Origin of the sequence: Actinoplanes italicus, assembly GCF_003001815.1 — a bacterium.
In the GTDB taxonomy this organism is placed as follows: domain Bacteria; phylum Actinomycetota; class Actinomycetes; order Mycobacteriales; family Micromonosporaceae; genus Actinoplanes; species Actinoplanes italicus.
In genome coordinates, this window is record NZ_PVMZ01000024.1 from 113,830 (window position 1) to 160,229 (window position 46,400).

Annotated in this window: 41 protein-coding genes (1 of these 41 running past the window's edge); 23 read left to right on the top strand and 18 right to left on the bottom strand. The window is 71.4% G+C overall.

Features of this window, described 5'->3' with window-relative positions:
* On the top strand, positions 1-759 hold the 3' portion of the coding sequence (locus CLV67_RS41590; protein ID WP_106328793.1) for a YibE/F family protein. The gene continues 603 nt to the left of window position 1, outside the view; only the last 759 of its 1,362 coding nucleotides appear in the window; its start codon lies off the left edge, out of view; it ends in the stop codon at positions 757-759.
* A gap of 7 nt (positions 760-766) precedes the next feature.
* Here the strand turns inward: CLV67_RS41590 and CLV67_RS41595 are convergent, their stop codons facing one another.
* Complete coding sequence (locus CLV67_RS41595) at positions 767-1,411, bottom strand: DUF4360 domain-containing protein (protein ID WP_106328795.1); 645 nt, start codon at positions 1,409-1,411, stop codon at positions 767-769.
* Between the two features lie 206 nt (positions 1,412-1,617).
* Positions 1,618-3,804 carry an SF1B family DNA helicase RecD2 gene (gene recD2 / locus CLV67_RS41600; RefSeq protein ID WP_106328797.1) on the bottom strand — a complete coding sequence of 729 codons (2,187 nt, stop codon included), beginning with the start codon at positions 3,802-3,804 and terminating at the stop codon, positions 1,618-1,620.
* 59 nt (positions 3,805-3,863) lie between these two features.
* Here recD2 and CLV67_RS41605 point away from each other — a divergent pair, with 59 nt between their 5' ends.
* Positions 3,864-4,838 (top strand): acetylxylan esterase, encoded by a 975-nt coding sequence (locus CLV67_RS41605; RefSeq protein ID WP_106328887.1) that lies wholly within the window; start codon positions 3,864-3,866, stop codon positions 4,836-4,838.
* A gap of 45 nt (positions 4,839-4,883) precedes the next feature.
* Positions 4,884-6,854: a hypothetical protein gene (locus CLV67_RS41610; protein WP_106328799.1), complete on the top strand. Its 1,971-nt coding sequence runs from the start codon at positions 4,884-4,886 to the stop codon at positions 6,852-6,854.
* Here the strand turns inward: CLV67_RS41610 and CLV67_RS41615 are convergent.
* The 3 genes from CLV67_RS41615 to CLV67_RS41625 all read right to left on the bottom strand — a co-directional run bounded on the left by CLV67_RS41615 (position 6,835) and on the right by CLV67_RS41625 (position 8,960).
* On the bottom strand, positions 6,835-7,107 hold the full coding sequence (locus CLV67_RS41615) for a YggT family protein (protein ID WP_106328801.1): 273 nt from the start codon (positions 7,105-7,107) through the stop codon (positions 6,835-6,837). The genes CLV67_RS41610 and CLV67_RS41615 overlap by 20 nt on opposite strands.
* A gap of 88 nt (positions 7,108-7,195) precedes the next feature.
* Positions 7,196-8,020, bottom strand: a complete 825-nt coding sequence (locus CLV67_RS41620) for an aldo/keto reductase (protein ID WP_106328803.1) — start codon at positions 8,018-8,020, stop codon at positions 7,196-7,198.
* A 625-nt stretch (positions 8,021-8,645) separates the two neighbouring features.
* A complete protein-coding gene (locus CLV67_RS41625) occupies positions 8,646-8,960 on the bottom strand; it encodes a hypothetical protein (protein WP_146169508.1) in 315 nt (104 codons plus the stop codon).
* 142 nt (positions 8,961-9,102) lie between these two features.
* Here CLV67_RS41625 and CLV67_RS41630 point away from each other — a divergent pair, with 142 nt between their 5' ends.
* On the top strand, positions 9,103-9,378 hold the full coding sequence (locus tag CLV67_RS41630) for a hypothetical protein (RefSeq protein WP_106328807.1): 276 nt from the start codon (positions 9,103-9,105) through the stop codon (positions 9,376-9,378).
* A gap of 220 nt (positions 9,379-9,598) precedes the next feature.
* On the opposite strand, the gene CLV67_RS41635 is transcribed toward CLV67_RS41630, so the two are convergent.
* Positions 9,599-10,627: a Glu/Leu/Phe/Val dehydrogenase dimerization domain-containing protein gene (locus tag CLV67_RS41635; protein ID WP_106328809.1), complete on the bottom strand. Its 1,029-nt coding sequence runs from the start codon at positions 10,625-10,627 to the stop codon at positions 9,599-9,601.
* Positions 10,628-10,735: 108 nt separating this feature from the next.
* On the opposite strand from CLV67_RS41635, the gene CLV67_RS41640 reads away from it, so the two are divergent.
* Entirely contained in the window at positions 10,736-11,209 is a 474-nt protein-coding gene (locus CLV67_RS41640; protein ID WP_106328811.1) for an Lrp/AsnC family transcriptional regulator, read from the top strand.
* Here CLV67_RS41640 and CLV67_RS41645 read toward each other — a convergent pair.
* A complete protein-coding gene (locus tag CLV67_RS41645) occupies positions 11,172-12,077 on the bottom strand; it encodes a class I SAM-dependent methyltransferase (protein ID WP_106328813.1) in 906 nt (301 codons plus the stop codon). The genes CLV67_RS41640 and CLV67_RS41645 overlap by 38 nt on opposite strands.
* Positions 12,078-12,110: 33 nt before the next feature.
* Entirely contained in the window at positions 12,111-12,701 is a 591-nt protein-coding gene (locus tag CLV67_RS41650; protein WP_106328815.1) for an HAD family hydrolase, read from the bottom strand.
* A 222-nt stretch (positions 12,702-12,923) separates the two neighbouring features.
* Between CLV67_RS41650 and CLV67_RS41655 the strand changes: the two genes are divergently transcribed.
* A complete protein-coding gene (locus tag CLV67_RS41655; protein WP_106328817.1) occupies positions 12,924-13,547 on the top strand; it encodes a maleylpyruvate isomerase N-terminal domain-containing protein in 624 nt (207 codons plus the stop codon).
* Positions 13,548-13,905: 358 nt separating this feature from the next.
* Here CLV67_RS41655 and CLV67_RS41660 read toward each other — a convergent pair whose 3' ends face one another.
* On the bottom strand, positions 13,906-17,388 hold the full coding sequence (locus tag CLV67_RS41660) for a proline dehydrogenase family protein (RefSeq protein WP_106328819.1): 3,483 nt from the start codon (positions 17,386-17,388) through the stop codon (positions 13,906-13,908).
* 104 nt (positions 17,389-17,492) lie between these two features.
* Between CLV67_RS41660 and CLV67_RS41665 the strand changes: the two genes are divergently transcribed.
* Entirely contained in the window at positions 17,493-18,434 is a 942-nt protein-coding gene (locus CLV67_RS41665; protein WP_106328821.1) for a LysR family transcriptional regulator, read from the top strand.
* Between the two features lie 17 nt (positions 18,435-18,451).
* On the opposite strand, the gene CLV67_RS41670 is transcribed toward CLV67_RS41665, so the two are convergent.
* Genes CLV67_RS41670 through CLV67_RS41680 form a run of 3 tightly spaced genes read right to left on the bottom strand, consistent with a single transcriptional unit; the run spans position 18,452 to position 20,857 of the window.
* Positions 18,452-19,804, bottom strand: coding sequence for an alpha/beta hydrolase family protein (locus CLV67_RS41670; RefSeq protein ID WP_239166855.1), 1,353 nt, complete (start codon positions 19,802-19,804; stop codon positions 18,452-18,454).
* A 31-nt stretch (positions 19,805-19,835) separates the two neighbouring features.
* Entirely contained in the window at positions 19,836-20,498 is a 663-nt protein-coding gene (locus tag CLV67_RS41675; protein ID WP_106328825.1) for an NUDIX domain-containing protein, read from the bottom strand.
* Positions 20,495-20,857, bottom strand: coding sequence for a TIR domain-containing protein (locus tag CLV67_RS41680; RefSeq protein WP_239166856.1), 363 nt, complete (start codon positions 20,855-20,857; stop codon positions 20,495-20,497). Before CLV67_RS41680 ends, CLV67_RS41675 begins: the two co-directional genes overlap by 4 nt.
* Before the next feature lie 59 nt (positions 20,858-20,916).
* On the opposite strand from CLV67_RS41680, the gene CLV67_RS41685 reads away from it, so the two are divergent.
* From CLV67_RS41685 to CLV67_RS41700, 4 genes are all read left to right on the top strand, one after another.
* The gene (locus CLV67_RS41685) at positions 20,917-21,657 is read left to right on the top strand and encodes a DeoR/GlpR family DNA-binding transcription regulator (RefSeq protein ID WP_106328827.1); all 741 of its coding nucleotides are present in this window, start codon (positions 20,917-20,919) and stop codon (positions 21,655-21,657) included.
* A 205-nt stretch (positions 21,658-21,862) separates the two neighbouring features.
* Positions 21,863-23,164 carry a jacalin-like lectin gene (locus CLV67_RS41690; protein WP_106328829.1) on the top strand — a complete coding sequence of 434 codons (1,302 nt, stop codon included), beginning with the start codon at positions 21,863-21,865 and terminating at the stop codon, positions 23,162-23,164.
* Between the two features lie 77 nt (positions 23,165-23,241).
* Positions 23,242-24,069 carry a PrsW family intramembrane metalloprotease gene (locus CLV67_RS41695; RefSeq protein WP_106328831.1) on the top strand — a complete coding sequence of 276 codons (828 nt, stop codon included), beginning with the start codon at positions 23,242-23,244 and terminating at the stop codon, positions 24,067-24,069.
* Between the two features lie 77 nt (positions 24,070-24,146).
* Positions 24,147-25,517 (top strand): pyridoxal phosphate-dependent decarboxylase family protein, encoded by a 1,371-nt coding sequence (locus tag CLV67_RS41700; RefSeq protein ID WP_106328833.1) that lies wholly within the window; start codon positions 24,147-24,149, stop codon positions 25,515-25,517.
* Between the two features lie 711 nt (positions 25,518-26,228).
* Here CLV67_RS41700 and CLV67_RS41705 read toward each other — a convergent pair.
* Complete coding sequence (locus CLV67_RS41705; protein WP_106328835.1) at positions 26,229-27,725, bottom strand: family 43 glycosylhydrolase; 1,497 nt, start codon at positions 27,723-27,725, stop codon at positions 26,229-26,231.
* A 140-nt stretch (positions 27,726-27,865) separates the two neighbouring features.
* Complete coding sequence (locus tag CLV67_RS41710; protein WP_239166857.1) at positions 27,866-28,573, bottom strand: GAF and ANTAR domain-containing protein; 708 nt, start codon at positions 28,571-28,573, stop codon at positions 27,866-27,868.
* Between the two features lie 94 nt (positions 28,574-28,667).
* On the opposite strand from CLV67_RS41710, the gene CLV67_RS41715 reads away from it, so the two are divergent.
* The gene (locus tag CLV67_RS41715; RefSeq protein ID WP_106328838.1) at positions 28,668-28,997 is read left to right on the top strand and encodes an STAS domain-containing protein; all 330 of its coding nucleotides are present in this window, start codon (positions 28,668-28,670) and stop codon (positions 28,995-28,997) included.
* Between the two features lie 176 nt (positions 28,998-29,173).
* A complete protein-coding gene (locus CLV67_RS41720; protein WP_106328891.1) occupies positions 29,174-29,878 on the top strand; it encodes a GAF and ANTAR domain-containing protein in 705 nt (234 codons plus the stop codon).
* Positions 29,879-29,891: 13 nt separating this feature from the next.
* Here the strand turns inward: CLV67_RS41720 and CLV67_RS41725 are convergent, their stop codons facing one another.
* Entirely contained in the window at positions 29,892-30,293 is a 402-nt protein-coding gene (locus tag CLV67_RS41725; RefSeq protein WP_106328840.1) for a hypothetical protein, read from the bottom strand.
* A 153-nt stretch (positions 30,294-30,446) separates the two neighbouring features.
* Between CLV67_RS41725 and CLV67_RS41730 the strand changes: the two genes are divergently transcribed.
* From CLV67_RS41730 to CLV67_RS41750, 5 genes are all read left to right on the top strand, one after another.
* Positions 30,447-31,112 carry a dienelactone hydrolase family protein gene (locus tag CLV67_RS41730; RefSeq protein WP_106328842.1) on the top strand — a complete coding sequence of 222 codons (666 nt, stop codon included), beginning with the start codon at positions 30,447-30,449 and terminating at the stop codon, positions 31,110-31,112.
* A 6-nt stretch (positions 31,113-31,118) separates the two neighbouring features.
* Positions 31,119-31,748, top strand: a complete 630-nt coding sequence (locus CLV67_RS41735) for a phosphoribosyltransferase (RefSeq protein WP_106328843.1) — start codon at positions 31,119-31,121, stop codon at positions 31,746-31,748.
* Between the two features lie 75 nt (positions 31,749-31,823).
* Positions 31,824-32,546 (top strand): ABC transporter ATP-binding protein, encoded by a 723-nt coding sequence (locus CLV67_RS41740; RefSeq protein ID WP_106328845.1) that lies wholly within the window; start codon positions 31,824-31,826, stop codon positions 32,544-32,546.
* A complete protein-coding gene (locus tag CLV67_RS41745; RefSeq protein ID WP_106328846.1) occupies positions 32,543-33,271 on the top strand; it encodes an ABC transporter permease in 729 nt (242 codons plus the stop codon). The genes CLV67_RS41740 and CLV67_RS41745 overlap by 4 nt, the downstream gene beginning before the upstream one ends.
* A gap of 26 nt (positions 33,272-33,297) precedes the next feature.
* Positions 33,298-33,906, top strand: coding sequence for a TetR/AcrR family transcriptional regulator (locus tag CLV67_RS41750; RefSeq protein ID WP_106328848.1), 609 nt, complete (start codon positions 33,298-33,300; stop codon positions 33,904-33,906).
* Between the two features lie 2 nt (positions 33,907-33,908).
* Here CLV67_RS41750 and CLV67_RS41755 read toward each other — a convergent pair whose 3' ends face one another.
* Together CLV67_RS41755 and CLV67_RS41760 are read right to left on the bottom strand one after the other, a co-directional pair.
* Positions 33,909-35,063 carry a methyl-accepting chemotaxis protein gene (locus CLV67_RS41755; RefSeq protein WP_106328850.1) on the bottom strand — a complete coding sequence of 385 codons (1,155 nt, stop codon included), beginning with the start codon at positions 35,061-35,063 and terminating at the stop codon, positions 33,909-33,911.
* Positions 35,064-35,108: 45 nt separating this feature from the next.
* Positions 35,109-35,597: an SRPBCC family protein gene (locus tag CLV67_RS41760; RefSeq protein ID WP_106328852.1), complete on the bottom strand. Its 489-nt coding sequence runs from the start codon at positions 35,595-35,597 to the stop codon at positions 35,109-35,111.
* Positions 35,598-35,747: 150 nt separating this feature from the next.
* On the opposite strand from CLV67_RS41760, the gene CLV67_RS52345 reads away from it, so the two are divergent.
* A complete protein-coding gene (locus CLV67_RS52345) occupies positions 35,748-35,918 on the top strand; it encodes a hypothetical protein (protein WP_170154209.1) in 171 nt (56 codons plus the stop codon).
* A 34-nt stretch (positions 35,919-35,952) separates the two neighbouring features.
* Here the strand turns inward: CLV67_RS52345 and CLV67_RS41765 are convergent, their stop codons facing one another.
* Positions 35,953-36,561, bottom strand: coding sequence for an NADPH-dependent F420 reductase (locus tag CLV67_RS41765; protein ID WP_106328854.1), 609 nt, complete (start codon positions 36,559-36,561; stop codon positions 35,953-35,955).
* A gap of 130 nt (positions 36,562-36,691) precedes the next feature.
* Between CLV67_RS41765 and CLV67_RS41770 the strand changes: the two genes are divergently transcribed.
* The 4 genes from CLV67_RS41770 (at position 36,692) to CLV67_RS41785 (ending at position 46,307) form a co-directional block, all read left to right on the top strand.
* Positions 36,692-37,690 carry an NADP-dependent oxidoreductase gene (locus tag CLV67_RS41770; protein WP_106328856.1) on the top strand — a complete coding sequence of 333 codons (999 nt, stop codon included), beginning with the start codon at positions 36,692-36,694 and terminating at the stop codon, positions 37,688-37,690.
* Between the two features lie 171 nt (positions 37,691-37,861).
* A complete protein-coding gene (locus CLV67_RS41775) occupies positions 37,862-39,445 on the top strand; it encodes an HIRAN domain-containing protein (RefSeq protein ID WP_146169509.1) in 1,584 nt (527 codons plus the stop codon).
* A gap of 127 nt (positions 39,446-39,572) precedes the next feature.
* A complete protein-coding gene (locus tag CLV67_RS41780) occupies positions 39,573-45,755 on the top strand; it encodes a DUF3320 domain-containing protein (protein WP_106328860.1) in 6,183 nt (2,060 codons plus the stop codon).
* A 60-nt stretch (positions 45,756-45,815) separates the two neighbouring features.
* Positions 45,816-46,307 carry an esterase-like activity of phytase family protein gene (locus CLV67_RS41785; RefSeq protein WP_203737726.1) on the top strand — a complete coding sequence of 164 codons (492 nt, stop codon included), beginning with the start codon at positions 45,816-45,818 and terminating at the stop codon, positions 46,305-46,307.
* Positions 46,308-46,400 lie beyond the last annotated feature (93 nt).

Consider the following 46,400-nt stretch of genomic DNA (forward strand, 5'->3'; position numbering starts at 1 on the left):
GTGCTCTATCTGACCCACGGTCTCTCGACGACCACGACCATCGCGGTCGCCGGCACTCTGGCCAGCCTGGCGATCACCGCGGTGCTTGCCGCCGCGGCCACCGCGGGCACGCACCTGACCGGCGTCGCCGACGAGACGTCGAACTTCCTCACCATCACACAAGGCGACGTGAACATGCGCGGCCTGTTGCTCGCCGGCATCGTGATCGGCTCGCTGGGCGTGCTTGACGACGTGACGGTCACCCAGTCGGCGACCGTCACCGAGCTGGCCGTGGCCAATCCGGCGTACGGGTTCCGGCAGCTCTACCGTGCCGCCACCCGGATCGGCCGGGCGCACATCGCGTCGGTCATCAACACGATCGTGCTCGCCTACGCCGGGGCGTCCCTGCCGCTCATGCTGCTGTTCGCGGCCGGTGACACTCCGCTCGGCGAGTTGCTCACCTCGCAGATGATCGCGCAGGAGCTGGTACGCAGCGCGGTCGGCACGATCGGTCTGGTCGCCGCGGTGCCGATCACCACGGCGCTGGCCGCCTTCCTGGCCGCCCGAGGCAGTGCCGCCCATGGCAGTGCCGCCCATGGCAGTGCCGCCCACGGGCCCGCCGCTCCTGCCGGGGAGGAGGAGCGACGGGCGGGATCAGAGGGACACCGGCCGGGATCAGAGGGACACCGGCCCGGATCGGCGGGGCACCGCGCCGAGGATCGGCGGCAGCCCCCCGCGGAGGAGGACCGCTGGGCAGCCTTCGTGGACCGCGACCGCTGAGCGGCGCCTACTTGCAGGACTTCCAGGCAACCCGGTACAGCGTGTTGATCGAGGCGTCGGTCGAGTCCATCGACAGGAAGTTGGTGTGCTTCTTGGTATCCGACGTCCCGCGGTTGACCCGCAGGTCGGTGTTGATGTTCAGGTAGCGCTTCTCACCGCACGGCAGGAAGCTCGTCGAGGCGATGGCCACCTGGTCGGTACGCTGCCAGTCGTCCTCCAGCGGGCCCTTGAACTTGTGCTGGCTCATGGTCGTCTTGGAATGCCCCTGGAAGTAGTAGCTGGCATTCTGCTCGCCGTACGCGCCGTCGCGCAGGCTGGCGTATCCGCGGTAGTCGGCACTGGCGATGGCGAACGTGAATCCGGACGGCACCTTGATGTCGAGCAGTAGCTGGCAGTTCTTCCGGAAATCGAGCGGCGTCGCCTTCGGCCCGACGGACGCGGTGTATTCGGAGTACGTGACCGTGAAAGCGGTGTTGTCCGGCGACACCTGGATGGCCGCGCTGCCCTTGGGACAGCCCGAACCGTTGGCCGAAGCCACGCTGATCACCATCATCTTGTCCGGTTTAGGTGCCAGTTCGGGCGCCGCATGAGCGGGCGCGGCGACCGCGAGTGCACCGAGAAGCGCCGTGCCCACCGTCATCGAACGCAACATGAGAATTCCCCCCGTCAGTTTTCAGGACCCTTTTCCAGAAGTGGAGAATGGTTCGGAAAAGGGCCTGAAGAATGGCTTGTAATACCCACACTAGCGAGCCTGGGAACTGTCGGGACCCGGGCGGGGAACAGCCGTACCAGAGTTTCGACAACACGGCCGTTCCGGCCGGATTTCCGCATTCGCCGCCCCAGCGGGCGCCGGGTGTGCTAAGAACCGAGCCGACGGGTCAGTGCCGTGTGCCGGCGGCCCGCCCCGACCGTGCGCACGGCCGCGGCCAGCGCCCGCCGCGAACCGACCAGCACGACCAGCCTCTTCGCCCGGGTGATCGCGGTGTAGAGCAGGTTGCGCTGCAGCATCATCCACGCGCTGGTGGTCAGCGGGATGACGACGGCCGGGTACTCCGAGCCCTGCGACCGGTGGATCGTGATGGCGTACGCGTGCGCCAGCTCGTCCAGCTCGTCGAAGTCGTACTCGATCAGTTCGTCCTCGTCCGTGCGTACCGTAAGGGTCTGTTCCTCGGGCGACAGCCCGGTGACCACTCCCACGGTGCCGTTGAAGACACCGGCCGCGCCCTTGTCATAGTTGTTGCGGATCTGGGTGACCTTGTCGCCGACCCGGAACACGCGCCCGCCCATCCGCCGCTCCGGCAGGCCCTCGCGATTCGGGGTGAGCTCCTGCTGAAGCAGGGCGTTGAGCGCGCCCGCGCCGGCGGGGCCGCGGTGCATGGGCGCGAGGATCTGGATGTCGCGGCGCGGGTCGAGGCCGAACTTGCGCGGCACGCGGTGGCAGGCGACGTCCACGGTGAGCGCCGCGGTGGCCTCGGTGTCGTCGCACGGAAACAGGAAGAAGTCGGTCAGGCCCTCGAAGCGCGGCGGTTTTCCCTGGTTGACGCGGTGCGCGTTGGTGACCACGCCGCTCTCGGCGGCCTGCCGGAAGATCTGGGTGAGCCGCACCCGCGGGATCACGTCGGCGGCCAGCAGATCGCGCAGCACCTCACCGGCGCCGACGGAGGGCAGCTGGTCGACGTCGCCGACGAGCAGCAGGTGCGCGCCCGGCGCGATGGCCTTGACCAGCTTGTTGGCCAGGATCAGGTCCAGCATGGAGGCCTCGTCGACGACCAGCAGGTCGGCGTCGAGCGGATTGTCGCGGTCGAAGGTGGCGTCCCCGCCTGGCTGGAGCTTGAGCAGGCGGTGCACGGTCGCGGCCGGGTGACCGGTCAGCTCGGCGAGCCGTTTGGCGGCCCGGCCGGTCGGCGCCACCAGCTGGATCTTGGCGTTCTTGGCGGCGGCGAGTTCGACGATCGATCGTACGGTGAAGCTCTTGCCGCATCCCGGGCCGCCGGTGAGGACCGCGACCTTCGACGTCAGCGCGAGCCGGACGGCCTCCTCCTGCTCGGGCGCGAGCGTCGAGCCGGTGCGTTTGTGCAGCCAGCCCAGCGCTTTGGCCCAGTCCACGTCATGGAAGTGCGGCATGCGGTCCGCTGTGACGCGCAACAGACTGACGAGCGTCGACGCGAGGGATTGTTCCGCGCGATGGAACGGCACCAGATACACGGCGTCGTCCTCTCGCACCACGCCCTCCTCCTCGACGAGTTCGGCGAGGCAGGAGGGGATCAATGTCTCCGGGACGTCAAGGATCTTCGCCGCGTCCTCCATGAGTGACGAAGCGGGGAGGAAACAGTGCCCGTTGTCGGTGGCCTGCGACAGCGTGTACTGCAGGCCGGCTTTCACCCGCTCGGGACTGTCGTGCGGGATGCCGACGGCCTGCGCGATGGTGTCCGCGGTCTTGAAGCCGATGCCCCAGACGTCCGCGGCCAGCTTGTAGGGACTGTTCTTGACCACGCTGATGCTGGCGTCGCCGTACTTCTTGTAGATCCGCACGGCGATCGAGGTGGAGACGCCCACACCCTGCAGGAAGACCATCACCTCCTTGATCGCCTTCTGTTCGGCCCACGCCGCGGTGATCTTCGCGGTGCGTTTCGGGCCGAGCCCGGCGACCTCGATCAGCCGGTCCGGCGCGGTCTCGATGATCTCCAGGGTGTCCAGTCCGAAATGGTCCACGATCCGTTCGGCGAACACCGGCCCGATGCCCTTGACCAGCCCGGACCCGAGGTAGCGGCGGATGCCCTGCACCGTCGCCGGCAGCACCGTGGTGTACGAGACGACCTCGAACTGCCGGCCGTACTGCGGATGCGACGACCACCAGCCGCTCAGCCGCAGGCTCTCGCCGGGCTGCGCGCCCAGCAGGGCACCCACCACGGTCAGCAGATCCGAGCCGCTGCGGGAGGTCGCGACCCGGGCCACGGTGTAGCCGGTCTCCTCGTTGACATAGGTCAGCCGCTCCAGGACGGCCTCGAGGACGTGCGGGGCGGGTCGGGTGGCTTCCGGTGGCACGCGCCCATCGTGCACGCAAGGTCTGGAACCAGCCAACCCCAGGGCCTAGCGTGATCGTCATGGCGCTCTTTGACCTTCCTCTCCCCGAATTGCGCGAGTACCGGCTCTCCCGTTCCGAGCCCGCGGGCTTCGACGACTTCTGGGCCGGGACCCTGGCCACCGCCCGCCGCGTGGCCCTGCCGCCGAAGCTCGTCGAGGCCGGCACCCCGCTCAGCGGGATCACCACCTACGACGTCACCTTCACCGGATACTCCGGCCAGCCGATCCGGGCCTGGCTGAACCGCCCGGCGAGCGTCTCCGGCCCCCTGCCGGTCGCGGTCGAGTTCATCGGGTACGGCGGTGGCCGCGGCCTGCCGATCGACTGGCTGGTGTGGGCCAGCGCCGGTTACGCGCACCTGGTGATGGACACCCGCGGCCAGGGCGGATCGTGGCGTGGCGGCGACACCCCGGACCCGGACGACTCCGGCGCCGGCCCGTCCACCCCCGGCTTCCTGACCCGCGGTGTGCTCGCCCCCGAGACGTTCTACTACCGGCGGCTGATCACCGACGCGGTGCGGGCCGTGGAGACGGCGACCGAGCTGCCCGGCGTGGACGCCTCCCGTCTCGTGGTGACCGGCAAGAGCCAGGGCGGGGCGCTCGCGCTGGCCGCCGCCGGTCTGGTGCCGGACCTGGTGTCGGCCGTGGTCGCCGGGGTGCCCTTCCTCTGCGACATCCAGCGTGCGATCACGATCACCGACAGCAACCCGTACGCCGAGGTGGTCCGGTTCCTGCGCGCCAACCCCCAGGCCGCCGAGCGGACCCTGAGCACGCTGGACCACGTGGACGCCGTCCACTTCGCCCGCCGGATCACGGCGCCGTCGATCCTGTCCGCGGCGCTGATGGACGACGTGTGCCCGCCGTCCGGGGTGTTCGCCGCCTTCAACGCGATCCAGGGGCAGAAGGAGATCGAGGTCTACCCGTGGGACGACCACGCCGGGGGCCGTAGCTTCTTCGACACCACGGCTCTGGAGTTCGTGGAGGATCGACTCAGCTGAACCCCTATGTAGAGAAACGGCAGAGGGTGAGTTACGGTGTCCCGCATGATCCTGACCCGGCTCACCCGGCAGGCGCTGCGACTGGCCGCCCGGCGCTGGCCCGCCGACCTGCGCGAGGAACTGCATCGCGAGTGGCTGGCCGAGCTCGCCCACCTCGAAGGGCGGCCCGGCACCGCCGGCCGGCGCCTCGGGTTCGCGATCAGCCTGCTCACCTCCCCACCCGTGCGCGACGCGGCCGGTGTCCCGCGCGGGTGGGCCGAGGCCCGGCCGGCGCTGAGCCCGGCCGCGGCGCTCATGCTGACCGCGCTGTTCGGCATCGGCGTGGTCGGGCTGACCCGCTCGCTCCTGCAACTGGTCTTCGAAGCCTCCGGCCGCGAGGTTTCGACGTGGCTCTACTTCGAGGGCGCCCCGCTGGTCAGCACCGTGTTCCTGGTGCTGTGGTGTGTGCCGATGGGCAGGTGGCTGGGCCGCCGCCTGCCGATGGCCCGCGACGGCCGTCTCGGTGTGGCCGGCCCGGCGGTACTCGCCCCGCTGGCCGTGCTGCCGGCGCTGCTCGTCTGGGGGCTGGGGGAGGGGCAGCTTCTCCCGCACCCGACCACCGCGATCGGAGCCGTCGCCTGGACCGTCCTGATCGCGCTCCTCGGCGCGGCCGCCGCCCGCGCCGGCCGTCCGGCCGCGACCGCGCTGGTGCTGGGCGGGGTTCCGGCGGTCGCGGTGGTGGCCACCGTGCTGGCCACCGTCCCGGTACTGCTCGCCCAGGGTCTCGACGCGGGACTGGCCTCCTTGACGATGTCGTTCGACACCGAGGTGCTGCGGCCGGACGAGTCCGGGCTGATCGTCCAGACCGGTGCCCTGGCCGGCCCGTTCCTCGCCTACGGCTGGCTCGCCGTCGTCTACGGGCGCCGCGCGGCGCACGCCCCCGATCGTCCGATCCGGATCGCCGAGCCGGTCACCGCTGAGGAGACCGTCCGGGCGGGGCTGCCGGGCGTGACCCTGGCCGCCGGGGTCACGGCCGTGCTGACCGGGGTGCTGGCCTGGGCGTACACGATCACCTATCTCACCCCGGCGATGCCGGTGATGTCCGAGGCCGCGCCGATGCCCGGCGGGGACGGCGAGATCTACCTGTGGGTCGCCGAGCTGCGCTGGGCCGCGATCCTGCTCACCGCGCTCGGCGTGCTGGTCGCCACCGCCGACCGCCGGTCCGCGCCACGCGCCGCCCTCGTGGTCGCCGTCGGATTGCTCGCCGCCGAGTCGGTGCTGCTGATCCAGGACGTGACCGGCATGGCCGGGCTGCGGATCGCCCTGCTGGTGGCGGCCGTGGTGATCGCGCTCGGCTGGGCGCTCGCCGGCCGGGTCGCCCCGGCGGCCACCCGGACCCGGACGACCGCCGCCGCGATCGCCGCGGCCGGACTCGGCCCGCTGCTGTTCGGCCAGGGCACCCCGCCGGAGAACCATCCGTTCATGCCGCTCGGGCTGCCGGTCACCACGACCGGGGTGGCCGTCGTGATGGTGCTGCTCGGCACGGTCACCGCCGTCACGACCAGCCGGTACCGGCTGCACCCGGTGGTGATCGCGCTGCTCACGGTCGTGCCGACGGTGATCCTGGCCGGGCTGGGCGCCTACCTCGGCAACGGCGTGAGCGACCGGACGTCCATCTACGGTGTCGTGCTCTCGCTGCCGCTCGCCGTGCTGGTGACCGCCGTGCTGCGGCGGCACCGGTCCCGGCGGCGCGGGCGTACCACGGCGCTCTGGGGCATGCTCACCGTCGTCGCGGTGCCGTCGACCATCGCGTTCTACCTCGCGGCGGTCATGCCGCTCGGGTTCGTGGCCCAGATTCTCTTCACGATCGACGGGACCGGGTATCCCGCGGACGGTCTCTCGGTGCTGCCGGGCGCCGCGCTCCTGCTGCTGCCGGCGGCGTTCGTGCTGGCGGGCCGGGCCGGCGGCGCCCCGGTGGGGGAGGCGCTGCCGGCACCCGGCCCGCTGCCGCAGCCGGTCAGAGGAACGAGCGGATGATGCCGATCAGCAGGAAGACCACGATGAACGCCAGGTCGATGGAGACACCGCCGGCGCGCAACGGGGGGAGAACCTTACGGACCGGCGCCAGGATCGGCTCGGTGATCGTGTAGATCACGTCGAGGGCCCGGGCGCGGAAGGAGCCGGGCATCGCCGGGCCGGCCAGCATCACGCTCCAGTCCAGCACCACCCGAACCACCAGCACCAGCTGGACCAGCAGCAGCGCGAAGCTGACCAGAGCGATGACGCTCATCGGAACCTCCGTGTGAGGGGTACGTGCCACCCACTATGCGGCGATTTCCTGTGAAATCGCTTAATGATCACTGAGGCCTGATTGAGGGTCAGTTGAAGTGGTCCGGGTGGGGGCCCGTCCGGCCGTCGCTCTCCAGCGCGTCGATCGCGGCGATCTCGTCGGCGGACAGCTCGAAGTCGAAGATCCGCAGGTTCTCCCGGATCCGGGACGGGGTCACCGACTTCGGGATGACGATCCGGCCCTGCTGTACGTGCCAGCGCAGTACCACCTGGGCCGGGGTGCGGTCGTGGTCGGTGGCGATCCGCAGGACGGCCGGGTCGGACAGCACCGCCGCCTGCGCGAGCGGGCTCCAGGCCTCGATCGCCACGCCCAGCTCGGCCGCGGTGGCCTGGGCGTCGCGCTGCTGCAGCGCCGGGTGCACCTCGATCTGGTCGACCGCGGGCACCGTGCCGCCGAGCTCGGCGACCGCCCGAAGGTGCTCGGGCAGGAAGTTGGAGACTCCGATCGCCCGGACCCGGCCGTCGGCCAGCAGACTCTCCAGCGCGCGCCAGGTGTCGAGGTACCTACCGCGTTTCGGGGTGGGCCAGTGGATCAGGTAGAGGTCGAGCCGGTCCAGTCCGAGCCGGGCGATGCTGGCGTCGAACGCGCGCAGCGTCTCGTCGTACCCCTGATCGTTGTTCCAGACCTTGGTCGTGATGAACAGCTCGTCCCGCGGCAGCCCGGCCGCCTTCAGGGCGGTGCCCACACCTGATTCGTTGCGGTAGATCGCCGCTGTGTCGATGCTGCGGTACCCCGCCTCGAGCGCCGTGGTGACGGCGGCGGCGGTCTCCGACTCGGGTATCTGGAAGACGCCGAAACCGATCTGCGGAATCGTGACGCCGTTGTTGAGCGTGATGACAGGCGTGTCGCCCATGGAGAGTGGTCTCCCTCTTCAGCCGTGCGGCCGCCCGGCTCGCCGACGGTGATCGGCGAGGCGAGCGATGTGCCTCACTTCTACCCCGCGCACGGCTCCACCCCAACCATCACCTCACCGGCACCCACCCAGGGAGCGGACGCTTCACCCGGTTCTGGTCAACAGCTGGTAACAACATGTGACGTTGTGGTCAAATGCCGGACCGCCGGCGATTCACCGGCTCCGGTTCCTGGTGGCGGCCGGGCCGCGTGCTCGGTATCTGGTGGCGGAGCGTCACGCCGCGATCCGCCGGCCCGCACCGGCGTCACCGCGTGTGCCCCGCCCGCCCGGTTTGCGTGAGTGACCGCCTGGAGCGAATCGCCCGCTGTCCGCCCTGCCGCCTCGATCCGCCCGGCCGGCGTGACGGTCACGCGCCCGGGATCGGTGTGCGCGGCGGCGGTCAGCAGCCGCTCCGAGGTCCGTCGTGGGCTGCCACGGCCGCACCGTGGCCGGCACGGTCCGCCGGTTCTGTTCCGCTCGTCCCCCGTGAGCGCACGTGGGTGATTGTCCGAGGGCTCGGAGCGTCCCCGGTCTCGCCGGGGTGGCCGTCCGCCGCGTGGCGGGCCCGGGGCCCGCGTCGTGGCGTTCACAGGCCGACCAGGCGGCGGGTGGCGATCGCGCCCCGGCGGCGTCCGGTCCGGCGGGTCACCGAACCGGAGCCGGTCCGTGTCTCCGCGGGTGCTCCGGGCCAGTCGTCACGCCTCGGGACTCCGGCGGGCACCGGCGGATGTACCGCCGGCCGTACCGCGATGGTGGTTCCGCCACCCGCCGGCAGGACCGGCGTGGTGACCTCTGGGGAAGCCTGGCCGTGGGCGGGCGGCAGCGCCGCCGGCTCTCGGCCGGTGGGGGGCTCGGTCGTGCTCCGGGACCCGTCAACCGGTATCGCCTCGGCTCGATGCATGGCGCTCATTATTGATGAACGTGCATTTAACGCAAGGCTCTCGGAGTGTCTGTAACGGCGTGGAAACAACTTTGCCGGTACGACTACACGCGCGCACTGTCACGCACAGTGACGCTGGCCGGGGCTGGCTATCCTGCCGGTTGTGATCAAGCTGCTCGGGGTGCCGGCGTTCGTGTGGGCCGCCCTCTGCCTGGCCCTCTCCGTCCTCTGGATCTTCGTGTGGCCGTCCGGTCAGGCCGCTGGGACCAGCGGGTTCACGTATGTCGCACTGCGCTGGGCGCACTCGCTGACCTGGCTGATCCTGGCTGTCGCCGCGACCGCTGCGGCGCTCGGCCTCCCGGTCGCGGCCCAGCGCATCGCCATGCTGGCGCTGCCCGCCTACGCCGCGTTCCTCTACGCCACCGTCACGACCGGCTGATCCGGCGGGTAGTCAGGCGCTGCCCGCCGAGGCGGCCAGGTACTCGTTGATCGTCGAGCGGGCTCCGCCGGCTGCCCCAGATGTTGGACCGCACCCGGTACGCCCGGCCGTCCGGGTCGAAGACCCCGCCGCTGGTCCACACCCCCGGCTCCCGGCGGTCAGCGGCGAACCGTCCTCGGTAACGGTGTACCGGCTCTTCCAGACGACGTGCGTTCGACCGTCAGCATGCCGTCAGGGTAGGAACCGCCGTCTCGCCGATCAGGAAGTCCACGAGCCGGGTCGCGGCGGCCGCCGGGGTGGACGACGTCTCCCGCGCCGCGTCGAGGATGCCGGACAGGGTGTGACCGATCCCGTCGATCCGGGCGGCCACCTGCTCCGGCGTCTCCCGGTGCAGCTCGGTGGCGACGGCGTGGATGATGCCGCCGGCGCTGACGACCACGTCCGGCGCCCACAGGATGCCGGCCTCGTGCAGCAGATCAGCGGTCTCCGGCCGGTCGAGCTGGTTGTTGGCCGGCCCGGCGACGGCCGCGCACCGCAACGCGGGCACGGTCGCGGCGGTCAGCAGCCCGCCGAGGGCGGCCGGGACCAGCACGTCCACCTCTGCGGTGAGACAGCCTCGCGGATCGGTCCAGGTGGCGCCGAGAGATTCGACGGCGGTACGGCGGGAGGCGTCCACATCCGACGCGATCACCCTGGCCCCGGCCGCGGTGAGCGACTCCACCAGGTGGGTGCCCACCCGGCCGACCCCGAGGACGGCGCAGCTGCGCCCCTCCAGCGACGGTGATCCGAAACGGTCAGCAACGACGGCCCGCAGGGCGGCGACCGCTCCGGCGGCGGTGCCGGGGGAGGAGTCCGCGGAGCGGCAGAGCACATGGTCCGTACGATCGCCGATGATCTCCATGTCGTCCGGCCCGGTGCCGACGTCCGGCCCGGTGGCGTAGATCCCGCCCAGCCCCTGGATCACGTCGCCGACGTCGTGCAGGATCGCCCGCCGATCCGCCTCCCGGCCGTCCGGGGGCAGCACCACCACGGTCTTGCCGCCCCCGTTCGGGAGGCCGGCGAGCGCGGTCTTCGCGGTCATCGCCTCGGACAGGCGCAGCGCGTCGTCGAGTCCGGCGCGCCAGTCCGGGTAGACGGCCAGGCGGCATCCGCCGAGCGCCTGACCGAGTGCGGTGGAGTGCACCGCGACGACGACCGGGTACCCCGACCGCATACCGCGTTCGACCACGACACGCTGGTGGATCGTCATCTGCTTCTCCCGTACATCTGAAGGGCCTTTGGTTTGAACCTAGGACGCCCGACGGAGCAGAAGTGATCACACCGAACTAAGTTCGGCGAATAGGCAAAGATGATGGCCATGGATGACATAGATTCGGTGATCGTACGGGAATTGCAGTCGAACGCGCGGCAGACGAACCGTGAGCTCGCCGCTACGGTCGGTATCGCTCCGTCGACCTGTCTGGAACGGGTACGGCTGCTCCGCGACCGTGGGGTGATCACCGGGTATCACGCCGACGTCAGCCTCACCGCGCTCGGCCGGGAGGTCCAGGCGCTGCTGCACGTCCAGGTACGGCCGCTGAACCGGGAGGTCATCGAGGGCTTCAAGTCGTACGCGGCCGGCCTGCCCGAGGTGCTGTCGGTGTTCGTCCTCGCCGGCGGCGACGACTTCCTCGTGCACGTGGCGGTCCCCAGCGTCGAGGGGTTGCACGCGTTCCTTATGGACCGGTTCTCGGCCCGGCGCGAGATCGTCGGCTTCCGCAGCTCGGTGATCTACCAGCACCATCGCAACCGGGTCATCGATCCGCTGGATCCCGCTGGAAGTGCCAGATGACCACCTGCGGCAGGCCACCGGTCGCCGCCGCCCACGCGTGCGGCACGAGTTCGGCGAGCGACCAGGGCCACCGGTCCCACGGCCCGGTCTCGCCGCCCGGCAGTTCCGCGCCCGCCGTCAGCGCCGAAGCCGGCCGGGCCGGCGGCTCGGCACACGACAGCACCCGCAGGCCGGCCGGCAGCGCGGCGCCCAGGAAGTCCGGCGCGCGGTGCCGATGCACGGCGAGCAGTGCCGGCCGGCCGTCGGCCAGGCGCACCCGCGGCACCGAACCCATGGCGATCCACTCCTGGCTGATATCGGACACCACGAGGTGCCCGCCCGGCCGCAGCACCCGCGCGAACTCGGCGAACACCGGCTTCAGATCGGCCACGTGCGACAGCGCGAGCGCGCACACCACGACATCGGCGTGCTCATCCGGCACCGGCAGCGCCTCCAGCGGACCCTCCCGGAAGTCACCGTCCGGCACCCGGTTACGGGCCCGGGCCAGCATGTCGGGGGAGGCGTCCACCCCGATCACCCGATGCCCGCGCCCGGCCAGCCACCCGCTGTGCCGCCCGGTGCCGCACGCCGCGTCCACCGCGATCCCCGGTGACAGCTCGGCGAGGATGGCGTGGACGGCCTCCTCCTCCGGCCCGAACAGGCCGTTGCCCGGCACGTCGTAGGTCTCGGCCCACACCCGGTAACCGTCGACGGGAGCCACGCGCTCCGCCGCCACCGGCTCCACGTCCAGTTCCGCCATCTCGAGCAGCCGCCGGATCTCGGCCACCCGGGCCCGCCCGAACTCCGGCCCCGACTCCTCGGTGAACGAGCGCAGCAGCGCGGCGCCCTCGATCCCGAGCAGATACTCCAACGCGCGCTGATGAATCATGTATTGATTTCTATCGTTCCTGCGCGAGGGTTTCTATCGTTCCCAGGGTGCGGGCACACGTACACACGCCATGCCGGCCGCCCGTGCCGCGGCCACACCCAGCTCGGTGTCCTCGAAGACCACGCAGTCCCGCGGATCGACACCCAGCAGGCCCGCCGCGAGCAGATAGCCCTCCGGATCCGGTTTCGGCCGTGCGTAATCCTCGGCACACACCAGAACAGGAAACCGGTCCAGCAGATCAAGAGCGGTCAGCGATGCCGTCACCGACTCCCGCGTGCTGCCCGACACGACGGCGAACGGCACTCTCCCGTACGCCTGGCTGATGTGCTCCATCACGCCCGGAACCGCCGTGATCTCCGGAAGCATCGCCTGGAACAGCTCCTCACGCCGGGCCGCGACCTCGGCGACCGGCATGCTCAGCCCCTGCCGCGCGTTCAGATCCGTGATCACGTCGACGACGGTCCGCCCGCCCCACGCGTAGAACAGTTCCTCCGGGAAATCCCCGCCCCACTCACCGAGAGCCGTCAGCCAGGCCCGGTGATGCGCCGGCATCGAGTCCGTGATGGTCCCGTCGCAGTCGAAGAGGTAGGCCTTGAACTCGCCGTCCGGCAGAGGTAACAGCACTCCGGCAGGCTAGGCCGCCGTTTCCGCCCGCCCTCCTTCGCATGCCACCGCAGTGACATTGACGACCACCCACGCCCGGCCCCTTCGTCTCGAACACGGCGGGTCGCCCGGCCCATGTTGCCGGGGGGCGGTGGGTCGTCGGGCGTGACGGGTTGCCTGTTCGGGCGGTGCGTGGCGGGGTTGTCGGGCGTGATGGGTTGCCGGGCGTGGCAGTTTGTTGGGATGGACTACCGCCGCACCTACCGCTCGGCCGCCATCGCCTTCGCCGACCTCGTCTCGCGTATCCCGGCGTCCGCCCTCGACGGCCCGGGGCTCGACGAGTGGACCATGCGGGACCTGCTCGGCCACACCGTCAGCTCGGCGCTGCGCCAGGTTCCCACGGTCCTTGCCGACCGCGCCCCCACGCTGCTGGTACCCGCCCCCGAAGCCTACTTCGCCCTGGCCCGCACCGCCCCCGCCGACCTGGTGGCCGCCGCCCGCAAGGCTTCCACCGACGACGCCCGAGCCACCGGTGCCGCCCTCGGCGACGAGCCCGCCACAGCCGTGAGCGGCTACATCGGTCGGGCCACCGCCGCGCTGGCGGGCGCCGCCGACGACGATCTGGTGGCCACCCCGGCCGGCGGCATGCGGGTCTGCGACTGGCTCCCGACCCGAACGTTCGAGCTCGTCGTCCACGCCTCCGACGCCGCCGAGGCGGCCGGACTCACCGTCGGCCTCGACTACGAGACGCTCGCCGAGACCACCGCCCTGGCCGCCCGCATCGCCGCCGCCACCGGCCACGGTCTCCCGGCGCTGCGCGCCCTCACCGGCCGCACCCCACTCCCCGCCGCCTTCTCCGTCGTCTAACGCTGTCCGCTGTCCGCTGCGAGCGGCTAGCCAGCCGTTCGTCGTCCGCCACCTGCTACCCGCCGCCGGCCGGCGGCCACTGGCCAGCCGTCCGTCGTCCGCGTCGGCCACCGCCCGCCCGGCCGTTGCCCGCCACCTGCTACCCGCCACCGGCTCTCCTTCGTCGCCGATCTTGTGAGTTTGCGGCTGCCGTGAGGGCAGAACCTCTCAAGATCGCGGCAGGCCGCGAGGCGGTGGGCAGGTGAGCCTCGACGTTGTGAGTTAGGGGTTGCTGGGGCGGCTAAACCTCACAAGATCTGCACTGCGGTGAGGCGGTCACGAAAAAGGGCCCTCCGGGGAGGGCCCTGATCTCGATCGGTCAGAGGACCGCGGCCGCGAGGGGCAGCGGGTTGCCGAACCGGTGCGCGGTGATGCTGATCGCCTGCTCGCGCAGGAACGGCAGCATCTCCACCCGCCCGGCCTCGGTGACCGGCCCCGACCAGACCGCCAGGTCGGGCCGTCCGCCGGTGGCCGCGGCGAGAGCCGACGCGTCGCCGCCGACGAGCCGGACCCGCCCGGCGGCGAGCCCCGCCGCGAAGGCCGCGTCATCCTCGATCGTGACGGATGCGAGACCGGCCGCGCTGCCGGACGTGAGACCGGCCGCGCCGCCGGATGTGAGACCGGCCGCGCCGCCGGACGTGAGACCGGCCGCGCCGCCGGACGTGAGACCGGCCGCGCCGCCGGACGTGAGGCCGGACGTGACGGATGTGAGGGTGGCCGGCAGCGGGACGGCGCTGGACACCCGCACCTCGGCCCCGGCGAGCAGCCCGGCCGCGAGCACCCGGACCAGGTCGGCGACCGACCCGTCGGCCGCGAGGCGGACCGTCACCGGTGTCGGCACGTACCGGAACACGTTGCGTTCCACCGAAAGACCCGTGACGTCCGCCGGTGTGCGGAAGTCGAACGCCGCGTCGCTGCGGGCGGCTCGCTCGACGGAGGCGTACGCGTCCGCGTCCATGATGGTGCGGGCCTCGGCGAGCAGCGCCCGCACACCGGCGTGGGTGATCTCGGCATCGGCTGTCGCCGGGCGCGGCTCCCAGCCGGTGAGCCCGACCAGGTAGTTGGGGCCGCCGGCCTTGGTGCCGGGGCCGACCGCCGAGCGCTTCCACCCGCCGAAGGGCTGCCGCTGCACGATGGCGCCGGTGATGCCGCGGTTGACGTACAGATTGCCGGCCTGCACCCGGTCCAGCCAGGTGCGGATCTCATTTTCGTCGAGCGAGTGGAGTCCGGATGTCAGCCCGTAGTCGACCTCGTTCACCATGTCGATCGCGGCGTCGAGGCTGTCCGCGGTCATGATGCCGAGGATCGGGCCGAAGTACTCCGTGCGGTGGTACGCGGATCCGCGCCGCACGCCGTCGCGGACGCCGGGGCTCCACAGCTTGCCGGAGTCGTCGAGCTTGCGCGGTTCGAGCAGCCAGCGCTCGCCGTCGCCGAGGGTGGTGAGCCCGTCGAGCAGCTTGCCGGCGGCGGGCTCGACCAGTGGGCCCATCTTGGTACGCGCGTCGGCCGGGTAGCCGACCTCCAGCGACGACACGGCGTCGAGCAGCTGGGTGCGGAACCGTTCGGAGCGGGCCACGCTGCCTACCAGCACGACCAGCGACGCGGCCGAGCACTTCTGTCCGGCGTGGCCGAACGCGGACGACACCACGTCCTTGACGGCCAGGTCCAGGTCGGCGCTCGGCGTGACGATGATGGCGTTCTTGCCACTGGTCTCGGCGAGCAGCGGCAGGTCCTCGCGGAACGAGCGGAACAGCTCTGCCGTCTCGTAGGCGCCGGTCAGGATGACCCGGTCGACCAGCGGGTGCGAGATCAGCTCGCGGCCCAGCGTGCCCTCCTCGACCTGGAGCAGGGTGACCAGGTTGGGGTCGGCGCCGGCCGCGGACAACGCGTCGCGCAGGATGCCGGCGAGCACGGTGCCGCAGCGTTCGGCGGGCCCGGCCGGCTTGAGGACCACCGACGAGCCGGCGGCCAGGGCGGCGAGTACCGAGCCGGCCGGGATGGCGACCGGGAAGTTCCACGGCGGCGTGACCAGGGTGAGCCGCGCCGGCACGGGCGTGGCGCCGTCGGTCTGCGACAACTCGAAGGCCCGCTCGGCGTAGTAGTGCGCGAAGTCGACCGCCTCGGACACCTCGGGGTCGGCCTGGTCGATGGTCTTGCCTGCCTCGGCGGCCATCACCTCGAGCAGCGTGTACCGGTGCTCCTCCAGCGCGTCACCGACGGCGTGCAGGACGGCCCGGCGGTCGGCGGCGCCCCAGTTCGCGGCGGCGGCCTTCTCCAGGGCCTCGTCCAGGTGCTCGCGGTCGCTGATCCGGGGCACGTCGACGCCCAGGTCGCTGCCGGAGACGCGGCCCAGGACCTCGCGGACGCGGACCCGGTTGGCGGCGACGGCCGGGTCGGTGTCGGGGGTGTTGACGAACAGGCCGGGCGCTGAGCGGGGCACGGCGGCGTACCGGTCGGCGACCCGGTGCGGGGCGGGGACGGAGGAGTCCAGGTCCCGCAGCGAGGCGAGGAAACGCTCCCGCTCCCGCTCGAACAGGGCCGAGTCGGTGTGCAGCTCGAACACCGCGGACATGAAGTTGTCCGGGCTCGCGCCCTCCTCGAGACGGCGGATCAGGTACGCGATCGCCACATCGAACTGCTCCGGACGTACGACAGGGGTGTAGAGAAGCAACCCGCCGACCTCGCGCCGGACCGCCTCGGCCTGTCCCTCGGCCATGCCGAGAAGCATCTCGAACTCGATGCCGTCGCGGACGCCGCGCTGCCCGGCCAGCACCCAGGCGTAGGCGATGTCGAAGAGGTTGTGCCCGGCCACACCGAGGCGGACGTTGCGGATCCGGTCGGGGTGCAGCGCGTAGTCGAGGACCCGCTTGTAGTTGGTGTCGGTGGCCTGCTTGCTGTCGCAGGTCGCGACCGGCCAGCCGTGCAGTTCCGCCTCGACCCGCTCCATCGGCAGGTTGGCGCCCTTGACCAGACGCACCTTGATGCCGGCGCCACCGCGCTCGCGGCGGGAGGCGGACCAGACCTGCAGGCGCATCATGGCGCTGAGCGCGTCCGGCAGGTAGGCCTGCAGGACGATGCCGCACTCCAGGCCGAGCAGCTCGGGACGGTCGAGGAGCTTGGTGAAGACCGCGATCGTGAGGTCGAGGTCCTTGTACTCCTCCATGTCGAGGTTGACGAACTTGCCGGTCTTGGCGGCCAGCGTGAAAAGTGGCAGCAGCTTGCCGGCGATCTCGTCGACCGCCTCGTCGAAGGCCCACGGGTTGTGCGGGGCGACGGCCGACGACACCTTGATCGACACGTAGTCGACGTCCGGCCTGGCCAGCAGCTTCTCGGTGCTCTTCAGGCGGTGCTCGGCCTCGCCCTTGCCCAGGACGGCCTCACCGAGCAGGTTCACGTTGAGGCGGACGTTGCGCTTCTTGATCCGCCTGATCGCCCGGCCGAGGCGGGCGTCGGACGCGTCGACGATCAGGTGTCCCACCATGTGGCGCAGAGCGCGGCGGGCGACCGGGACGACCACTCCCGGCATCAGCGGGGCGAAGAACCCGCCGGCGCGAACGGCGAGCCGGAGGTGCGCCGGAAGGAAGGCCGGGATGTTGCGCGACAGATCCGTCAACGTGCGTGCGCTGACCCGCACATCCTCCGGCCGGATCACCCCGTCGACGAAACCGACCGTGAACGCGAGCCCTTGCGGGTCGCGCAGAACACCGGCCAGTTGCGCCGCCGAACCGCCGACGGGGACGTCCGCCGCCTCGCGCAGCCAGCGCCGGACAAGGGCGATCGTCTCTTCGGCGATCTCAGACATCGGGATGCTCCTTCCGTGATGCGCAACAGTCTGCAGTCCCGAATCCGCTAAGGAAAAGCGATGCTTTATGAGCGATGTTCTTAAGTTCAGCTAACGTTTCAAGAGTGCTGGAGATCCGCCGTCTGGTTCTGCTCCGCGAGCTCGCCATCCGCGGCACCATCGCTGCCGTCGCCGAGGCGCTCAACTTCACGCCGTCCGCCGTCTCCCAGCAGCTCAGCCAGCTGGAGAAGGAGACCGGCACCCAGCTGCTGCGCAAGGCCGGCCGCCGGGTCCAGCTCACCCCGCAGGCCGAGGTGCTGGTCGCCGAGGTGACCGAGGTCCTCGACACCCTCGAGCGAGCCGAAGCCCGGCTGCAGGCCGCTGCCACCCGCGTCACCGGCCGGGTGCGGGTCGCCGTCTTCCAGTCCGCGGCGCTCGCCTTCATGCCCGCCACGCTGCGCGCCATGGCGCTGCGCTACCCGGACGTGCGCGTCGAGATGGTCCAGCGCGAACCGGAGGAGGCGCTGCGCGAGACCTGGGCCCGCGACTTCGACATGGTCATCGCTGAGCAGTACCCGGCCCACGCCGCGCCACACCATCCCGGTCTCGACCGGCGTGACCTGACCACCGACGCGATCCGCCTCGCCCTGCCCGCCGAGGAGGAGTCGCTGCACCCGGTCGGCTCGCTCGACACCGCCCGGCACATGCCGTGGGTGATGGAGCCGCGCGGCGCCGCCTCCCGCCACTTCGCCGAACAGGTCTGCCGCGTCGCCGGCTTCGAGCCCGACGTCCGCTACGAGACGGCCGACCTGCAGGCCCACATGCGCCTGGTCGAGTCCGGCAACGCGGTCGCGCTGATCCCCGACCTGATCTGGGCCGGCCGGGACACCTCCGCGAGGCTGCTGGAGCTCACCGGATCCCCGCGCCGCACCATTTTCACGGCCCAACGGCTGGCAGGTGCGGCCTCACCCGCTGCCCGCGCCTTCCGCGAAATCCTCGAACAAACAGCCTCATACGGTACGGCTACGAGCACCGACTCCCGCCGGAGTCCGACCGGCGTCCCCTGATCAGAGCCGGGTACGGGTCAGGGACAGGGCGCCTGCCCCGTGCGTACAGCCGAGGTGAAACGACACCCGAAGACCGCGGAAGCGACCGCACGCCGATCGAGGATCGCGTCGCCCGGCGGCCGGTGACCGCGCTCCACCCAGGTGACCAGGTCGTCGAAGCCGCGGGTGAGTTCGGCCTGGGTGAAGCCGCAGTGGGTGACGTCGCGGATCGCCCGGGAGACGAACAGCCGGGAGCGGCCGTTGACGAGCGCGCGACGCGCGTACTCCTGCTCCATGGAGAACGGCACGAACAGGTCGCCGAGACCGTGCAGCGAGAGGACCGGCACCGGCGGCCGGCCGTCGACACGCGGGATCCCGGCCAGCCCGGGATCGGCCGTGGCGGTCCGCTTGACGCGCAGGACCGTCGCGTTCAGCCGGCGTTCGGCGGGGCTGAGCCACCAGCGATCGTCGGCCTGGTAGACGGTGTGCCGGTTGTCGGTGACGTTGCCGGGCGCGATGCCGGCCGTGCCGCCGGTGAGCCCGGGGTAGACGCTGAACAGGAACGGCAGCCCGTTCTGGCTGGCCGCGTTCCAGTAGGCGTAGGCCGCGCCGAAGCCGGGCCGCTCGCCGCCGCTGCGTCGTTCCAGCACGTCCGACCAGGTCTCTCCGGCCTCGGTGCCGGTCAGGGCGGTCCGCATCGCGGCGACCTGCCCGGCCCAGCGCGCGGGGTAGGCGGCGTCCGGCCGCGCCGGGAACTCGATCGGCACGCCGGTGAGCGCCGACGCGGTCACACTCGCGTCCAGGAAGTAGTCGAACAGCTCGGTGTCGCCGAGGACTCCGCAGTACGGCATGGCGCCGTCGAAGGCACGCGGATGCTCTTCGATCGCGACGGCCGTGACGTGGCCGCCCATCGACGCGCCGCTGATGTAGACCTTCCGCGCGTGCTTGCCGGTGACGGTCCGGAAGACGTCGATCAGGGCGTACGTGTCACGCACGCCCTGCCCGACGTCGTAGCCGTTGGTGGCGTAGCTCGACGCGGCCCAGGCGAAGCCCCGGCTGATGTAGTGCGCCCGCAGGTCCGGGTTGCTGACGTAGACGGTCGTGCCCGTCCCGCGATAGCCGTGCGCGTACACGACGAGCCGCCCGTTCCAGCGCTGCGGCACCTCGACGCGGTACGCCGCGCCGCCGCGCACGCCGGTGTGGACGGTCGCACCGTCGAGTGCGGTGAACGGCGTGCCGTTGAGCTCGCAGTCCGGATCGGCGATCAGATAGCCGGGCCTGGTGTCGCTCGGCACGGGCGCCGTGCACGCGGGCGGGGCCGCGGCGGCGGGCGCACCGGTGAGGATCCCGGCGATCAGTGTGGCGACGAGCACGGCACGGCGAACGATCATCGCGTTACCTCCCGGTAACATCCAATGGCCGTCATCGATCGCTGTCAAGCACCCCCTTGAGGGCCGCCCACTGCAGCAGCATGATCGTCTTGGCGTCCGCGATCTCCCCGGTGTCGATCATCCTGAGTGCCTCGTCGAAGTCCAGCTCCACGGCCTCGATGTCCTCGCCGTCGTCGGCCAGGCCGCCGCCCTCGGAGGTCCGGGAGGCGATGCCGTACTCCGCCGCGAAGCAGTGCAGCCGCTCGGTCACCGATCCGGGGCTCGTCCACGCGGCGAAGACCGGCCTCAGCTCGCCGACCGCCACGCCGAGTTCCTCGGCCGCCTCCCGCCGGATCGCGGCCGCCGGGTCGTCGCCGTCGAGCAGCCCGGCCGCGGTCTCCAGCAACATCCCGTCCGGGTGCCCGTTCACATACACCGGATAGCGGAACTGCCTGGTCAGCAGCACGGCCCGCCGGGACGGGTCGTAGAGCAGCACGGTCGCGCCGTCACCGCGGTCGTAGGTCTCGCGCTGCTCCGTCGTCCAGGTGCCGTCGCGCCGCCGATAGTCGTAGGTGGTCCGGCGCAGCACGTGCCATGCGGCGGCGAGCAGCTCCACGTCGCGTACGGTCACGCCGGGATTGCCGCTGAGATCACGGCCTGCCCGGTCCAGCCCGGTGCGGCCCCGCACATCCGGCACGTCGATGCCGGCGGTCATGCCGGGATCTCCGACAGCGAGTGGTACACGGGAATTCCGCGTTTTTGCGCGATTGCCACATCTTGGTCGGCGCCGGCGGACTCCCCGGGCAGCCGGAGAACCGCGTCGCAGCGGGCCAGCAGCCGCTCGGCCACCGGGTACATGATCTGCTTCGCCCCCGGGTCGGCCACGCTCGTGCCACCGGCGCCACGCAGCACCGGCAGGGCGACCCACTCGCCGATCATCGGCACGTGCCCGGCCTCGAAGATCGGCCAGGCGGCCTCCTCCAGGCGGCGCAGATTGGCGTCGAGCAGCGCCGGGTCGTCACCGGTGCCGGAGCGGTACGGTCCGGCGATCAGGATCATCATTGGCTTGTCCATGTCCGGCAACCTACACTCGAGAACGCGCAATATTCGACGAGAATGAGGAGAAACACGGAATGCTGGCGGCCGAACGTCGAGACTTCCTCCTGACGCGGCTCCACGCCGACGGCAAACTGGTCGCCAAACAGATCGCCACCGAGCTGGGCGTGGCCGAGGACAGCATCCGCCGCGACCTGCGCGAGATGGCGGCCGCTGGTCTCTGCCAGCGCGTCTACGGCGGGGCGCTGCCGATCTCCCCGGCGATCGCCGACTACGCGACACGGGCCGGCGTCGCCACGTCGAGCAAGGAGCGGGTCGCGGCGGCCGCCGCCGCGCTGATCCGGCCCGGTCAGACGGTGCTGCTCGACGGTGGGACCACGGCGCTCGCCGTCACCGCGGCCCTGCCCGCCGGCCTGCGGGCCACGATCGTCACCCACAGCCCGACCGTCGCGGCGGCCCTGGTCGAGCATCCGGCGATCGACGTCTGGGTGCTCGGAGGCCGGCTCTTCAAGCACTCCGCGGTCACCTGCGGCGCCGCCGCGGCCGAGGCGGCGCAGGGAGTCAGTGCCGACCTGTTCCTGCTCGGTGTCACGGGCGTGCACCGCGAGGCCGGCCTGACCACCGGCGACCCCGACGAGGCCGCGATGAAACGCACCCTGGCCACCCGTGCCGCCGAGACGTATGTGCTGGCCAGCAGCGAGAAGGTCGGCACCGCGTCACCGTTCCTGGTGCTGCCCGCGGACCGGGTCACCGCGATCGTCACCGACGCCCCGGCCGGCCACCCGGCCCTGACCGGCCTGCCCGTCCTGCCCGCCTGAAGAGGTTGTCCACAGGCGGCGGCCCCGGCGAGCCGGAGAGTGCGGCGGCTGACGTTCAGGACGACTCCACGGGCGGGGCGGAGGACGAGATCGTCGTTCAGCCTTGGTGGATCAAACGTCCGATATCCCAACAGGCGCTGTTGTTAACGTGAACATGGACGGATGGGGCTATCTATCGGCGGATGTCGATGGTTACCGTCCGGTAATGAAACGCGCTCTCATGGCTCTGGCCGTCGTGGCGGGCCCGCTCCTTCTCGCACCCGCACCGGCCCAGGCCGCCGGTGGCTCCTTCAGCGTCCTCACCTACAACGTCGCCGGACTGCCCGACATCATCTCCAGCGCCGAGGTCGACCGGAAGACCGCGCACACCGCGATCGGACAGCGCCTCGGCCCGTACGACATCGTGCAGGTCCAGGAGGACTTCAACTTCCACGCCCACCTGTACGCCGCCGACACCACCCACGCCCACCGCACCCCGACCAGCGGCGGCGCGGGCATCGGCTCCGGCCTCAACACGCTGTCGAAGCTGCCGTACGACTCCGACGACTTCGAGCGTGGCGACTGGAACTCCTGCCAGTGGGACTCCGGTGACTGCCTCACCCCGAAGGGCTTCACCTTCGCCCGGCACCGGCTGGCCGAAGGCGTCTACATCGACTTCTACAACCTTCACACCAACGCCGGTACGAGCAGCGGGGACCAGCAGTCGCGCGCCGACAACCTCAGCCAGCTCACGGCGTTCATCGCCGGTCACTCGGCCGGCAACGCGGTCGTCGTCATGGGCGACACGAACACGCGCTACACCCGCGCGGCCGACACGATCCGCCAGTTCGTGGCGGCCAACGGCCTCACCGACGCGTGGGTGAAGCTCGAACGCGGCGGCACCCCGCCCGCGGCCGGCGCGGACGCGCTGGTCTGCGACCCGGCAGCGGTCACCGACGCCTGCGAGGTGGTCGACAAGGTCCTCTACCGGGGTAGCCGCTTCGTCACGCTCGACGCCACCGGCTACCACAACGAGGACGCCGGATTCCGCACCGCCGACGGCAAGATGCTCTCCGACCACTTCCCGATCAGCACCTCGTTCACCTGGTCGACGAACTCCGCGTACGAGTTCAGCGAGCAGTTCGGCGGCCCGCACGGCGACCACTTCAACGACATCGACGCCGTCGTGGCCCGGCCCGCCACGGTCGGCCTGCGCGCCGGATCCCGGGTCGACCAGGTCAGCCTCGGCGCCCTGGCGCACGGCGGGACCGGCGGCACCGCGAAGTCGCTGACGCTCGGCAGTGGCGAGTACGTGACGAGCGCCCAGCTGTGCCGCGGTCAGTACAACGGGCGTACCCGCGTCTTCTCCGCGAAGTTCACCACCAACCTCGGCAACAGCGTCGCCGGCGGAACCACCACGGCGGACTGTGTCATCAGGACGGCTCCGGCCGGGTTCCAGATCGCCGGGTTCCACGGACGATCCGGTACAGCCGTGGACAAGCTGGGATTCATCTATTCGCGGCGATGACTCGTACGTCTCACTTCCGCGTGTGACGGCATCCGGCCGGGTACCCGGGTGCCGTCATTCCAGCGCGGGAGGCGCTCATGAAACTGTGGCTGCGGGTCTTCCTGACCGGCTTCGCCCTCTGGCTCCTGACCGTCGTGGTCACGTTCGCCACCGGAAACCCGAACCTCATCCCCACCCTGGTGCTGCTCGGCAGCTTCCTGGTCCCGGTCACCTTCGTGCTGTGGGCGTTCACCAGACGTCACAGCAGCGAGGTCACCTCCGAACTGCTGTTCAGCACGTTCGTCACCGGCGGCGTCCTCGGCGTGCTCGCCGCGTCGCTGCTCGAGACGTACCTGCTGCACCCGAACCCGCTGTTCTTCCTCGGCGTCGGCCTGATCGAGGAGGCCGCGAAACTCGCCGCGCTGGCCTTCCTGTGCCGGCGGCTGCAGCACAAGTTCGCGATCGACGGCATCATCCTCGGCGCGTCCGTCGGCTTCGGGTTCGCCGCCTTCGAGTCGGCCGGATACGCCTTCACCGCCCTCTTCACCCAGCAGGGCCTCTCGCTCATGACCCTCGTCGAGACCGAGCTGCTGCGCGGTGTGCTCGCCCCCGTCGGCCACGGACTGTGGACGGCGATCGTCGGTGGCGTCCTCTTCTCCGCGAGCGGCAGCCGGCACTTCGCGCTCACCTGGCGACTGCTCGGAACGTACCTCGGTGTCGCCGTTCTCCACGCCTTCTGGGACGGCTGGCAGAGCATCGCCCAGGTGATCACCGACATCGCCCGGGATCCGCACCTGTTCACGCTGCTGTCCTGGGGCGGCCTGGTCGGCGTCTCCCTCGTCGGCATCGCCTGGCTGCTGGTCGTGCGCCGCCAGGCCGACCGCGAGGTGTACGCCCCGCTCTGGCGAATCCCGGTCGCCCGCTGAAGCACGCCCGCCAGTGAGAGGCCAGGCTCGCGCAACTGGACCGCGACGCCTGGCCCCTCCGCTCCTACCGTGCTGGTGTGCACTCATCTCTCGCCGCCGACCTGGCCGACCTGCCCGCTCTGCTGCAGGCCACCCGCGACTACGCCGTCTCCGTCCTCGCCGGCCTGGACGAACGCCCGGTCGCACCCACCCCGGCCGAGGTGCCGGCCGCCACGCTCCCGGCCGACGGCGCCGGAACCGCGGGTGCCCTTGCCGAGTTCCGGCGCCGCTGGGCACCCGGCTTCTCCGGCAGCGCCGGGCCCCGCTACCTGGGCTTCGTGACGGGCGGCACCACCCCGGCCGCGCTCGCCGGTGACTGGCTGACCGGCGCCTTCGACCAGAACGCCTCCAACCGCTCCGGCTCGTCCGCGGCCGCCCTCGAGGACGAGACGGTGTCCTGGCTGCGTGACATGTTCGGCCTCGGCCCGGACCACAGCGGCGCCTTCGTCAGCGGTGCCACCATGTCGAACCTGGTCGGTCTGGCCATCGGCCGTCAGTGGATCGGTGAGCAGCGCGGCGTCGACGTGGCGCGGCAGGGTGTGGCCGCCCTCGGCGAGATCACGGTGCTGTCCGGAACCGCCCACAGCAGCATCTTCAAGGCACTGTCGATGCTCGGCCTGGGCCGTGACGCGCTGAAGCCGGTCGCCACCCTGCCGGACCGCGAGGCCGTCGACGTGGCCGCGCTGGCCGAGGCGCTGAAGGAGCTGAACGGCCGCCCAGCGATCGTCGTGGCCAACGCCGGAACGGTCAACACCGTCGACTTCGACGACCTCCGCGCGATCCTCACGCTGCGCGAGCGCTACCCGTTCTGGTTGCACGTCGACGCCGCGTTCGGCGGCTTCGCGGCCCTGTCACCCGATCACGCGCACCTGGTCGACGGCCTCGCCGAGGCCGACTCCGTCTGCGTCGACCTGCACAAATGGCTCAACGTGCCGTACGACGCGGCGGTCCAGTTCACCCGCCACCGTGACCTGCAGGTGTCGGTGTTCCAGAATGCGGCCGCCTACCTGCCGCCGGTCTCCGGCGACCCCGACTTCTTCCACCTGACGCCGGAGAACTCCCGCCGGCTGCGGGCCCTGACCGCGTGGTTCACCCTGACCGCCTACGGCGTGGCCGGCCACCGCGAGATCGTCACCGGCGCGATCGATGCGGCCCACCGGCTGGGCGAGCGGCTCACCACGATCCCGGGCGTTCAACTGCTTGCTCCGGTACGGCTGAACGTGGTCTGTTTCAGCGTCCCCACCGACATCCCCAGCCTGGTGCACGCCATCGCCGACTCCGGTGAGACCTTCCTGACCCCCACCGTCTACCGGGGGCGGCCGGCGTTGAGGGCCGCGTTCAGCAACTGGCGAACCGCCGAAGCCGACGCCGACCGCGTCCACACCCTCCTCCGCAAGCTCCTCGCCTGACCCACCCACCCGCACCCGCCACCCGCCTGTCCCGCCGCCCGGCCCCAGCGCGGTGCATCACCAGGTTGTGTGGTGAGGTGCGGCTTGCCGGTGGGCGTAGGTCACCACGGGGGTGGTTGGGGCGTCGCGTGTGGTGAGGTGTGGCTTGCTGGCGGGCGTAGGTCACCACGCGGGTGGTTGGGGCGTCGCGTGTGGTGAGGTGCGGCTTGCCGGTGGTCGCAGGTCACCACGCAGTGAGGCGGCGGGCGGCTCGAGGATGGGTAGCCCGGCCGCTGGGGCGGGGGCCGGGACGACTCGATCGAGGGGGACGAGGTCCGCGCGGCGGCCGTGCGCGCCTCCGCTGATCGAGAGCGGATGGTGATCGAAGGCCGGAACGGATCAGGCTCGGCGTGGATCAGGGCCGGAATGGACGGAAAGCGACGGGAACCAGAGACGGCGTGGATCAGGGCCGGAATGGGCAGTGGCGGCGTGGACCAGGGGCGGCGCTGATTGGGGTCGGCGTGGCTCGGGGTGGAGAAAGATCAGGGCCGGAGCGAGTGCTCCGGCCCTGATCTGCGGCGGTACGGCCTCAGCCGGGGGACGGTTCGGCTGTGGTTGGGACGGCCCGGTCACTTCCGGTGGCGACTACCGGGGGTGGCATGGGTCGGGGGCAACCGGCGCGTACCGCCGGGGTGGCTCGCCGCCTTCGGGTGACGGCGAGCCGGTGGAAGGTCAGACGGCGATGTTCCACTGCTGGCAGGCGTTGCCCAGCGAGGCCCACTGCCGGACCGCGACGCCGTTGGCGGTGCCGCAGTTGGTGACGTCCAGGACGAGGCCGTTGCCTCGGTTGGCGATCAGGTAGCCGCCGTTGATCGGGGTGAGGCTCCACTCCTGGCAGGCGTTGCCGAGGCTGGCCCACAGGTTGAGGGCCGTGCCGTTGGCGGTGCCGCAGTTGACCGAGTCGAGCACCGTGCCGCTGTTCGCGTTGGTGATGCGGTAATAGTTGCTGGTCGTCTTCGTGAACTTCCACTGCTGGCAGGCGTTGCCCAGTGACTGCCACTGGTCGATCGCGGTGCCGTTGGCGGTGCCGCAGTTCACGGCGTCCAGGACCTTGCCGCTGGCCTGGTTGGTGAGCCGATAGGAAACGCCGGCGACCGGGAACGAGACCGTGCCGCCCGGGTCACCCGAGGGGGCCGTCAGCGTGGTCGAGAGCTTGTCCGGCGTACCCAGATTGGGGCTGTCGTCGCTGTTGAAGTTGACCTTCTTGATCCTCGTGGTACGGGTGCCGCCGCAGCCCTGCGCGGTGGTCTCGTTGGCGTGGTAGGCCATCCACGTCTCGGTGCCGTCGGGCGAGGTGAAGAACGAGTGGTGGCCGGGGCCGTAGACGCTGTTGCCGTCGGAGCGCTGGAAGATCGGGGTGCTCTTCTTGGTCCAGGACGAGGCGGACAGCGGGTTGGAGCCGGTCAGGGTGAGCTGGCCGATCTTGTAGTCGGGGGTGTTGCAGGAGCTCGCGGAGAACGTGAGGAAGGTCTTCCCGTTGCGCTGCAGCACGTACGGGCCCTCTTCGGTGTTGCCGCCGACCTTCTCCCAGTCATAGGTGGGGTACGAGATCCGCGTACCGAGAGCGCTGACGGTCCAGGGGTTGCTCATCGGTGCGATGAAGAGGCTCTGCAGATCGCCGACCCACGACGAGTAGAGGAAGTAGTTGGCCCCGTTGATGGTGGCCACACTCCCGTCGATCGCCCAGCCGTTGTTCGCCTGAACATTGAGCTGGCCCTTGAACGTGTACGGGCCGAGCGGGTTGTCGCCGGAGCTCTCCAGCACGAACGACCGCTGGCCGTCGCAGCACGCCGCGGTGCCGGCCGAGTAGTAGAAGTACCAGCGGTAGCCGTTGGGACCGTTGAGCCGGTGCATCGACGGCGCCCAAACGTTGCAGCAGCTGTTGGTGGCGGTGCCGGTGAAGACGACGTTCTCGGTGGCACCCGGAAGGGCCGCGACCGAGGTGGCCCGCTTGATCACGATCTGGTTGTTCCAGGTCGTGGCGGCCAGATAGTAGTAGCCGTTGTAGTAACCCATCCACGGGTCGGCGCCGTACGGGGCGGCCGCGACCGGGTTGGTGAACGTGGCGGCGGCACGGGCCGGCGCGGCGGAGCGGGTTTCGACAGCGACGGCGATCGCCAGCAGGAGGAGCAGGACCGCTCCGACGGATCTGAGACGTGCAAGAGACATGGCAGTCCCTCCGGGGAAAGGAACGCGGTGTGAGAGGCGCCCGCCGGTGGGCAGGGTCGCGGCGGTCCGTCCGAAAGGATGGGGATGAACGAGCCGGTGACTCACGTGTTGCCGCTATGTTAACGATCACAAATATCGTGTCAAGGGCGCTGGGCCCGCTCCACGACCGTGGCCGCCACGTCGCGCAGTTTGCGGTTGGCTGTCTGCGAGGCCCGCGACAGGATCGCGAACGCCTCGTCCGGCCCGCATCGCCGCTGGCTCATGATGATCCCCTTGGCCTGCTCGATGACGGCGCGGCTCTCCATCGCGGATCGCAACTGGCGGGCCAGGGCCGCCGTGGCGTGGTACCGGTCGGCGTTCGACAGCACGACCGCCACGTACTCGGCGAAGTTCTCGATCAGCGCCACCGAGTCGGCGTCGAAGGCCCGTGCCGCCTTGGCGTAGACGTTCACCGCGCCGATCACCCGGTCGTGGATCGGCAGCCCGGCGGAGAGAGCGCTGCACACTCCGACACTTCCGGCATGCTCCGGCCAGCCGGGCCATCGCTGCTCGGCCGCGACCTCGTCCACGCAGACCGTCCTGCGGTCGGCGGCCGCGTCCAGACAGGGGCCGCCGTGGTTGTCGTACTGCCAGCGGTCGAGCACCTCGGCCGGCTCGCCGGTGCTGGCGACCGTACGCGGGCCGCCGTCGCGGACCAGGGTCACCGATACCTCGTACGCCCCGGGCACCGTCTCCTTCGCCAGCTCGGCCACCCGCGCCACGACCGCGTCCAGGCCGGTCTCGCCGAGGTCGATGCGCCCCAGCTCGCGGAAGACGTCGGTGATGTCCAAGCCCACGGTGTACCCCACATCGGTGTCGTACATGCCCGGGCGGCCCCGGCGGGTCTAACCTGAAAGCCGGGTCAAGCCATGTGCCCTGCCGTCGACGGCGAGATGGGGACACATGCCAGGATCACGTCTGCACGTGCGTTCCCGGCATACCTGGATCGGTGGGTTCCGGATCGCCGTCGTCCAGGTCAGCGGCGATGTCGACGCCGACGGTGTGCAGGTGTTGCGGGCCGCCCTGCTGCACGCCCTCGGCCGTGACGCGGTGGTCCGCTGTGATCTGAGCGGGGTCGGATTCTTCGGCGCCGCGGGCGCCAACACCCTGGCCGCTGCCGGGCTCCAGGCCGTCGAGGCCGGCCGCCGTCTCGAACTGTGCGGTGTCCACGGCGTCACGCGCCGTGTTCTGGTGATCGCGGGCCTGGACCGGGTGCTCCCCATCGTCGAGTGACCGATTGGGTAATATCGGCGTCCTGCGGCCGGAGTCGAGCATCGACGACACCGGCGAGCCAGCGTCAAGCAGCGGCGCGGGTCCGTGGGCCACCGGCCCCCGGGCAGCAACATCGATCGAACGACACGGGCCGTCCGAGGCGGCTCGTGTACCGCTGCGGGGATCCTCTGACGTTGATGGCGCACGACCCGACCGACGCCGCTGCCGCTCTCGCGGAGCTCGGTCGCATAAAGCTGAGCGAAACCGATCTCGACGGCGTCCTCCACCAGGTCGCCGACCTGGCCCGCCGTACTCTGCCCGGAGCGGGCGAGGTCTCGATCACCCTGCTCCGGGGGCGACGTGCGGCCACCGCCGCACAGACCGGCGGGACGTCGCTGCGACTCGACGAGCTGCAGTACGAACGGGGTGCCGGTCCGTGCCTCACGGCGGCCGCCGAAAAGATCACCGTCGAGGTGCCGGACACCGCGACCGACGACCGGTGGGACGGCTGGGGCGCCGAGGCGGCCCGGGCCGGGATGGGCAGCGTGCTGTCGCTGAGCCTGCCGATCGGTGAGTCGGTGCGCGGCGCACTGAACGTCTACGGCGGCCCGGCACGCGCCTTCGACGCCGCCGCGGTGACCCTGGCGGAGACGTTCGTGCGGTACGCCGCCGTCGCGCTCGCCAACGCCCACCTCTACGACACCACCGCCTCCCTCGCCCAGCACATGCAGGCCGCGATGGAGAGCCGCGCGGTGATCGAGCAGGCCAAGGGCATCATCATGGGCGAGCGGCGGTGCAGCGCCGACGAGGCGTTCGCCATCCTCACCAGGGTCTCCCAGGACAGCAACCGCAAGCTGCGCGACGTGGCCGCCGCCCTGGTCGAGCGCACCCAGCGAGGCTAGACGGAGCTACGGGTCAGGCGGTCACGTCGAGGCGGCCGCCGCCCGCTCCGCTCTGCTCCAGGTAGCGCAGGGCCGGTTCGAGGTAGCCGGCGATCGGGTTGCGTCCGGTGGGGCTCTGGTCGTACCGGCGGAAGAGATCCTTCAGGTAGACCGCGGTGATCTCCTGCGCCGGTGCGAGGCGCCCGGCGGCCCGGTCGGCGGCGATCGCCGCGGCCAGCTGGTTGATCCACCCGGCGTTCGGCTCGCCGGGCCGGATACGCTGGCCGGTGGCCTGGAAGATCAGCTCCCGATCGCGGTCGGTGAGCGAGGCGGCGTCCTCGCGGGCGGTCTGGTTGCGGTCCCGCGCCGCCGGGCGTGCGGCGGTCACGGGTATCGACAGGGCTGAGCGGTACGGGTTCAACCGCGGAATGGACATGGGCGGCGCGACCTCCGGCCGTGGAACATGCGATGTCCTCCAGATCGGTGCCGGACGGTTGCTGCTGAGGGGTTTTCCGGGCCTGCCCCGGGTATCCGGGAATTGAGGAAGCCGTCTCCCCGGACGCCTGTAACGGACGAGAAGGGACGGATCATGACGACGTGGATGACCCAGGAACGGATCGGCGTCGGCCGGGTGAGCCTCGAGGCTGACCTGACCCTTCCGGAACACGCCATCGGGATGGTGCTGTTCGCCCACGGCAGCGGCAGTTCCCGGCACAGCCCCCGGAACCGGGCGGTGGCCGCCGAGCTGAACCGGCGCGGGCTGGCGACGCTGCTCGCCGACCTGCTCACCGGTGAGGAGGAGGTGCTCGACGCGCGGACCGGTGAACTGCGCTTCGACATCGGGCTGCTCGCCGACCGCGTGATCGCGATGATCGACTGGCTCCTGGTCCAGCCGCAGACCGCGACCCTGCCGATCGGTCTGTTCGGCGCCAGCACCGGTGGTGGCGCGGCCCTGGTCGCGGCGGCCGAGCGGCCGGAGGTGGTGCATGCCGTGGTCTCGCGCGGCGGCCGGCCCGACCTGGCCGGCCCGGCCGTGCTGGAGGTCCGGGCGCCGACGCTGCTGATCGTCGGCGAACGGGACGAGACGGTCCTCGAGCTCAACGAGGCGGCCCGCAACACCATGCGGATCCGCACCGAGCTGCGGATCGTGCCGGGCGCCACGCACCTGTTCGAGGAGCCGGGCGCGCTGGACACGGTCGCGGATCAGGCGGGGGAGTGGCTGGCGTCGCATCTGTCCGCGGCGATGGCGAGGTGACCCCCGATGATCTTCGCGAACCGTGCCGAGGCCGGTCGCGCGCTCGCCGAGCGTCTGGCTACGGTCGTGACCGACGAGAACCCGCTGATCCTGGCCCTGCCGCGGGGCGGACTGCCGGTCGCCGGGCCGGTGGCCGAGCGCCTCGGTGGTGAGCTGGACATCGTGGTGGCCCGCAAGATCGGGGCACCGGGACACCCCGAGTTCGGGGTGGGCGCGATCGCCGAGGACGGCCCGCCCGTCTTCGACCGGGACAATCTGCGCTACGCCGGGGTCTCGGAGGCCGACGTGGCCGGGGTGCTGAGCGCCGAGCGGGTGGAGCTCCAGCGGCGGATCCGGCGGTACCGGGGTGACCGGCGGCCCCCGGCGCCGGCCGGCCGTGCGGTGATCGTGATCGACGACGGGCTGGCGACCGGGGTGACCGCGCACGCGGCACTGTGCTGGGTCCGCGAGCAGGGTCCGGCCCGGCTCGTCCTGGCCGCACCCGTGTGCGCGCCGCAGGCCCGGGATGCCCTGGCCGCCGAGGCGGACGAGGTGGTGTGCCTGAGCGCGCCCGACCCGTTTCTGGCGGTGGGCCGCTGGTACGACGACTTCGCACAGCTCACCGACGAGGACGTGGGAAATTTCATCATGTGTTGAGTTAGGGCCTTGCTCTCTCACCGGGAATTCATCTAGCGTTGATTTCAACACTTGATGAGTTTCCGGGGAGGAACCATGGAAACCGCGATCGAGGTCCGTGACCTCGTCGTGAAGCGCGGGGGGAGAACCGTCCTGGACGGCTTCACCTGCGCCATACCGCGCGGCAGCGTCACCGGTCTGCTCGGCCCCAGCGGCAGCGGCAAGACCACCCTGATGCGCGCGATCGTCGGCGTGCAGGTCGTCGCCGCGGGCGCGGTGACCGTTCTCGGTCACCCGGCCGGGTCGGCGGCGCTGCGCAGCCGGATCGGCTACGTCACCCAGGCGCCCAGCGTCTACGCCGATCTCACCGTGCTCGAGAACGTGCGCTACTTCGCCTCGCTCTACAAGCTCGGCGCCGCCGCGGCCGACGCCGCGGTCGAGGCCGTCGGCCTGGACCGGGCCCGCGGCCAGCTGGTCGCCGACCTGTCCGGCGGGCAGCGCAGCAGGGCGTCGCTGGCCTGCGCGATCGTCAGCCGGCCCGAGGTGCTGGTCCTCGACGAGCCGACCGTCGGGCAGGACCCGGTGCTCCGCGACGAGCTGTGGGATCACTTCCGCGGCCTGGCCGCGGACGGCACCACGGTGCTCGTCTCCAGCCACGTGATGGACGAGGCGAACCGCTGCGACCGGCTGCTGCTCATCCGTGAGGGCCTGCTGATCGCCGACGACACCCCGGCCGCGGTCAAGCGGGAGGCCGGCACCGAGGACCTCGACCAGGCGTTCCTCACGTTGATCAGGAAGCACGAGGTGGCGACGTCATGATCCTCGCCAGCACCGTCCGGCGGATTCTCACGCAGCTGCGGCACGACCCACGGACCATCGCGATGATCATCGTGGTGCCGACGCTGCTGATCACCCTCATCTACTTCATGTACGAGGGCCAGCCACAGGTCTTCGACCGGATCGCGCTCACCATGCTCGGCGTCTTCCCGTTCATCGTGATGTTCCTGATCACCAGCATCGCCATGCTGCGGGAGCGCACCACCGGCACTCTGGAACGGCTCTTCACCACCCCGGTCGGCAAACTCGACCTGCTCTTCGGGTACGGCATCGCGTTCGGCCTCGCGGCCACCGCCCAGGCCGCCGTGGCCGGTGGCTTCGCCTACTGGGCGCTCGGCATGGACACCGCCGGCAGCATCGGCCTCGTCATCCTGATCGCGGTCGCCAACGCCGTCCTCGGGGTCGCGCTCGGCCTGCTGTGCAGCGCGTTCGCGCGGACCGAGTTCCAGGCCGTGCAGTTCATGCCGCTCGTGGTGGCGCCCCAGCTGCTGCTCTGCGGGCTGTTCGTGCCACGCGAGGACATGGCCGGGTGGCTGCAGGCGATCAGTAACGTACTACCGATGTCCTACTCCGTGGAGGCTCTGACCGAGGTGGGTGTGCACACCGAGCCGACGGGCATCATGTGGCGTGACCTCACCGTGGTGGTGGGCGCGGTCGTGGTGGCGCTCGTCCTCGGTGCTGCGACACTGCGGCGCAGGACGGCTTAGCCCGTACAGCAAAAGGGGTTTGATCGATGGTGCGACGGACCGGACGCCGGCCCGGCAACCCGGACACACGCGAGGCGATCCTCTCGGCGGCACGCACCGCGTTCGCCGAGAAGGGATTCGACGGCGCCTCCATCCGGGCCATCGCGACCGGCGCCGGGGTCGACCCGGCGCTGGTCCACCACTATTTCGGCACCAAGGACAAGCTGTTCCTCGCCTCGATGAACTCGCCGATAGACCCGATCGATCTGATCACCGAGGTGACCGCCGGCGACCGCGACGAGATCGGCGTCAGGTTCGTCCGCGCGTTCCTGAACATGTGGGACGGGCCACGGGGCGCGGCCGCGGTTGCCCTGCTGCGGTCGGTGGTCGGCACCGAGTGGACGGCCAAGCTGTTCCGCGAGTTCATCCTCACCCAGATCCTCCGCCGGGCGGTCCCGAAGCTGGGCCTCGACGCGGCGGAGGCGCATCTGCGGATCACCCTGGCGGCGAGCCACCTGGTCGGCCTGGCGCTGGCCCGCTACGTGATCAAGGTGGAGCCGCTGGCCTCGGCGCCGACCGACACGCTGGTCGCCGCGATCGGCCCGACCGTGCAGCGTTATCTCACCGAAGAGTTGCCGGGCGTCTTCCCCGCGTGAGGTCAGGACTCCACGACGAGGCGGGACAGGTAACCGTCGACCGCCTCGCGCATGTGGTCCGGGACGCCCTGGAACTGCAGGCCGATCTCCACACCGGCCGGCCGCTCGACCCGGCGGGCCACCCGCGCGTCGGCCGCCCCGTTCAGCCCGTCGAGGGTGAACTCCGCCCGGACCAGGTCGCCGACGGCCAGCCTGGCCTCGGAGGGAACCACGCAGCCCAGCCCGTCCGAGCTGAGGTCCACCATCTCGGCCGTGATCGGCGCCGGGCGCGACGACGTCTGCAGCCGTACCGAACCCCGCACCGGCATCCGATCGTGCCGCCGCCGCTCCAGCCGATCGGCCACGTCGGAGAGATCGCCGATCTGCGCCATCGTCGCTTCCACGCTGTCGTGCAGCCGCCCGACGATGTCGTCCTGCTGATCGGCGATCCCGCCGAGCTGGCGCATGGCCTCCTCGATGTCGCCGACGTCGGAGATGATCGCGGCCAGGGTCTGGCCCATCTGCGCCACGTCCGACTCGAGGGTCGCGATCGTGCTCGTGATCTGCTCGGTCGAGTCGGCCGTGGTGTCGGCCAGGCTCTTCACCTCGTCGGCGACCACCGCGAACCCGCTGCCGGCGGCGCCCGCCCGGACCGCTTCGATGGTGGCGTTCAGCGCGAGCAGCCGGGTCTGCGAGGCGATCCCGGAGATCACGCTCGCGATCCCGGCGACCTGCCGCAGGCTGGTGTTCAGCGCGGTCGCCGCCTCGTCGGCGCTGTGCGCGCGCCGGACCAGCGCGTTGGCCGCGCCACTGGTGATGCTCACCCGCTCGTTGGTGGCGGCCGCCGCCTCCCGGGCCGAGCCCATCTGCGCCACCACGTCCTGGAGCTTGCCGCCGATCACGTCGGCGGTGTCGTCGATAGCCTCCCGCGCCCGTCGCCGCAGCCGCTGGTTGAGCTCCCGCTGCTGGGCCTGGGCGTTCACCGCCTGCGCGGCGAGCTCGGCCCGCAGTTCTTCGAGCTCGGCGTCACGAGCGCGCAGTGTCTCGACGAGCTCGGCGGCCACGCCTTCCGCGGCACCGCCCGCGGGGGTGACGGCACCGGTGACTCTGCGGTGCACGACCAGCGCGGTGACGCCCATGACGATCAGCATCCCGAGAAGGGTCGACCAGATCGGCATAATGATCAGACGCTACCGCGACCGGTCGTACCCGCGTGGGGTGTTTCAGCCTTCTGTCAGGATGTCGTCGATCTGACCCATCGCCAGGCGCATGCCCTCCTCCATGCCCATGTCGGTCAGGGTCTCCAGTTGCGCGGCGGTGCGGAACGTCGACATCGTCGTCATCCGGGTGCCCGCACCGGACTCCTCCAGCGTCACCACGGCATGCGTGACGTCCTGCGGATCGACCGGCTCACCGGCGTCATCGGCGAAGCCGTCGTCGAACTCGAGGTGGTGCGGCTCCTCCACCTCGGTGACCGCCCACCAGCCGCCGGCCTTCGTCCCGTCCGGCCCGGTCATGTGGTAGCGGACGTCGCCGCCTGGCTTGAGGTCGAACCGGTCGACGGTCGCCGGCCAGGTCGGTGGCCCCCACCAGCGCTCCAGCATCCGGGGGTCGGCCCAGACCCGCCACACCCGGTCGACCGGGGCCGCGAACTCGGCGACGAAGGTCAGGGTCAACGCGTCGACGTTCTTCTCCGAACTGATGACCGGCATCGCTGCTCCTCCTGTCAGGTTTCTCCCACCGCCGGAGTTCCTTCGTACCCCGGATGGAGGTGGAGCCGCTCGTGGTGCCGAAATCCTTCAGTGGGACGGAGCACGGCCGATCGTCGGGTTCCCGCACCGGCGAGAACCACGGAGGCCGCCTTGACCATCAGCATCGGAACGTCGCACGCCCCGTCCACCCGCGACACGCACGCGGCGTGGCTCCGGCGGCGACTCGCGCCGGACGCCGCGGCCACCGGCGGGACCGCCGTGCTGGAGCGTCGTGACCCCGATGCCGTCACGTCACGGTCGGAGCTGCTGTCCCGGCCGTGACGTCCCTGCCAGTGACGTCCCCGCCAGTGACGTCTCAGTGCAGCACCATGAGGGCCTCGGCCAGCACGTCCGTGGCGTCCTTCACGTCGACCTCGCGCATCTGCAGCGGCCCGCCGGTCTCGGTCAGCAGGGCGGCGTGCGGACCGCCCGCGTAGACCGGCGCGAACCCCAGATCGCGGATGATCCGTGAGGTCGCCTCCCGGGCGTCGCGCTGATCGGTGCAGACGTACTCGGCGAGCAGCGGGTCGTGCCCGCGCCGCCGGCTCAGTACCTCGGTCGGCACCGTGTTGAACGCCTTCGCCCAGTGCGCCTCGGGCGCCATGTCGATGAGCGTCTCCAGTCCCGAGACGTCGTCCGGGACGTCCGGGTTGGTGGCGTCGATCATGACCTTGTCGGCGATCACGCCGCGGGTCATGTCGATCGCCTCCCGCGCGGACGACCAGTTCGGGCTGAAGATGACCACGTCACCGAAGGACGCCGCCTCCGGGATCGACATCACCCGCAGTGGCGTGCCTTCCATGCCGAACTCGGTACGCAGGCGCTCCGGATGCCGCGAGGTGACCGCGACGTCGTGCCCGCTCTCGGCGCACCACCTGGCCAGTGTGCCGCCGAGCTGACCTGCTCCAATGACACCGATACGCATGTACCAAGGGTGCGCCCGGGAGCACCCGCCCGGGTGGTGATCGGCGAAATCGCCCGCGAACCCGGGGCCGGGGAGGAGTAGCTACTGTCGAGTAGCAAAGACAACCCGTCCCCGAGCGTGTGGAGTACCGATGAAAGAGATCCGCCTCGCCGCCCGTCCCGTCGGCTGGCCGACCGCCGAGACCTTCGAGATCGCCGAGGCGCCGGTCCCCGAACCCGGTCCCGGCCAGGTGCTGATCCGCAACGTCTACATCTCCGTCGACCCGTACATGCGGGGCCGGATGAACGACGTGAAGTCCTACATGCCGCCGTTCAAGATCGGCGAGCCGCTCGACGGGGGTGCGGTCGGCGAGGTCGTCGCGTCGAACGCCGAGTCGGTACCGGTCGGCGCCTACGTGGTGCACGCTCTCGGCTGGCGCGAGTTCGCGGTGGTCGACGCCGCACGGGCGCGGGTGGTCGACCCGGCCGCGGCGCCGACGCTCTCGGCGTATCTCGGTCTGCTCGGGATGACCGGCCTCACGGCGTACGTCGGCCTGCTGGACATCGCGCAGTTCCGCGAGGGCGACACCGTGTTCGTCTCCGGCGCGGCCGGAGCCGTGGGCAGCGTCGTCGGGCAGATCGCGCGGCTGCGCGGGGCGAAGCGGGTGATCGGCAGCGCCGGCTCGGCGGAGAAGGTCCGGCATCTGACCGCCGACCTGGGCTTCGACGCCGCCTTCGACTACAAGCAGGCGCCGGTGCGCGAGCAGCTGAAGGCCGCCGCGCCGGACGGTGTCGACGTCTACTTCGACAACGTCGGCGGCGACCACCTCGAGGCGGCGATCAGCACGATGAACAAGTACGGCCGGATCGCGATGTGCGGGGCCATCGCCCAGTACAACGACGTCACCGCGCCGTCCGCGCCGCGCAACCTGGCCAGCACGATCGGCAAGGAGATCAACCTGCGCGGCTTCCTGGTCGGCAACCACTCGCACCGGATGCCGGAGTTCATCGCCGAGGTGGGTGGCTGGCTGCGCGAGGGGCGGCTCACCGCGCGGGAGACGGTGGTCGACGGTCTGGAGAACGCGCCGGAGGCCTTCCTCGGCCTGCTGCGCGGCGAGAACACCGGCAAGATGGTAGTCAAGGTCGGTTAACCAGGAATTAAGGTAACCGGCGACCGGTTTGGCCCTGGTCGCCGGGTATCTCCTGGAACTGAACGGTAACTCAGTCGCTCTCGCGAGCCGGCCGGATACGGAACGTACGGTTGATCCCACTCGTCCGTACGGGTGAGGTGACTGACGGAAAGCAGACACTAGCGTTCCCGTGTGGCGAATCGGTTCCCCCTCTGGGGGCAAGCGGGCTGGGCAAGTGCCGAGGTGGTCGGCGAGACGCACTATGCGAAGGCGATACGTGCTCTCTTCGGCAGCGACTTCGACCCGCGAGGAACCGACATAACCGTCCCCGTCGAGCTCATACCCGACCGCAACAACCGGCACGACCGCAACGCCGTCGGGGTCTGGGCGAACGGCAGCCTGCTCGGCCATCTGCCACGGCCCGAGGCCGCACGGTACGTCAAGGTACTCACCGCCCTCACCTCCCGCGGCCTGATTCCCGAGGTCAACGCCCGGATCACCGGCCGGGAGTGGGGTGCCGCCGACGGCCGCCCGGCCGCCTTCGACAGCACCATCCGGCTCGACCTCGCCGAGCCGCACCTGCTGGTCCCGGCGAACGCGCCGCCCGTCCAGGAGCACCGTCTGCTGCCGTCCGGGTCGGCCGTGCAGGTCATCGGTCAGCAGCAGGCGCTCCAGGCGCTGCTTCCGCTGCTGCGCCCCGAGGGTGGCGAGTGCTGGGCCTACGTGACCCTGCACGAGACCGCCGACCACCTCGTCGAGGTGCGCGTCGTCGACGTCCGCGTCGGCGACCTGAGCCCCAAGATGAGCGGCGAGCTGCTGCCGATCCTGCGGCATCTGGCTGAGCAGGGTTTCGTCACCGCCGCGCGGGCCCTGGTCAAGGGCAACGGCGGAAAGAGCGAGGTCATGCTGTACGTCGCTCGCGTCCAGGACCTGCCGGAGAGCTGGCAGCCCGGTCCGGCACGGCAGTCCGCGGGCCGTGGCACGGCGACCGTCCCCGCCCCCGGCGTGGCCAGCACGGGACCGGCCACGCCGGGCACGAACCCGCTTCCCGTATCCATCCCGGTGTCCCCCGCGCCGGCCTCGGCCGGCGCCTCCGCGGTGCCCGGCATGAGCATGCCCGGCGGGCTGATGACCGGCGGCCCGGCGTCCAGCGGTCTGGTGCCGAACTGGGTCACCGCGGCGGACTCGCTGCCGAGCTGGGCCTCACCGCCGTCGGCGATGCCCGCGGTGCCCCCACTGCCGCCGTCGGCCCTGCCGGTCACGCCGGTCTCCCCGGCCGTGCCCTCGAGCGTTCCCCCGGCGTGGAACACCGGCAGTTCGGGTTCGCCGGCGGCGGGTGTCGCGCCGGTCTCCCCGGCCGTGCCCTCGACCGTCTCCCCGGCGTGGAACACCGGCAGCGCGGACACGTCCTACGCCGGTTCCCGCTTCCAGCCGCCGGCCACCGTCCCGGTCCGGCAGACCGAAGGCGCTCACGCGTACGCCCGTGACGTGCGGGAACAGCAGGAGATCGCCGAGACCACGGTCATCCCCGCGCTCGCCGCGGTGGTGAAGGCGAACTCCGGCGCGCTGGCCGGCATCGCCCCGGTCTCACCGGCCCCGGCCGAGGGCAACCTGCACGCGCCGATCCCACCGGCGCCCACCGGGATCAGGTTCGTGGTCCCGCCGGGCTGGCCCACTCCGCCGGACGGCTGGTACCCGCCGGAGGGCTGGCAGCCCGACCCGGCCTGGCCGCTCGCACCGGCCGGGTGGCAGTGGTGGGTGCCCGCCTGGGACTGACACGCAAACGGCCCGGATCTCCCCGTGAGGGTGATTCGGGCCTTTTTGTCGGATTTTTCGGCCGGATACGTCGGATTAACCCGGAAAAACGGCACGGCGACCCACCTCGCCTTGCTGGAATGGGCGCATGCGGTGGGATGAAGCTGACGGGTTGACCGGGCGGCCGGACGCACGCGTCCGCGGAGTGCTCGAATCCTGGCGTGCCGGTCTGCTCGACCTCACCGCCTCCAACCCGCTCATCCATGTGGATCCGTGGGGGCCCGGCGTCGTGGCCATTGACAGCCCGTCGCCACGCGGTGTCCTCGAGGCGCTGCAGCAGGGCCGCGAGTGCGGCTTCCTCGGCGTCGAGGAGCAGGCCGAGGGCCCGCGCCCGCGGACCGCGAGCGTGTTCCAGACCCACATGACCGACGCCGAGATGGACGCCACGCTGCGGGCCCTGCGCCGCACCGACCACCGCGACCAGCTCGAGTACGGCATCTCCGCGCTCTACCTCGCGCTCGGCACCCTGCACTGGAAGGACGACGTGCAGGAGTACGCCAGCCCGATCCTGCTGCTGCCGGTCGACCTGGTCGACTCCGACCCGCTCGACTACCCGCGCCTGCGCGCCCGGCCCGACGACCCGCTGGTCAACCCCGCCCTGGCGGTACGCCTCCGGCAGCACGGCATCGACCTGCCCGCCGTGGAGAGCCTGACCGGACTGGACGTCACCGTCTTCTGGGCCCGGCTCGACGCGGCCATCGGCGATCACCCCGAGTGGCGTACCGACGAGGCGATCCTGCTCTCCCGGTTCACCGTCCACCGCGAGGTCGTCTACCACGACCTGGTCGACAACGAGCGGCAGATCCTCGCCCACCCGGTGGTACGGGCCCTGGCCACCGAGGCCCGGTCGCAGATCGACGCGTTCAAGTTCGAGCCCATCCCGGCCCGCCGCATCGACGACGTCGCCGCGCCCGACGACATCCCGCTCGTCCTCGACGCCGACGCCGCCCAGCGCTCCTGCGTGGCGGCCGCCCTGGCCGGGCGCAGCTTCGTGCTGCGCGGCGCGCCCGGCACCGGCAAGTCGCAGACCGTCGCCAACATGATCGCCGCGCTGATCTTCACCGGGAAACGGGTGCTGCTCGTCTCCGAGAAGGCCGCCTCCCTCGACGTCGTCAAGGACCGGCTCGCCCACGCCGGCCTCGACGACTACCTGCTCGAACTGCACAGCGACCGGACCGGGCGCGACCACGTGGCGGCCACCCTCGCGGCGGCCCTCGACTTCATCCCGCTCCCACCGCCCGGGCTCTCCACCGACGAGCGGCAGGAACTGCGCGAGCACCGGGAACGGCTCAACGCGTACGCCGAGGCGATGAACGAGGTCCGCGAGCCGCTCGGACACCGCCTGCACGACGTGCTCGGCATGTGCGCGCAGATGACCGACGTGCCGGCCGCCCCCGTCCCGCCGGTCCTGCCGCTGCCGCTGACCACCCAGTCCCTGCAGAAGGTCCGCGACGCCGCCGAACGCCTGGGCCGCGCCTGGCGCCCGGCACTGGCCGGCGACGCGTTCCTCTGGCGCGACGTGGTCGACCGCAACCGCCTCGACGCGCGCCTGCACCAGGCGCAGACCGCCCTCGAACACCTCGCCGAGGCGGCCGGCGCCGACCCGCTCGCCACCGCGTTCCAGGCCCGGCACCTGGCCGACACGATCGCGCTGACCACCCTGATCGGGCACGCCGCGCGCCGCCCGGCCGAGGCCGCCGACGAGTGGCTCACCCTGGACAGCCTGGAACCGGTCGCCCGCGCCGCCGAGGGCCTGCTGCGCCACCTCAAGTCGCTGCACCAGGCCGAGGACGCGGTACGGGCACGCGCCGGGGTTACCTGGTCGGCCCTGCCCACCCCGGGCAAGCTGCCGATCGTACCCAGTCTCGTGCACCTCGATCCGCCGCCGGTCGAGCTGCTGCCGCTCACCGCCGCGCAGGCCCGCGGACTGGCCCGACGCTTCGCCGACGAGGCCGACCGGCTCGAACAGCACCAGCACAGCCTGGACCGGGTCACTGCCCGGCTCGGCCTGCCCAACGTGGTCGCGTTCTCCGACATCGGCCGGGTCGTGTCCATCGTCGACCTGCTGTCGCGGCCCGACAAACCGGAGGCCAACTGGTTCGACCCGGTCGGGATGGCCGCCGCACACACCGCGTCCCGGATGTTGCAGCGGGCCGTCGACGTGGTCCGCACCGCCGAGGAGAGGGCTCGCGAGCACTTCAACGAGGGCGCGCTGGCCCATCCGGTGGACGAACTCGCCGACCGGTTCGCCACCGTGCACAAGGGGTTGCGCAAGCTGGGCGCCCCGTACCGGCGGGACAAGAAGGCGGCCGCCGAGATCGCCCGGCCGGACGTCAAACGCAAGCAGGCCGTGGCCAACCTGGCCGCCGCGGCCGCCTGGAAGAAGGCGCTCAACGAGCTCGACGAGGCCGAACGCGAGTACGCCCGGGTCCTCGGCCGGCACTGGAACCGCCTCGACACCGACTTCGACGCGATCCGCAACGCCCTCGGCACCGCCGAGGAGGTGATGCGGGTGACCCCGCCGGAGGCCCTGCCCGCGGTCATCGAAAGGGTCAGCGCCGCCACCCCGAACAGCGCGATCATCCGGATCGTCTCGGAGGCGCGCAAGGAGTTCGACCGGTGGACCGCCGCGCTGCGGCCGACACCGGAACCTGCCCCGAGGCCCCAGCTCGCGGCCGGTCCCATCCACGACGCGGTCACCTGGCTGCGGGCCCACGTCGAGCCGCTCACCGCGACCGCCGAGCTGGTCCAGGCGTACAGCGCGGCGGCCGGGCGGGACTTCACGCTCGCCGAGTCGGCCGCGATCGGGCTGCTCCGGGAGAGTGCCGCCGACGCCGCCTCGGCACTGTCGGCCAACGCCGGCGAGTACGCCCGGGTGCTCGGCCCGGCGTACCGCGGCACCCAGACCGACGTGGAGGCCCTGGCCACCGCGATGGCGTGGACCTCGGAGGCCCGGCGGATCCGGGTCGGCGTCGACACCGCGCTCACCCCGGACCAGGTCGACGCGCTCGGCCGCTCCCGGCCCACCGACACGCTGCCGACCCGGGTCGCCGAATGGCAGGCCGCCCGCGACTGGATCCTGCGCGCCTTCGCGCCCCGGCGGCACGCCCAGCTCACCTCGGCCCTGGACGACTACGGGCACGCCCGCGAACTCATCGGCGCCCTGCTCGATGACGGCAAGGGCCAGCAGGAGTGGTTCGAGTACCAGGCCGCCCGCGAGGTGCTCACCGAGCACGGCCTGGACGCCGTCGTCGACTTCTGCGCCCGTGAGGACCTGCCGGTCGAGCAGATCCTGCCGGTCCTCGGCCGGGCCCTGTTCCAGTCCTGGGCGGACACCGTGATCCGCGAGGACGACCGGCTCCCACCGCTGGACGCGGCGGCCCGCGACCGTCTCGTAGCCGAGTTCCGGCTCTGGGACGCCCGGCTGCAGCGGGCCGCGATCGCCGACGTGATGAACGCCGTCGACGAGATGCAGCCCACCGGAACCGCCTCCGCCGAGGCCGCGCTGCTCCGGGCGTCGGCCGCCCAGCAGGGCCGCCGCCTGCCGGTGCGCGACCTGATCGGGCAGACCCGGCACGCCACGCTCGCGGTCAAGCCCTGCTTCCTGACCGTGCCCGCCGACGTCAGCAGGCTCGTCCCGGCGGACCTCACCTTCGACGTGGTGATCATCGACGAGGCGTCCCGCGTGCCCGTTCCGGACGCGATCACCTGCATCTACCGTGGCGCGTCGCTGATCGTCGTGGGCGACGACCGGCAGCTCACCGCCCTGCCCACGCCCGGCGCCGGCCGATCCGTCCTGGACCTGGCGATCGGTTGCGAGGCGTTCCCGGTGCTCGACCTGAGCACCCACTACCGCAGCCGGCACGAGTCGCTGATCGCGTTCGCGAACCACACCTTCTACCAGGGCCGGCTCAACACGTTCCCGCCCGCCGGACCGGCCGGGCCGGACTCCGGGGTGCAGCTGTTCGCGGCCAACCCGGAGAACGGCGACGCCGGGATCGCCGAGCTGGTCGCCGGCCGGGTCGCCCACCACTTCGTCACCCGTCCCGACCTCAGCCTCGGCGTCATCGCCGGCACCACCGACCTGGCCGACCGCATCGAGGCCGCGGTCGCCGACATGGTGGTGCCGCCCGACGACGACCGGCTGCACGGCTTCTTCGTCAAGGACCTGGACACCGTGCAGGGCGACGAACGCGACGTGATCCTGCTGGCGATCGGCGAGGACCTGGGCGGTCTGGGCGGCACGGACGGCTGGCGGCGGCTCAACGTGGCCACCACCAGGGCGTCGCGGCGGGTCGAGGTGATCTCCGGGGTACGCGCCCGCGACCTGCCGGACACCGAGGAGCTGCGGCCGCTCGCCGCCTATCTCGACTACGCCACGCGTGGCGAGGCGGCGCTCGGGCTCGACGACACGCGGCCGGACGGGCAGACGCCGTTCGAGGACTCGGTCCGTGACGTCGTCAGGGCGTGGGGCTACCGGGTCCGCACCCGGGTCGGCACGGGAGCCTTCCGGATCGACCTGGCGGTGCGCCGCTCGGCGCGGCGCAACTCCCCGTTCGCCCTCGGCATCGAGTGCGACGGCACGACGTACGACTCCGCGCCCGCCGCCCGCGACCGGGACCGGCTGCGTGAGCAGGTCCTCGAGAGCCTCGGCTGGAAACTGCACCGGGTCTGGGGCACCGCCTGGTACCTCGACCGTGAGCACGAGGAACGCCGGCTGCGCGCCGCCATCGAGGAGGCGCTCGCCGAGTTCCCGCCGGAGGAGCAGGCCGCCGAGCTCGACGGCGCCGCGACGCCCGCCGACGAGCGACGCGAGCCGATCACCCTGGTGCAGACCGAGGACGGGTACGCCACCGCGGAACCGGCGGCCGACGTGGTCGCCGAGATGGTCGAGGAGCCGGTCGAGGAGATCGTCGAGGCACCGGCCGAGGAGCTGGCGCCGGTCGACGCGCTGGCCGAGATCGACGAGGAGGCCGAGATCGTCGTCGACGAGGCGCCCGTCGAGGAGACCCTCTCCGTTGAGGAGGCGGTGTCTGTTGAGGAGGCGGTCTCCGCTGAGGAGACGGCTCCCGTCGAGGCCTACCTCGCGGGTGTCGGCGACGTGGAGGAGCACGTCGCCGCCGAGCCGGAGCCGGAGGTCGCCCCGGCAGTGTTCGAGCGGGTCAGCCGCCCGTACACGTTCCCGGAGGCGGAGATCGACGAGCCCCGCGTGCGCCCGGCGGTCTTCGAGACGGTGACGAAGGACGACTTCGAGACGGCGGAGGAGGACACCGGGCCGCGCGTGACAGCCGCGGTGTTCGAGCGGGTGGAACGCTCCGAACCGGTCGCGGCCTCCCCGGACGACGACGAACCGCGGGTCGTCCCGGCCACCTTCGAACGGCTCAGCCGGGAGGACGTGGACCGCGCCGAGGCGGAGCGCGTCGCCGCGATGCTCGCCGAGGCGGGCCGCACCGGACCGGCCTCGGTCGAAGGACTGCCGATCGCCGAGCCGGTCTTCGTGTCACCGGAGTTCGACGAGAAACCGGTGCCGCAGCCCGTCGCCACGCCCGAACCGGCGGTCGCGGTGAAGACGGCGCCCGCCCGCAAGAGCACCACCCGGACCAGGCCGAAGAAGACCGTCGCACCCGGACCGCAGGAGTGGGCGCAGCCGTACCGCAAAGCGAAGTTGACCGCCCTGCCCGACGGTGCGAGCCTCGCCGACCCGGAGTCCGGCAAACGCATCGCGGACGCGATCCGCAGGATCGCCGCGGTCGAAGGACCGGTGCACGTCAGCATCGCCGTCCAGCGGATGCGCGAGGAGTGGGCGCTCGTCCGGATCACCAAGCAGGCCCGTGCCGCCATCGACGCGGCGATCGCGAAGCAGGCTGCCAAGGGCGACGTGACCTGGGAGAACGACTTCCTGGGAGACCCCGGGCAGCTGGTCCCGACGGTCCGGCTCCGGTCCGGGGAGGTGGCCCGCAAGGCCGATCAGATCGCCGACACCGAGGTACGGGTGGCGCTGGAACACCTGGTGGCCGACGCCGGGGCGATCGACGTGGACGGCCTGCTCGCCGCCACCGCCCGGCTCTACGGCTGGTCGTCGCGGCGTTCGCCCGAACTGGACGCCCGGCTCACCACCCTGATCGCCGACCTGGTCGCCGAGGGACGCCTGAACCGGCACGCCGACGGCCTCAGCGCCGTGCACGACCTGCCCGATCCGCTGAGCCTGCCGCGTCACGACACCGCCCCCGCTCGTTCCACTCCCGTAGGTTCCGAGCAGGTGGGAGCCTGACCGCCGGACGCAACCGCACCGTCGGGCCCGGTTCACCCACGTTCCCTAAGGTCCGGCCACATGCGAAAGATCGTCTACACCGGATCGCTGGCGCTCGCGCTCACCCTCACACTGGCGGGCGCGGCCCAGGCCGGCGGTGACCGGGTCACCACACCGACCCTGACCGGGTTCGCCTCCCTGCCGGCCGCGACCTTCGTGGCCGGCAGCGAGCCGTCCGGCGCGCTCGTCACCGGCAACACCAACGGGTTCCCGGTGCCCTTCGCCGACCAGCCGATCCAGGGCTTCTCCGGGATCGCGGACAACGGCGACGGCACCTTCGACGTGCTGTCCGACAACGGCTACGGCAACCAGGCCAACTCCGGTGACTTCCTGCTCCGGATCCAGCGGCTCGCGCCGGTGTTCGCCGGCAACACCGTGGACGTCGTGGGCGGCGTCAACCTGACCGACCCGGACGGCCACGTGCCGTGGAAGCTGACCCGCGCCGACCGGGTGCTCACCGGCGCCGACTTCGACGTCGAGTCGATCGTCAAGGCGAACGACGGCACCTACTGAGCCTTTTTCAACCTGATCTTGCAGGTCAGCCCGGGTCAGCAGGGACCGGTGATCGATGAGGGCGAGGCTCCAGGTAAGACAGCAAATCGACCA

Coding starts and splice junctions, on each gene's coding strand:
- CLV67_RS41595 (WP_106328795.1), bottom strand. CDS start 1,411: ATGTTGCGTTCGATGACGGTGGGCACGGCGCTTCTCGGTGCACTCGCG.
- CLV67_RS41605 (WP_106328887.1), top strand. CDS start 3,864: ATGGCGCTCTTTGACCTTCCTCTCCCCGAATTGCGCGAGTACCGGCTC.
- CLV67_RS41610 (WP_106328799.1), top strand. CDS start 4,884: ATGATCCTGACCCGGCTCACCCGGCAGGCGCTGCGACTGGCCGCCCGG.
- CLV67_RS41615 (WP_106328801.1), bottom strand. CDS start 7,107: ATGAGCGTCATCGCTCTGGTCAGCTTCGCGCTGCTGCTGGTCCAGCTG.
- CLV67_RS41620 (WP_106328803.1), bottom strand. CDS start 8,020: ATGGGCGACACGCCTGTCATCACGCTCAACAACGGCGTCACGATTCCG.
- CLV67_RS41625 (WP_146169508.1), bottom strand. CDS start 8,960: ATGCATCGAGCCGAGGCGATACCGGTTGACGGGTCCCGGAGCACGACC.
- CLV67_RS41635 (WP_106328809.1), bottom strand. CDS start 10,627: ATGACGATCCACCAGCGTGTCGTGGTCGAACGCGGTATGCGGTCGGGG.
- CLV67_RS41640 (WP_106328811.1), top strand. CDS start 10,736: ATGGATGACATAGATTCGGTGATCGTACGGGAATTGCAGTCGAACGCG.
- CLV67_RS41645 (WP_106328813.1), bottom strand. CDS start 12,077: ATGATTCATCAGCGCGCGTTGGAGTATCTGCTCGGGATCGAGGGCGCC.
- CLV67_RS41655 (WP_106328817.1), top strand. CDS start 12,924: ATGGACTACCGCCGCACCTACCGCTCGGCCGCCATCGCCTTCGCCGAC.
- CLV67_RS41660 (WP_106328819.1), bottom strand. CDS start 17,388: ATGTCTGAGATCGCCGAAGAGACGATCGCCCTTGTCCGGCGCTGGCTG.
- CLV67_RS41670 (WP_239166855.1), bottom strand. CDS start 19,804: ATGATCGTTCGCCGTGCCGTGCTCGTCGCCACACTGATCGCCGGGATC.
- CLV67_RS41675 (WP_106328825.1), bottom strand. CDS start 20,498: ATGACCGCCGGCATCGACGTGCCGGATGTGCGGGGCCGCACCGGGCTG.
- CLV67_RS41680 (WP_239166856.1), bottom strand. CDS start 20,857: ATGGACAAGCCAATGATGATCCTGATCGCCGGACCGTACCGCTCCGGC.
- CLV67_RS41685 (WP_106328827.1), top strand. CDS start 20,917: ATGCTGGCGGCCGAACGTCGAGACTTCCTCCTGACGCGGCTCCACGCC.
- CLV67_RS41690 (WP_106328829.1), top strand. CDS start 21,863: ATGAAACGCGCTCTCATGGCTCTGGCCGTCGTGGCGGGCCCGCTCCTT.
- CLV67_RS41695 (WP_106328831.1), top strand. CDS start 23,242: ATGAAACTGTGGCTGCGGGTCTTCCTGACCGGCTTCGCCCTCTGGCTC.
- CLV67_RS41705 (WP_106328835.1), bottom strand. CDS start 27,725: ATGTCTCTTGCACGTCTCAGATCCGTCGGAGCGGTCCTGCTCCTCCTG.
- CLV67_RS41715 (WP_106328838.1), top strand. CDS start 28,668: ATGCCAGGATCACGTCTGCACGTGCGTTCCCGGCATACCTGGATCGGT.
- CLV67_RS41720 (WP_106328891.1), top strand. CDS start 29,174: ATGGCGCACGACCCGACCGACGCCGCTGCCGCTCTCGCGGAGCTCGGT.
- CLV67_RS41725 (WP_106328840.1), bottom strand. CDS start 30,293: ATGTCCATTCCGCGGTTGAACCCGTACCGCTCAGCCCTGTCGATACCC.
- CLV67_RS41730 (WP_106328842.1), top strand. CDS start 30,447: ATGACGACGTGGATGACCCAGGAACGGATCGGCGTCGGCCGGGTGAGC.
- CLV67_RS41735 (WP_106328843.1), top strand. CDS start 31,119: ATGATCTTCGCGAACCGTGCCGAGGCCGGTCGCGCGCTCGCCGAGCGT.
- CLV67_RS41740 (WP_106328845.1), top strand. CDS start 31,824: ATGGAAACCGCGATCGAGGTCCGTGACCTCGTCGTGAAGCGCGGGGGG.
- CLV67_RS41745 (WP_106328846.1), top strand. CDS start 32,543: ATGATCCTCGCCAGCACCGTCCGGCGGATTCTCACGCAGCTGCGGCAC.
- CLV67_RS41750 (WP_106328848.1), top strand. CDS start 33,298: ATGGTGCGACGGACCGGACGCCGGCCCGGCAACCCGGACACACGCGAG.
- CLV67_RS41755 (WP_106328850.1), bottom strand. CDS start 35,063: ATGCCGATCTGGTCGACCCTTCTCGGGATGCTGATCGTCATGGGCGTC.
- CLV67_RS41760 (WP_106328852.1), bottom strand. CDS start 35,597: ATGCCGGTCATCAGTTCGGAGAAGAACGTCGACGCGTTGACCCTGACC.
- CLV67_RS41765 (WP_106328854.1), bottom strand. CDS start 36,561: ATGCGTATCGGTGTCATTGGAGCAGGTCAGCTCGGCGGCACACTGGCC.
- CLV67_RS41770 (WP_106328856.1), top strand. CDS start 36,692: ATGAAAGAGATCCGCCTCGCCGCCCGTCCCGTCGGCTGGCCGACCGCC.
- CLV67_RS41780 (WP_106328860.1), top strand. CDS start 39,573: ATGCGGTGGGATGAAGCTGACGGGTTGACCGGGCGGCCGGACGCACGC.
- CLV67_RS41785 (WP_203737726.1), top strand. CDS start 45,816: ATGCGAAAGATCGTCTACACCGGATCGCTGGCGCTCGCGCTCACCCTC.